Source organism: Gaiella sp., from assembly GCF_035710885.1.
GTDB lineage: Bacteria > Actinomycetota > Thermoleophilia > Gaiellales > Gaiellaceae > Gaiella.
The window spans coordinates 1-55,717 of sequence record NZ_DASTCS010000024.1 but is presented as its reverse complement, the minus strand read 5'-3'; the positions used below and the strand labels follow the sequence as shown (position 1 = coordinate 55,717).

General features: G+C 70.7%; 46 protein-coding genes and 1 tRNA gene. 12 read left to right on the top strand and 35 right to left on the bottom strand.

The annotated features are described in order from the left end of the window. Nucleotides 1–5: 5 nt before the first annotated feature. The 6 genes from VFO26_RS05475 to leuA all read right to left on the bottom strand — a co-directional run bounded on the left by VFO26_RS05475 (nucleotide 6) and on the right by leuA (nucleotide 5,623). Nucleotides 6–1,010 carry an alpha-ketoacid dehydrogenase subunit beta gene (locus VFO26_RS05475; protein WP_325113894.1) on the bottom strand — a complete coding sequence of 335 codons (1,005 nt, stop codon included), beginning with the start codon at nucleotides 1,008–1,010 and terminating at the stop codon, nucleotides 6–8. Then, on the bottom strand, nucleotides 998–2,122 hold the full coding sequence (gene pdhA, locus VFO26_RS05470; protein ID WP_414653051.1) for a pyruvate dehydrogenase (acetyl-transferring) E1 component subunit alpha: 1,125 nt from the start codon (nucleotides 2,120–2,122) through the stop codon (nucleotides 998–1,000). The genes VFO26_RS05475 and pdhA overlap by 13 nt, the downstream gene beginning before the upstream one ends. Further along, nucleotides 2,122–2,790, bottom strand: coding sequence for a hypothetical protein (locus tag VFO26_RS05465; protein ID WP_325113892.1), 669 nt, complete (start codon nucleotides 2,788–2,790; stop codon nucleotides 2,122–2,124). Before VFO26_RS05465 ends, pdhA begins: the two co-directional genes overlap by 1 nt. Nucleotides 2,791–3,165: 375 nt before the next feature. Beyond that, nucleotides 3,166–3,239 (bottom strand) — tRNA-Gly (locus VFO26_RS05460). Between the two features lie 65 nt (nucleotides 3,240–3,304). Beyond that, nucleotides 3,305–3,862, bottom strand: a complete 558-nt coding sequence (locus tag VFO26_RS05455; protein WP_325113891.1) for a hypothetical protein — start codon at nucleotides 3,860–3,862, stop codon at nucleotides 3,305–3,307. 66 nt (nucleotides 3,863–3,928) lie between these two features. Continuing rightward, nucleotides 3,929–5,623 carry a 2-isopropylmalate synthase gene (leuA, locus tag VFO26_RS05450; RefSeq protein ID WP_325113890.1) on the bottom strand — a complete coding sequence of 565 codons (1,695 nt, stop codon included), beginning with the start codon at nucleotides 5,621–5,623 and terminating at the stop codon, nucleotides 3,929–3,931. Nucleotides 5,624–5,841: 218 nt separating this feature from the next. Between leuA and VFO26_RS05445 the strand changes: the two genes are divergently transcribed. Further along, on the top strand, nucleotides 5,842–7,416 hold the full coding sequence (locus VFO26_RS05445; RefSeq protein ID WP_325113889.1) for a BTAD domain-containing putative transcriptional regulator: 1,575 nt from the start codon (nucleotides 5,842–5,844) through the stop codon (nucleotides 7,414–7,416). Between the two features lie 4 nt (nucleotides 7,417–7,420). Here the strand turns inward: VFO26_RS05445 and VFO26_RS05440 are convergent, their stop codons facing one another. The 3 genes from VFO26_RS05440 to VFO26_RS05430 all read right to left on the bottom strand — a co-directional run bounded on the left by VFO26_RS05440 (nucleotide 7,421) and on the right by VFO26_RS05430 (nucleotide 11,183). Then, nucleotides 7,421–8,632, bottom strand: a complete 1,212-nt coding sequence (locus tag VFO26_RS05440) for an ABC transporter substrate-binding protein (RefSeq protein WP_325113888.1) — start codon at nucleotides 8,630–8,632, stop codon at nucleotides 7,421–7,423. A gap of 73 nt (nucleotides 8,633–8,705) precedes the next feature. Beyond that, nucleotides 8,706–10,559, bottom strand: a complete 1,854-nt coding sequence (locus VFO26_RS05435) for a protein kinase domain-containing protein (protein ID WP_325113887.1) — start codon at nucleotides 10,557–10,559, stop codon at nucleotides 8,706–8,708. Nucleotides 10,560–10,652: 93 nt separating this feature from the next. Beyond that, entirely contained in the window at nucleotides 10,653–11,183 is a 531-nt protein-coding gene (locus VFO26_RS05430) for a hypothetical protein (RefSeq protein WP_325113886.1), read from the bottom strand. A gap of 99 nt (nucleotides 11,184–11,282) precedes the next feature. On the opposite strand from VFO26_RS05430, the gene VFO26_RS05425 reads away from it, so the two are divergent. Together VFO26_RS05425 and VFO26_RS05420 are read left to right on the top strand one after the other, a co-directional pair. Further along, a complete protein-coding gene (locus tag VFO26_RS05425; RefSeq protein ID WP_325113885.1) occupies nucleotides 11,283–11,900 on the top strand; it encodes a hypothetical protein in 618 nt (205 codons plus the stop codon). Between the two features lie 199 nt (nucleotides 11,901–12,099). Then, nucleotides 12,100–12,897, top strand: a complete 798-nt coding sequence (locus tag VFO26_RS05420) for a class I SAM-dependent methyltransferase (RefSeq protein WP_325113884.1) — start codon at nucleotides 12,100–12,102, stop codon at nucleotides 12,895–12,897. 3 nt (nucleotides 12,898–12,900) lie between these two features. Here VFO26_RS05420 and VFO26_RS05415 read toward each other — a convergent pair whose 3' ends face one another. Then, nucleotides 12,901–13,305 (bottom strand): ribonuclease HI family protein, encoded by a 405-nt coding sequence (locus tag VFO26_RS05415; protein ID WP_325113883.1) that lies wholly within the window; start codon nucleotides 13,303–13,305, stop codon nucleotides 12,901–12,903. Beyond that, nucleotides 13,302–13,622: a hypothetical protein gene (locus VFO26_RS05410; protein WP_325113882.1), complete on the bottom strand. Its 321-nt coding sequence runs from the start codon at nucleotides 13,620–13,622 to the stop codon at nucleotides 13,302–13,304. The genes VFO26_RS05415 and VFO26_RS05410 overlap by 4 nt, the downstream gene beginning before the upstream one ends. A 440-nt stretch (nucleotides 13,623–14,062) precedes the next feature. Between VFO26_RS05410 and VFO26_RS05405 the strand changes: the two genes are divergently transcribed. The 3 genes from VFO26_RS05405 (at nucleotide 14,063) to VFO26_RS05395 (ending at nucleotide 17,773) form a co-directional block, all read left to right on the top strand. Then, complete coding sequence (locus VFO26_RS05405) at nucleotides 14,063–16,324, top strand: xanthine dehydrogenase family protein molybdopterin-binding subunit (RefSeq protein ID WP_325113881.1); 2,262 nt, start codon at nucleotides 14,063–14,065, stop codon at nucleotides 16,322–16,324. Nucleotides 16,325–16,421: 97 nt separating this feature from the next. Continuing rightward, entirely contained in the window at nucleotides 16,422–17,312 is an 891-nt protein-coding gene (locus tag VFO26_RS05400) for an FAD binding domain-containing protein (RefSeq protein WP_325113880.1), read from the top strand. Further along, entirely contained in the window at nucleotides 17,309–17,773 is a 465-nt protein-coding gene (locus VFO26_RS05395; protein WP_325113879.1) for a (2Fe-2S)-binding protein, read from the top strand. The genes VFO26_RS05400 and VFO26_RS05395 overlap by 4 nt, the downstream gene beginning before the upstream one ends. A 5-nt stretch (nucleotides 17,774–17,778) precedes the next feature. On the opposite strand, the gene VFO26_RS05390 is transcribed toward VFO26_RS05395, so the two are convergent. Continuing rightward, entirely contained in the window at nucleotides 17,779–19,302 is a 1,524-nt protein-coding gene (locus VFO26_RS05390; RefSeq protein WP_325113878.1) for a glycerol-3-phosphate dehydrogenase/oxidase, read from the bottom strand. Between the two features lie 203 nt (nucleotides 19,303–19,505). Here VFO26_RS05390 and VFO26_RS05385 point away from each other — a divergent pair, with 203 nt between their 5' ends. From VFO26_RS05385 to VFO26_RS05370, 4 genes are read left to right on the top strand one after another with little or no spacing between them, the layout of a single operon-like run. Beyond that, nucleotides 19,506–20,696 (top strand): extracellular solute-binding protein, encoded by a 1,191-nt coding sequence (locus VFO26_RS05385; RefSeq protein WP_325113877.1) that lies wholly within the window; start codon nucleotides 19,506–19,508, stop codon nucleotides 20,694–20,696. A gap of 31 nt (nucleotides 20,697–20,727) precedes the next feature. Next, a complete protein-coding gene (locus VFO26_RS05380) occupies nucleotides 20,728–21,609 on the top strand; it encodes an ABC transporter permease (RefSeq protein WP_325113876.1) in 882 nt (293 codons plus the stop codon). After that, on the top strand, nucleotides 21,606–22,403 hold the full coding sequence (locus tag VFO26_RS05375; protein WP_325113875.1) for an ABC transporter permease: 798 nt from the start codon (nucleotides 21,606–21,608) through the stop codon (nucleotides 22,401–22,403). Before VFO26_RS05380 ends, VFO26_RS05375 begins: the two co-directional genes overlap by 4 nt. A gap of 2 nt (nucleotides 22,404–22,405) precedes the next feature. After that, nucleotides 22,406–23,494 (top strand): ABC transporter ATP-binding protein, encoded by a 1,089-nt coding sequence (locus tag VFO26_RS05370; protein ID WP_325113874.1) that lies wholly within the window; start codon nucleotides 22,406–22,408, stop codon nucleotides 23,492–23,494. Between the two features lie 81 nt (nucleotides 23,495–23,575). Here VFO26_RS05370 and VFO26_RS05365 read toward each other — a convergent pair whose 3' ends face one another. Then, nucleotides 23,576–24,220, bottom strand: coding sequence for an HAD family phosphatase (locus tag VFO26_RS05365; protein WP_325113873.1), 645 nt, complete (start codon nucleotides 24,218–24,220; stop codon nucleotides 23,576–23,578). 45 nt (nucleotides 24,221–24,265) lie between these two features. Between VFO26_RS05365 and VFO26_RS05360 the strand changes: the two genes are divergently transcribed. Next, the gene (locus VFO26_RS05360) at nucleotides 24,266–25,102 is read left to right on the top strand and encodes a DMT family transporter (protein ID WP_325113872.1); all 837 of its coding nucleotides are present in this window, start codon (nucleotides 24,266–24,268) and stop codon (nucleotides 25,100–25,102) included. 27 nt (nucleotides 25,103–25,129) lie between these two features. Here VFO26_RS05360 and VFO26_RS05355 read toward each other — a convergent pair whose 3' ends face one another. From VFO26_RS05355 to VFO26_RS05255, 21 genes are all read right to left on the bottom strand, one after another. Then, nucleotides 25,130–26,293 carry an iron-containing alcohol dehydrogenase gene (locus VFO26_RS05355; RefSeq protein WP_325113871.1) on the bottom strand — a complete coding sequence of 388 codons (1,164 nt, stop codon included), beginning with the start codon at nucleotides 26,291–26,293 and terminating at the stop codon, nucleotides 25,130–25,132. Nucleotides 26,294–26,315: 22 nt separating this feature from the next. Next, nucleotides 26,316–27,188 (bottom strand): methylenetetrahydrofolate reductase, encoded by an 873-nt coding sequence (locus VFO26_RS05350; protein ID WP_325113870.1) that lies wholly within the window; start codon nucleotides 27,186–27,188, stop codon nucleotides 26,316–26,318. Continuing rightward, nucleotides 27,188–28,726 (bottom strand): trimethylamine methyltransferase family protein, encoded by a 1,539-nt coding sequence (locus tag VFO26_RS05345; RefSeq protein ID WP_325113869.1) that lies wholly within the window; start codon nucleotides 28,724–28,726, stop codon nucleotides 27,188–27,190. The genes VFO26_RS05350 and VFO26_RS05345 overlap by 1 nt, the downstream gene beginning before the upstream one ends. Beyond that, entirely contained in the window at nucleotides 28,723–30,777 is a 2,055-nt protein-coding gene (locus VFO26_RS05340; protein WP_349259046.1) for an ASKHA domain-containing protein, read from the bottom strand. The genes VFO26_RS05345 and VFO26_RS05340 overlap by 4 nt, the downstream gene beginning before the upstream one ends. After that, on the bottom strand, nucleotides 30,774–31,685 hold the full coding sequence (locus VFO26_RS05335) for a dihydropteroate synthase (protein WP_325113867.1): 912 nt from the start codon (nucleotides 31,683–31,685) through the stop codon (nucleotides 30,774–30,776). The genes VFO26_RS05340 and VFO26_RS05335 overlap by 4 nt, the downstream gene beginning before the upstream one ends. Beyond that, entirely contained in the window at nucleotides 31,682–31,981 is a 300-nt protein-coding gene (locus VFO26_RS05330) for a virulence factor (protein ID WP_325113866.1), read from the bottom strand. The genes VFO26_RS05335 and VFO26_RS05330 overlap by 4 nt, the downstream gene beginning before the upstream one ends. After that, nucleotides 31,974–32,627, bottom strand: coding sequence for a DUF1638 domain-containing protein (locus tag VFO26_RS05325; protein WP_325113865.1), 654 nt, complete (start codon nucleotides 32,625–32,627; stop codon nucleotides 31,974–31,976). Before VFO26_RS05325 ends, VFO26_RS05330 begins: the two co-directional genes overlap by 8 nt. Further along, a complete protein-coding gene (locus tag VFO26_RS05320) occupies nucleotides 32,624–33,322 on the bottom strand; it encodes a B12-binding domain-containing protein (RefSeq protein WP_325113864.1) in 699 nt (232 codons plus the stop codon). The genes VFO26_RS05325 and VFO26_RS05320 overlap by 4 nt, the downstream gene beginning before the upstream one ends. Then, nucleotides 33,319–34,116 carry an IclR family transcriptional regulator gene (locus VFO26_RS05315; RefSeq protein WP_325113863.1) on the bottom strand — a complete coding sequence of 266 codons (798 nt, stop codon included), beginning with the start codon at nucleotides 34,114–34,116 and terminating at the stop codon, nucleotides 33,319–33,321. Before VFO26_RS05315 ends, VFO26_RS05320 begins: the two co-directional genes overlap by 4 nt. Nucleotides 34,117–34,148: 32 nt before the next feature. Further along, entirely contained in the window at nucleotides 34,149–36,134 is a 1,986-nt protein-coding gene (locus tag VFO26_RS05310; RefSeq protein ID WP_325113862.1) for a (Fe-S)-binding protein, read from the bottom strand. 19 nt (nucleotides 36,135–36,153) lie between these two features. After that, the gene (locus VFO26_RS05305) at nucleotides 36,154–37,128 is read right to left on the bottom strand and encodes an electron transfer flavoprotein subunit alpha/FixB family protein (RefSeq protein WP_325113861.1); all 975 of its coding nucleotides are present in this window, start codon (nucleotides 37,126–37,128) and stop codon (nucleotides 36,154–36,156) included. After that, a complete protein-coding gene (locus VFO26_RS05300; protein WP_325113860.1) occupies nucleotides 37,125–37,889 on the bottom strand; it encodes an electron transfer flavoprotein subunit beta/FixA family protein in 765 nt (254 codons plus the stop codon). Before VFO26_RS05300 ends, VFO26_RS05305 begins: the two co-directional genes overlap by 4 nt. Further along, a complete protein-coding gene (locus tag VFO26_RS05295) occupies nucleotides 37,886–40,405 on the bottom strand; it encodes an FAD-dependent oxidoreductase (protein ID WP_325113859.1) in 2,520 nt (839 codons plus the stop codon). The genes VFO26_RS05300 and VFO26_RS05295 overlap by 4 nt, the downstream gene beginning before the upstream one ends. Before the next feature lie 80 nt (nucleotides 40,406–40,485). Next, nucleotides 40,486–41,157 carry a GntR family transcriptional regulator gene (locus VFO26_RS05290; RefSeq protein WP_325113857.1) on the bottom strand — a complete coding sequence of 224 codons (672 nt, stop codon included), beginning with the start codon at nucleotides 41,155–41,157 and terminating at the stop codon, nucleotides 40,486–40,488. A 48-nt stretch (nucleotides 41,158–41,205) separates the two neighbouring features. Next, entirely contained in the window at nucleotides 41,206–42,174 is a 969-nt protein-coding gene (locus tag VFO26_RS05285; RefSeq protein WP_325113856.1) for a glycine betaine ABC transporter substrate-binding protein, read from the bottom strand. A gap of 44 nt (nucleotides 42,175–42,218) precedes the next feature. Then, a complete protein-coding gene (locus VFO26_RS05280; protein WP_325113855.1) occupies nucleotides 42,219–44,219 on the bottom strand; it encodes an ABC transporter permease in 2,001 nt (666 codons plus the stop codon). Beyond that, complete coding sequence (locus VFO26_RS05275) at nucleotides 44,219–45,265, bottom strand: betaine/proline/choline family ABC transporter ATP-binding protein (protein ID WP_325113854.1); 1,047 nt, start codon at nucleotides 45,263–45,265, stop codon at nucleotides 44,219–44,221. The genes VFO26_RS05280 and VFO26_RS05275 overlap by 1 nt, the downstream gene beginning before the upstream one ends. Before the next feature lie 68 nt (nucleotides 45,266–45,333). Continuing rightward, entirely contained in the window at nucleotides 45,334–46,863 is a 1,530-nt protein-coding gene (locus VFO26_RS05270; RefSeq protein ID WP_325113853.1) for an aldehyde dehydrogenase family protein, read from the bottom strand. Between the two features lie 40 nt (nucleotides 46,864–46,903). Continuing rightward, entirely contained in the window at nucleotides 46,904–47,518 is a 615-nt protein-coding gene (locus VFO26_RS05265; RefSeq protein WP_325113852.1) for a hypothetical protein, read from the bottom strand. A gap of 64 nt (nucleotides 47,519–47,582) precedes the next feature. Beyond that, nucleotides 47,583–49,634 carry an elongation factor G gene (fusA, locus tag VFO26_RS05260; RefSeq protein WP_325113850.1) on the bottom strand — a complete coding sequence of 684 codons (2,052 nt, stop codon included), beginning with the start codon at nucleotides 49,632–49,634 and terminating at the stop codon, nucleotides 47,583–47,585. A gap of 41 nt (nucleotides 49,635–49,675) precedes the next feature. Then, nucleotides 49,676–52,654, bottom strand: a complete 2,979-nt coding sequence (locus VFO26_RS05255; RefSeq protein ID WP_325113849.1) for an AAA family ATPase — start codon at nucleotides 52,652–52,654, stop codon at nucleotides 49,676–49,678. A gap of 94 nt (nucleotides 52,655–52,748) precedes the next feature. Between VFO26_RS05255 and VFO26_RS05250 the strand changes: the two genes are divergently transcribed. Beyond that, nucleotides 52,749–54,710: a protein kinase domain-containing protein gene (locus VFO26_RS05250; RefSeq protein WP_325113848.1), complete on the top strand. Its 1,962-nt coding sequence runs from the start codon at nucleotides 52,749–52,751 to the stop codon at nucleotides 54,708–54,710. Nucleotides 54,711–54,714: 4 nt separating this feature from the next. On the opposite strand, the gene whiG is transcribed toward VFO26_RS05250, so the two are convergent. Then, nucleotides 54,715–55,503 carry an RNA polymerase sigma factor WhiG gene (whiG, locus tag VFO26_RS05245; protein ID WP_325113847.1) on the bottom strand — a complete coding sequence of 263 codons (789 nt, stop codon included), beginning with the start codon at nucleotides 55,501–55,503 and terminating at the stop codon, nucleotides 54,715–54,717. Nucleotides 55,504–55,717: the final 214 nt, after the last annotated feature.

Here is a 55,717-nt window from a genome sequence, read left to right as displayed (position 1 = left end):
GTCTCCTACCCGGTCTCCACGAGCCCGGATTCGGCGAGCAGCGAACGGGCCGCTGCCTCCACCTTGTCCTCGAGCACGAGCGCGGCCAGCTCGAGCGGCTTCGAGTACGGCATCGGGACCTCAGCGCCGCCGACGCGCTCGGGCGGGGCGTCGAGGTCGTCGAAGCACGCGCGGCCGACACGAGCGGCGAGCTCGGCGCCGACTCCGAAGGTTGCCCAACCCTCCTCCGCGATGAGGACGCGGTTCGTCTTGCGCACCGACTCGACCACGGTGTCGACGTCGAGCGGGCGCAGGGAGCGCAGGTCGACGACCTCGGCCTCGAAGCCGCTCTGGGCCAACCGGTCGGCGACGGCGAGCGCGCGCCGGACGGTGTACGAGTGCGCGACGATCGTGAGATCGGTGCCCTCGCGCGCGATGTCCGCGCGGCCGAGCGGCACCGTGAAGTCCTCGTCCGGCTCCGGGATGCTGCCGGTCGCGTTGTAGAGCACCAGGTTCTCGACGAAGAGCACGGGGTCGTCGTCGCGGATCGCGGTCTTCAGCAGCCCGTACGCGTCTCGAGGGTTCGAGGGCGCGACGACTTTCAGGCCCGGTGTGTGTGCAAACCAGACCTCGAGCGACTGTGAGTGCTGTGCTGTCAGCTGGGCGCCCGCGCCCGCCGGGGTGCGGATGACCATCGGCACGCCGACCTTCCCGCCGAACATGTAGCGGATCTTGGCCGCATGGTTCACGACCATGTCCTGTGCCACGAGGATGAAGTTGATCGTCATGATCTCGACCACGGGTCGGAGGCCGAGCATCGCGGCGCCGATCCCGGCCCCGACGAAGCCTTCCTCGGAGATCGGCGTCTCGCGCACACGCTTGGGCCCGTACTTCTCCCAGAGCCCCGCCGTGACCTTGTACGAGCCCTCGAAGCGGCCGATCTCCTCGCCCATCAGGAACACGCGCTCGTCGCGGCCGAGCTCCTCGTCGAGGGCCCGTCTGAGCGCTTCGCGGTAGGTCACCTCTGCCACGATCGCGTCTCCCTGCGCTCGCCATACGGCGCCGCCGTGTTCATCCGGGCGAACTGGTCGCGCCACTGCTCGTCGCCGTACACGTTCTCGTACAGCTCGTCGGGGTCCGGCGTCGGCGCGGCCGCCGCCTCGCGGATCGCTTCGCTCACCTCGTCGGCGACCTGCTTGCGCATCGTGTCGAGCTCCTCGTCGTCGAGCAGGTCGCGCTCGCGGAGGATCTCGACATAGCGCGTGATCGGATCGCGCTCCCGCCAGGACGCGATCTCCTCGGCGGTGCGGTAGACCTTGCCGGCGTCGGCCACCGAGTGGCCCCGGAGGCGGTAGGTCGTCGTCTCGAGCAGCGCGGGCTCGGACTCCTCACGCGCGCGCGCGAGCAGACGGCCGGTGGCGTCGCGGACGGCGAGCACGTCGTTCCCGTCCACCCGCTCGCCGTGCATCCGGTAGGCGCAGGCGCGCTTGAAGAGCTCAGGCTCGGCTGACGCCTGCTTCACCGACGTGCCCATCCCGTAGAGGTTGTTGATCACCTGAAACACGATCGGCAGATGCCAGATAGCAGCGAGGTTGAGAGCTTCGTGGAATGCTCCGATGTTGGTGGCGCCGTCGCCGAACTGACAGAGCACCGCGCCGGGCCCGTCCTGATAGTCGATCGCGAGCGCTGCTCCGACCGCAATCGGAAGATGGCCCCCGACGATGCCCCAGCCGCCCAGGAAACGACGCTCGACGTCGAGCAGGTGCATCGAGCCGCCGTATCCGCCGGCTACACCCGTCTCCTTGCCGAACAACTCGGCCATGACCGCTTCCGGCGAGCTCCCGACGGCAAGCGCCGCGGCATGATCGCGGTAACTGACGAACAGGTAGTCGTCGGCTTCCAAGCAGTCGATGCTGCCGACGTTGGCCGCCTCCTCGCCGATCGCCAGATGGCAGTAACCGCCAATGCGGGCCCGCGTGTACTGCTCTTCGGCGCGCTCCTCGAAACGCCGGATGAGCAGCATCATGCGCAACAGGCGGCGGGCGTGCTCGCTGTCCTGCAACACGTCGCGCGCCCTCTCGGCTGCTCTCGCCACTACCTCGCCTTCTTGCGCTCGAAGGGTCCGCCTACGAGATTCTCGCATCAACCTACTTGCCGGGGCCGTACGCTTGGGAGCGCCGACGGCGCCCTCCGCGACGTCGGAACGACGACGCTCGTCACCGGAACCTTCGTGAGATCCTGCGCCTTCGCGAGCAGGTCGCGTTCCAGCCAGTACGGCTCTTCGGCTGGAGTCGCGAGCAACACCTGACTGGCAGGGAACGCAGCGAGCGCGTCGACCATGGACTCGAGCGGCTTGTCGCTGCCGACCCGGCCGGTCGCCGAAATACCGCGTCGGCGCAGAAGTCCGACCATCACGCGCATGGACTCGTCCGCGAAACGCCGTTCCCGAGCGTCGTCGTTGGCGAGAAAGTGAAGATGGGAGAGACGAACCGGAACGACGACATGAACGGTGACGTCACCGTCAAGGCGCGCCTCGATCTCGTCGCACAGTTCCTCCTCGCTGCAGTACGCGTCGACTATGGCGAGAAGCCGCCGCGCCGCGTCGGCGGCGACCGCGGGCCAGGCAGGACTGACACGGATACGCGGCAGCAACAGCGTGGCCGCGGCCGCCAAGCCAATAACGACCGCGGACGTGATGGCGAAGCCGACCCAACCAAGCGCCGGCGGGTCGACGACGAGCGCAACGAGGAGCGCAGCGGCGGTAAGGATGCCGGTGGTCGAGGCGAGAACAAACGCGAGCTTCGCCTTCACCCCCGAGGCCCGGAGAGGCGGCGTCATGTTCACGAGCGCCCACCTCGCACCCCGAGGCTCTCGTGCGGTGAGGGCCATCGCTGCCCCCGCGGACCCGTATCCCGGAGAACCTCGCGCGCCTGCTCACCCGCGGCGTGCGACCGACTCTCGCGGACCTCACGGGCGACCAGCAGCCCGCCGCCAACGGCAAACAGGAGGACCTCGCTAGTGAAGGCAGTTGTGATCGCGAGGTCAGGGTCCATCGACGCGACCCGGGCCACACGAGCGACGACGAGGTAACTCGACCATGAATCGAACGTAGTCGCGGCGCGAGCTTTCGTCCCTCGGGCGACGACCTCATTTTCTGCCACCCGCCTGAGCGGGGGTTTCGTTCGAAGCGGATGAAGGGACTCGAACCCTCGACCTTCTGCATGGCAAGCAGACGCTCTAGCCAACTGAGCTACATCCGCACGAGGGCCAACTATAGCGGCGACCCGGCCGCGTTCCTGCGCCGAGTCGCCGCCCGTGGGTGCCTCTAGCGCTCCACCGTCTCCCGCTGGGGCTCGACCAGCTGCTCGAAGACGGAGCGGAAGTCGACCATCGCCTTGCGAAGGTTCTCGGTCCGCTCGGCGCCGCTCGCGCCGTTGCCGTGGATCATCTCGTGCCCGTGGCGATAGCGCGACACGACCTGGGGATGGTCGACGGAGACCGCTGCGGCCTGCGTGTCGAAGTCGTCATCCGGGTAGCCGCGCTCGGTCAAGACGCCCCGGACGATGCTGTCGGCTTCGCGGGCCGCGAGTTCCGGGTCGTCGACGAACCGCTGCTCGGCGCGCTGCCAGTCATCCATGTACCGGCTCCGCGCGGCCTCCGAGAGCGGCTGGATCTCGAGCTCCTCGTGAGCCTTCTCGCGCTCGGCGAGCTCGCGTTCCGCTTTGCGCCTCGACCCGGTCGAATCGACCGTGCGGTCGTACTCAGGGCCGAACTGATCCTGCAGGGCCGAGCGCCGCCTCGACTGCGTGTAAGCCCAGGCCGCCAGCGCGACGAGGACGACGGCCGCGGCCACCGCGATCACGATCCACCACGTCGTATCCATGCCGATGCTCCTCCTTTGTCGTGCCGGAGGGGCGATACCCGACGCACCGGATCGGCAAACGACGGCTCAGTCGTCGAAGGCGGCGACGGCCTCCTCTCGGGCGGCCCGCGCCACGTGGGCGCGGTTCACCGCGTTGACCACCGCCCGGAGCGACGCGGTGACGATCGACGGATGGATCCCGACCCCCCAGAACGCCTCGTCGTCCACGTCAGCCTCGACGTAGGCCGCCGCGGTGGCGTCCTCTCCCCTCGACATCGCGTGCTCGTGGTAGTCGCGGACGTCGACGTCGACGCCGAAGCGTTGCTCGATGCCGTGCACGAGTGCGGCGATCGGCCCGTTCCCCTCTCCCGAGACGACGACGCCCTCCCCCTCGTGGCGCATCCGTGCGACGAGCCGGTCGCCGTCCTCCCCGCTCTCGTGCGCGTACGAGACCAGCACGAACGGCTCCTCCACGCCGATGTAGTGCTGCGTGAAGGCCTCCATCAACTCGTCGCCCGTCAGCTCGCCGCCTCGGACGTCGGTGATCGCCTGGATCTTCTGGGCGAAGTCGATCTGCAGGCCGCGGGGCAGATCGAGGTGGTGCTCCGTCTTCATGAGGTAGGCGACGCCGCCCTTCCCGGACTGCGAGTTGACCCGGATGATCGCCTCGTAGTCCCTGCCCACGTCCTTGGGATCGAGCGGCAGGTACGGAACGTCCCAGCCGCTCGAACCGGAGCGCTCCTGCGCGTCCATCCCCTTCTTGATCGCGTCCTGGTGCGAGCCCGAGAACGCGGTGTAGACCAGCTCACCGACGTACGGGTGCCGCGGATGCACCGGCAGCTCGTTGCACTCCTCGACCGTCCGACGCGCCTCGTCGAGCTCACTCAGGTCGAGTCCGGGGTCGACTCCCTGCGTCAGGAGGTTCAGCGCGAGGGTGATCAGGTCGACGTTCCCCGTGCGCTCGCCGTTCCCGAACAGGCAGCCCTCGACCCGCTCGGCACCGGCCATCAACCCCAGCTCGGCCGTGGCGACCGCCGTCCCCCGGTCGTTGTGGGGATGGACGGAGAGGATCGCGCTCTCTCTGTGGGAGAAGTGCCGGATGAACCACTCCATCCGGTCGGCGTAGACGTTGGGCGGGAAGGCCTCGACCGTCGTCGGGAGGTTGACGATCATCTTGGCCGCCGGCGTGGGACCCCACTCGTCCGCCACCGCCTCGCAGATCTCCAGCGCGTACTCGAGCTCGGTGTGGTGGAAGCTCTCGGGCGAGTACTGGAAGACGATCTCGGTCGGGGTCTGCCCGGCGAGCTCCTTGCAGAGCTCGGTGCCGCGCACGGCGAGGCGCGTGATCCCGTCCTGCCCGAGGCGGAACACGACGCGCCGCTGCGTCTCGGAGGTCGAGTTGTAGAGGTGGACGATCGCCCGCTCCGCCCCCTCGATCGCCTCGAAGGTGCGCTCGATCAGCTCGGGGCGGGCCTGCGTGAGGACGGCGATGGTGGTGTCGTCGGGGATCAGGCCCTCCTCGACGAGGACGCGGCAGAAGTCGAAGTCGGCCTTCGAGGCGGCCGGGAACCCGACCTCGATCTCCTTGACCCCGAGGCTGACCAGCAGGTCGAAGAAGCGCCGCTTGCGCGCTGCATCCATGGGGTTGACGAGCGCCTGGTTCCCGTCGCGCAGGTCGGTCGAGCACCAGATCGGCGCCTGCCGGAGGACGACGTCGGGCCACGTGCGATCGGGCAGGTCGACGGTGACGTAGGGGCGGTAGTGGTGAAACGGCATCGGCATGGATGGCCTCTTCTCCTCGGCGGGGCGTACCTCTCCCGGCGATGTGCGGGAGCACGGCGTGGATATGTGCGTCGCTCGCTTCCCCTACCGGGGAAGGAGGAGCAGGCCGAGCGCGAGGTCGAGGCCGGTCGATGAGAGCTCGAGCCGTTCGCGCATGCCGCCACCCTAACGGAGCGGAGCCATGGCGGCAACGCGCTCGGCCTGAGTAGGGTCGGCCGATGCACGTCGAGTACCGCCTGTTGGGCCCGCTCGAGGCCGACGTCGACGGGCGCCAGGCGCGACTCGGCGGCCCCAAGCAACGCGCTGTGCTCGCGCTGCTCCTCTGCCAGCCGAACACCGTAGTGCCGGCCTCGCGCCTGATCGACGCTCTCTGGGGCGACGACCCGCCCGGCTCCGCGGCGAACCTCGTGCAGGGCTACGTCTCGGGGCTCCGCAAGGCGCTCGGCAAGGATGCGATCGAGACTCGAGGCGCGGCGTACGTGCTGCGGGTGTCGAGCGGCGCGCTCGACCTCCAGCGATTCGAGCGGCTCGCGTACGAAGGCAGCCAGGCACTCGAGCGAGACGATCCGTCGACCGCGGCCGCGGCGTTGCGGGAGGCACTCACGCTCTGGAGGGGACCGGCGCTCGCGGACATCGCGGACGAACCGTCGCTCGAGCCGCCGATCGCACGGCTCGACGAACTGCGTCTGCTCGCTGTGGAGCGCCGGATCGAGGCCGATCTCGCGCTCGGCCTCCACGCGGACGTCGTCGGTGAGCTCGACCGGCTGGTCCGCGAGCATCCACTTCGCGAGCGAACCCGGGCGCTGCTGATGACCGCTCTCTACCGGTCCGGGCGACAGGCCGAGGCGCTGGAGACGTATCGCAACGCACGGTCGATGCTCGTCGACGAGCTGGGGATCGAGCCGAGCGCGTGGCTGACGGAGTTGCACGCCGCGATGCTGCGACACGACGCGAGCCTCGCACCCACGGCTCAACCGGAGGCGCAGGCGAAGCGCTCGATCCTCGTGGCGGCGCTCGCACCCGATCGTGCCGAGGGGCTCGCGATCCTGGCGGCACCGTTGACGTGCGAGCCGACGCGCGAGCTCATCGTCCTCACGACAGTTGCCTCGCCGGGCGAGTTGAGCTCCGCCGGGACGCTGGTCAACGAGCTTCGCGCGCGCCTTGTCGCGGACGGGGTTGAAGCGAGGGCCGCAGTGTTCACATCCGTGGCCCCGGGCGCCGACATGGCGCGCCTGGCGCACGAGCACGACGTCGACCTGCTCCTCGTGGATGCGCCCGATGGCCTGCTCGAGGACGCGCGCGTGCTCGCCCTTCTCGACCACGCTCCGTGCGACGTCGGCGTCGTCGTCGGCGGCCCTCCGGGACGGGGGGAGATCGTCGTGCCGTTCGCGGGCGCCGAGCACGACTGGGCCGCGGTCGAGCTCGGAGCGTGGCTCGCGCGGAGCCGGGGAACGAGCCTTCGGCTCGCCGGCGCCACGATTGGCGCTGACGGGAGGGATGCGAGCAGGCTGCTCGCTCACGCGTCGATCGCCGTGCAGCGCGCGCTGGGCGTTCCCGCCGAGCCGGCGCTCGTCGAGCCGGATCCCGATGCCCTCGTCGACGCTGCCCGGGACGCCGGCGTGGTCGTCGTCGGGCTGACCGACCGTTGGAGGCGGGAGGGCCTCGGCCGTGCCCGCACGGCGCTCGCGACCCAGACGTCGTCGCCGACGGTTCTCGTGCGACGCGGCATGCGGCCCGGCGGTCTCGCGCCCCGCGAGAGCGAGACGCGGTTCACCTGGACGATCGCCGGCTAACCGCTCAACGGGCCCAGGCGGGCGGCGCGGCTTTCCGGCAGGGCTGCGTGCCCGGCCCGGGCGGCGGTGCCTCGGAGAGAAGGCCGGAGAAGGTCTGCTCGACGTTGGCGGCGACGCTCACCGGCTCGAAAGTCGTTCGCCCGTGCCGGGAACGGACACGTGAGAGATACGTGTCTCGCACGGCCTGCCTGTTCCCGTCGAGCCTGGTCTCCCCGTCGGGCAGCTCGAGCCGAAGTCGTGCGAGCTCCGCCATCAGCCCCGAGCGCACGTCACCGGACTCGAGACGCTCCAGCGCTGAAAGCGTCGCCTCCACGGCGTTGTGGTAGCCGATCACCCAGGACTGGCTTCCGAACTGGGCCGGGACGCCCGGGTAAGCAGCCTTGTAGCGCCTGCGATAGTCGCGCAGGACGGGAGACGGTGGCGTCGACGGCAGCCAGGTTGTGCCGACGACGCCGTCGAGCCCGGGGCCAAGGATCTTCATGAGCGCCGAATCTTCCATGAACAGACCGGAAACCAGCAGCCGTCGTGAGTCCCCGAGCCGGGTGGCCAGTGGCGCCAGGACCGCGACCGGGTCGTCGAGAAAGCCGAGGAACGCTGCCACCCCATCCGGGCCCACCGCCAGGGAACGGGTGACCACATCCGGCTTGCCCGTGAACGGGGATCGGTACGCGGTCGTGACCACCTTCCCACCCAGGGCGCAGAACTCCGCGGCGAACGCAGCTGCTCCCGCCCAGCCCGGGGGCCCGTCCCCGGCGACGACAGCAGCACGGCGCCAGCCGAGATCGCGGTATGCGTACGAACCAAGCCCGGCTACTTGTTGAGCGTAATCGGGCGAAAAGCGAAAGAGATTCGCAGCCGGGCGCCGAAGTGTCACCTCCTGCTCGTTCCAGAACGTGCTCACGAAAGGCACCTCGGGGTACCGGTGTGCGAGATCACGTGCCACCACGGTCGCACCACCGATGAGGACGTCGACCTGCTCGGTCTCGAGCAACCGACGCGCCTCTTCGATGTACACGGTGTGCTCGCCGGTCTCCTGACACCCGTGGACGAGCACGACCCTGCGACCGCCGACCTCTATCGCGGTGACGCCGTCGCTCGGCCCCGTGCCGACGAGGCGCGCGCCGCGGTGAAGGAACGGCAGCTCTGCGCCGGACAGCTGGGCGTCCTCGTAGCCGTACAACGGCCCTTGGCAGTCGGTGAGTAGGCCGATTCGCACGGCTCGCGAGTCGGAGCTGCAACCCGCGGCGACCGTGGAGAGGAGCCCGAGGGCGATCGCAGCAAGGACGCGACTACCCGGCATCCGTCGTCACCCACACCCCGCCGGCGCCAACGACGACCTCGCGGGGCGCACCCTCGATGCCGATCCGCGCCACGATCTCGCCGGATGTGGGGTCGATTCGCGACACCTCCCGGTCCAACGAGCTCGTAACCCACACGCTCCCGTCGCCGACAGCCACGCCGCTCGCGCCACGCCCTACTTCGATCGTCTGAGTACGCCGACCCGTTGTGGGCTCGAGACGCGCAACGACATCGTCCATCGGGCCTGTGACCCAGACGGCTCCCTCGCCGACTGCTATCGACCGTGGGGCGAACGGAAGGGGGGTTGTTCCGAGGATCTCCCCGTTCAGACGGTCGACGCGGAAAACCCTTCGGTCGACCGGGTCGCCCACCACCCAGAGCGCTCCCGCTCCGACAGCCATGTCCCGCATCGCGCTACGCATGGTTTCGGCCGAGCGCCTCCGCTGAGACGGTACGAGGGCGGTCACGAGCACCCTGAGCCTCCCTCCGTCCGTCGAGAGGCGCTGGACGAACGGGCAACCCGCGACCCAGAGCACGCCCTCACCAGCGGCGAGGGAGCAGGCGAGCACCTCGACGCTCGACTCGCGCGTGCCGGTCACGGCGTCGTACCGCGTCACCGTGCCCTCGATGACGGTCTCGCCGTCGCCGGCCACGTAGAGACGGTTCCCGAGCGCGGTGAGATCCCGCGGCTCGCCCGTCGTGGTGAACCGCTGGAGGTCGCCGGTCTCCGTGTCGAGACGCCACAGCGACCCGTCGCGGAAGTCCCCGAGCCAGACGCGATTGCCGCTCGTGGTGACGACACCGGGGGTCGCCGACACGGGATACGACGCCGTCACCTCGTTGGTGCCGGGGTCGATCCGCACGAGCGTCCCCCCGCTGACGGCCGTCGTCGTGCCGTCTCCACGCGTGGCGAGCACGATCCCCGCCGCAGTTGCGGCAGCGAGCACGGCCGCCGCGAAAGCGACGAGCGCGACCCGAAGGCGAGTCAAGGGTCTTCCCTGGACGAGCCCGATCGCCTCCCTCGCCTCTGTCACGAGCTCGCCGCACGTCGTCTGCCGGTCGCCGGGCTGCTTTGCGATGGCACGAGCAAGAACTGGATCGAGGGCCTGGGGCAGTCCTGTGTGTCGCTCGCTCGCCCGAGGCGGATCCTCTTCCAGGTGGGCGTAGACGACCGCGACATCCGAGCCACCGGAGAACGGCAGGGTGCCAGTCAGGGTCTCGAACAGGAGGCAGCCGAGGGCGTAGACGTCGGCCCGGCCGTCGACGCGGTCGCCGCGAATTTGCTCGGGCGCGACGTAGTCGACGGTCCCCATCAGCTGGCCGTCCGTCGGGCCGGTGTCCGAGACGCTCTGGGTGAGCCCGAAGTCGGCCAGGTAGACGTGCTCGCGGCCGCCCTCCTGGTCGAGCAGCACGTTGGACGGCTTCACGTCGCGGTGGACGAGGCCCTTCCGGTGCGCGGCGTCGAGTGCCTCCGCCACCTGGGATGCGATAGCCAGCGCGCGCTCCGGCTCGAGCGGCCCCTCACGGCGCAGAAGCGACTTGAGATCGGTGCCGTCGACGTAGCGCATGGCGATGAACAGCCGGCCGTCGGCCTCGCCTGCCTCGTAGATCGGGACGACGTTGGGGTGATCGAGGCTCGCGGCAAGGCGCGACTCGCGGAGGAGCCGCTCGCGGAAGCCGTCGTCACCGGAGAGCTGTTCCACCAGCAGCTTGAGCGCCACAGGCCGGTCGAGGCGGACGTCGACGGCGCGGAAGACCTCACCCATGCCTCCACGGCCGACGAGCTCGCCGACCTCGTAACCGGCGACGACGTCACCCGCCGCGATGCGCCTTCCTACCGCCACAGCCCCTCCTGCTCGTTGCAGACTGCACGATCGACATCGGCGATGCAACGTTGCCGGCCGAAGCCACCGGGGCTCCGGCCGGCAACGCGTCGCTCATCCCCCCAGCGTGAGGTGGCCCGCGTAGTACGAGCAGCCCGCGTCCGGGTCTTCCTTGAAGTGGAGAACTCCCGTCGCACCCTCGAAGTCGCCGGTGCCCCCCGTGATCGGATGGTGGCAGCGTCCGTGCTGTGTCGCGAACGTCACCGGGTCGAACTTGCCCGAGTACATGTAGGTGAACGCGAGCGTCCCCGAAGGCTCCGACCCTCCGCAGCTCCGGTCACCGTTGGAGTCGAGGCATCCGACGAACTCCTCGGTCCCCGTCGCAGTGACCACGCCGGACGGTGTCACGACGCCGACGACGAACGTCCGGGTGTACCACAGCCCGATCAGCGCGGGACGCCCGCCGCCGTATCCGTCCATCGCGGACACGTCGTCGGCCGGGTCGAACGGGTCTCCGATGTCGACGAGCGTCTGGATACCGTCGACCTGCGACGCACCGGCCGCCGCCGCCGGCCCGGCGGCTCCGAGGACCGCGACAGCCACGAGCCCGACCGCGGCGAGTGTCCATCTCACGTGAAGCTTCATGTCGCCTCCCTTCCCGGCACGGCCCCGCGCCGCGCTTCGCCGCCAGACTCCCGGGAGCGGCTGGAGATCCACTGGACGCCCGCTGGGTACGGTCAGGCAATGCTCGACGAGGCGTTGTTCGCGGCCGCCGTGGCAGAGCTCACGGCCGACGATCCCGACCTCGCGGCGATCGTCGATCGTCACGGTCGGCCCAGCTTCTGGGCGCGCGAGCCCGGCCTCGCGACCCTCGTCCTCCTGATCCTCGAGCAGCAGGTCTCGCTCGCCTCGGCGCGGGCGGCCTACGACCGGCTGGTCGGGCGGCTGGGCGGCCTGACCACGGAGGGAATCCTGCGCTCGACCGACGAGCAGCTCCGAGGGGACGGCTTCAGCCGCCAGAAGGCGCGCTACGTCCGGGCCCTCGCCGGCGCGATCGAGGAGGGGTCGCTCGACCTCGACGCCGTTACCTTGCTCGACGACGAGGCGGCGCGCGCCGCGCTCGTCGCCCTGCCGGGGATCGGGCCGTGGACCGCCGAGGTCTACCTCCTCTCGGCGCTCCGGCGACCGGACACGTGGCCCGTCGGGGACATCGCGCTGCAGGAGGGTGCGCGACGTGCCCGGCGCCTCGAGGCGCGTCCCTCGCCGCACGAGCTCGAGCTGATCGGCGAGGCGTGGCGGCCACACCGGGCGACCGCCGCGCGCCTGCTCTGGCACCTCTACCTGAGCGACCGCACGCGGTAGGCCGCGGCGCGCGCGGAGGACGGTGTCAGACACTGTTTCGCGTCAAGTGGTCCGTTTCGGCCGCGCGCGGTTGTCCCCAGGGCGGCGATCGAGCCGCCGAGGCATGCTGCAACCGGCTGTGGAACGATCGGCACACACCTGGCACGACCTGGGCTTGACAGAAAACGGTGTCTGACACCGATCGACGAGGAGGACGCGTATGCCATACGAGGAGCTGAAGAACCGGCACGCGGCGATGTGGGGGTCGGCTCCTTTCGAGCGCATCGCCGAGACGCTTGCCGACATGCACGAAGCGATCGTCGACGCCGTGCGAGGGGGCTCGGGCGATCGCTGGCTCGACGTCGGGTGCGGCACGGGTGAGCTCGCGTTCATGGCCGCCGAGACCGAGGCGGAGGTGACGGGCATCGATCTCTCTCCGACACTCGTCGAGACCGCCCGCAGGCAGGCTGCGGAGCGTGGCGCCCACGCGCGGTTCGAGGTGGGCGACGTCGAGGCCCTCGGCTATCCGGACGAGAGCTTCGACATCGTCACCTCGTCGGTGGGAGCGATCTTCGCGCCGAACCACCCCGTCGTCGCGTCCGAGCTCGCCCGTGTCTGCCGCGCGGGCGGACGACTCGCGCTCACGGCGTGGGCGACCGAGGGCGGCGTCGACGAGTTCTTCGAGATCATCGGCCGCTACGCGCCACCCCCGCCACCCGGAGCGGGCACGGCCCTGCAGTGGGGTGATCCCGCGTACTGCGAACGGCTGCTCGGAGGCGCGTTCGCGCTGACGATCACGACGCACAACACACCGCAGCACGCGGACACGGGCGAGGAGTTCTGGGAGCTGATGTCGACGAGCTTCGGGCCGATCAAGACCCTGCTGGCGAACCTCCCTCCCGAGCGGGCCGATGCATTCCACGACGAGCTCGTCGGCTACCTGGAGGAACAGAGGACGGACGAGGGCGTCGCCCTCGACCGCGTCTACCACCTGGTCGTCGGCGTGCGGAAGTCGTAGCCCTCAGGGGGCGGCGGCGTCGAGCGCCTCGTTGACGAGGCGGTCGGCGAGCTCGTTGTGCTCACGGCGGACGTGCTCGTAGCTGACGCGACCGACGTCCCGGGCGGCGCGCGACGCCTCGAGGAACAGTGTCTGCAGGTCCCGGTTCTTGACACGGTACTCGCCGCGCATCTGCTTGACCATCAACTCGGAGTCCGAAAGCACCTCGAGCTCCGAAACGCCGGCCTCAGCGGCGCGCTCGAGCCCGGCAACGAGCGCCGAGTACTCGGCGACGTTGTTGGTCGCGATCCCGATCGACTCGCCGCGCGCCTCCAGGACCGTCCCGTCCTCGGTCTCGAGCACGAAGGCGTAGGCCGCCGGCCCGGGGTTCCCTCGCGCCCCGCCGTCCGTCCAGAGGCGCGCCTTCACGCGTCGACGCGTTCATAGACGTCGAAGGCCGGCTCCTCGTACGGGTGGGCGCGGCGGAGGGCGGCGACGACGGCCTCGAGCTTCTCGGCCGGGACGACGGTCTCCACGCGGTACTCGGCGACCCGCGTGTCGCGCCCCGCCTCGCCGACCGTTGGCTTCGTCCCCTCCCCTCCGCGGAACGTACCCTCTCCGAGCGTCGACCAGGAACAGCGCGAGTAGTCGCCGATCCAGCCCGCGCCGGCCACGAACACCGCATCGCGGGTCGAGGAGAGATGCGAGGCCGGGACGAACCACACGAGCTTGTACGACGAGGACATGGCGGCGGACTGTACCCCGGTGGATCACGGGTCGCCGGGTCCCGTCCGTCCTCGTGACCCCGTCGGGTCTCGTGACGAAGGTTGCAAATCGCGGAGGCATCTGGCAGGATCCCGCTCGCCCGAGGCGGTGGCAGGACGGGCAGGGGAAAAGGGGGCATGCGACGTGGGGGGATCGACGAGGAGGCTGTCCTTCGTAGGGGCGGCGCTCGACGCAGGAGCTGCGAGGGCTTCCGATCCGTGGGTCGGGCGGCTCGCTCGGCTCGCCGCAGCGCTCACGCGATGTGACCTGGGTAGCAGCCTGGTTTCCCGACGTGTGCGGCATTCAGCGCACTCGGGCGTCGACCGGCGTCGCGTTTCGGCACCTCGTCCCTGAAGCCACCGCCTCGGGCCCAAGCCCCGCCGCCCTGGCCGAAGCCCGGCGCGCCTGGTTGGATTGAGCCGTGACCGCCGTCGAGGATGAACCGGGGACGTTCGTCCGCCCGGACGGGCGCGAGAAGGTGACCGGTACTGGCCGGTACACGGCCGACCTGACGCTCACCGGCCAGCTCCACGCCGCGTTCCGCTACGCGGATCACCCGCATGCCCGCATCACGCGAATCGACGCGGCGAAGGCGCGCGCACTGCCCGGCGTGCTGGCCGTGCTGACCCACGAGGACGTGCCCGATGTCCTCTACGGAGGCATGGTCGCGGACCGGCGGCTCTTCGCCCGCGAGACCGTCCGCTTCGAGGGGGACATCGTGGCCGGCGTGGCCGCGGTGACGCCCGAGCTCGCGCGAGAGGCCGCCGCTCTCGTGGAGGTCGAGCTCGAGCAGCTGCCCGTCGTGACCGACTTCGAGGCGGCGCTCGCGACGGATTCGCCACTCGTGCACTCCGACTGGGAGTCGTACGAGGGGGACGAGGAGCTCGGCCGGCACCACAACGTCCTCGGGTTCTCGACGATCGTGAAGGGCGACGTCGACACAGCGCTCGCCGCAGCGGACGTCGTCGTACGAGGGAGCTACGTCACCGACCCCGTGCAGGGCGTGCCCATCGAGCCGCGCGCGATCGTGGCGCAGTGGCAGGGCCACCGGGTCACTGTCTGGTCGTCGACTCAGGTCCCGTACGTCGCACGCGCCGGGATCGCCCGCACGCTCGGGATCCCCGAGTCGAACGTGCGGGTGATCGTGCCGCTGCTCGGCGGCGGCTTCGGCGCGAAGTGCGACTTCCACTTCGAGGGGCACGTCGCGGCTCTCGCGCGCGCCGCCGGGAGACCCGTGAAGCTCGTCTTCTCGCGTCACGAGGAGTTTGTCGCCGTCGGCCACCGCCGCGAGGGAATGGTGATCGAGCTCGAGACTGCCGCGCGGAGCGACGGTACCCTGCTCGCTCGCCGGGCGCGGCTCGTGCTCGACAGCGGCGCCTATTGCGGTGAGGGCGGTTTCTTCGCCCAGATGGCGGCAATGCACGCGCACGGGCCGTACGAGCTGGAGACCGTCCAGATCGAGTCGTCGCTCGTCTACTCCAACAACCAACCGTCGTCGTCGATCCGCGCGCCCACGGCGCCGCAGGTCTGCTGGGCCCTCGAGCAGCACATGGACGAGCTCGCGGAAGCGCTCGGGCTCGACCCCGTGGAGCTCCGCCGCCGCACGCTGATCGAGGAGGGCTCGGTGACCGCGACCGGCCAGGTGCTCGAGCGGATCGCGATGAAGGAGACGCTCGACCGCGCCGTGGAGCTGATCGGCGGCGGTGACGGGCTTCCCGAGGACGAGGCGATCGGCGTCGCCTGCGGCTGGTGGCCGTGCTTCGCGGGGAGCTCAGGAGCGTACGTCACGCTGAATCCCGACGGCACCGGCACGATCGTCACGGGCGCGCAGGAGAACGGCACCGGCGCGGTGATGGCGATGCCCACGTACGTCGCCGACGAGCTCGGGATGCGGCCACAGGACTTCTCGCTGCTCTACCAGGACACCGACGCCGCGCCGTGGGACGCGGGCTCCTGCGGCTCGCAGACGACCTTCAACAACGCGCGCGCCGTGATCGCCGCGGCCGTCGACCTGCGGGAGCAGCTCCTCGACGCTGCGTCCGACAAGCTCGAGGCGGCACGGGAGGACCTCGAGCTCGTCTCCGGCTCGGTGCGCGTGAAGGGCTCGCCGGAGAAGGCCGTGTCGGTCGCCGAGCTCGCGGCCGAGGGAACCTTCCACGGGAAGGGCGCCGGCGAGGTCCCCGAGGCGCCCGTGGCCCCCGCCGAGGGGTGCGTCGGACGGCTCGGGAACGAGTCCTTCCACGCGCCGCAGCTGATCGCCCACGCCGCGCACGTCAAGGTCGACCGCGACACCGGCGTCGTGCGCGTCCTGCGCGTCGCCGCCGTGCACGACTGCGGCCGGATCCTCAACCGCGCCGGGGCCGACGGCCAGGTCTACGGCGGCGTCGTGATGGGCGTCGGCCAGGCGCTGACGGAGGGCACGCAGCTGGACGAGCTCGGCAGGCAGCGCAATCCGCACCTCCTGGACTACAAGCTGATCACCGCCTCGGACGCGCCTGCGATCGAGATCGACTGGATCGAGACCGACACGCCGAACGCGGGCCCGAAGGGGTCGAAGGGCGTCGGCGAGCCACCGTGCGTCCCGACCGCGGGAGCGATCGCGAACGCGATCGCCAAGGTGATCGGCGCGCGCGTGCGGCACCTGCCGATGACCCCCGAGCGCGTCTGGGAGGCGGGGCAGTGAGGTCGGTGGCAGTCGGGGGTGTTCGACTGGAAGCGCGTCGCGCACCTCGGTCCCCACACCCGACGTCCGACACTCGGCCGTCCTCGTCGGCAAGGCGATGAGTACGGCGTTCTCCACCGCGACCACGGTCGACGAGGCGCTCGCGGCCCTCGCCGGAGGCGCTCGCCCGGTCGCGGGCGGCACCGATCTCGTCGTCGGCGCGCGGCAGGGGAAGGCGCTGCTGCCGGAGTCGCTCGTCGCGATCCACCGTGTGGCGGAGCTGCGCGGGGTCGAGGACGTGGACGGGGGCCTCCGGCTCGGGCCACTCGCGACCCACGCCGAGGTTGTCGCGCACCGGTCCGTCCGCGAGCGCTTCACGGCGCTGGCCGACGCGAGCGCGATCGTCGGCTCGCACGCCACCAGGGCGCACGGGACGATCGGCGGAAACCTCATGAACGCGTCACCCGCGATGGAGACCGGCGGCCCCCTGCTGTGCCTCGACGCCACGGTGTCGTTGCGCTCCGCCACAGGTACGCGTGCCGTGGCCGTCGGGGACCTGTTCGCAGGACCGGGCTCGACTGTCGCGGCGAGCGACGAGTTGCTCGTCTCGGTCGACCTCCCCCCTCCCGCGCCCGGGACCGGAAGTGCCTACGTCCGCCTCGAGTACCGCCGGCAGATGGAGATCGCGGTCGTCGGCGCGACCGCGGTCGTCGCGCTCGAGGCGGGGACCGTCACCGGTGCACGACTGGCGATCACCGCCCTCGCGCCGACGATTCGACGCGTGCCCGAGGCCGAGGACGCGCTGCTGGGCACGACGGCCGAGGGAGGTGCCGTGACGGCGGCGGCTCGAGCGGCAGCGGACGGGTCCTTCCCCATCTCAGACGTGCGCGCCTCCGAGCGCTACCGCAAGGCGATGGCGGAGGTGATCGCGCGGCGCGCCATCGGCGTCGCGCTCGCACGCGCGCGGGGGCAGGATGTTCCGGTGCCTGCGAGCGGGAGCCACGCGTGAAGGTCGCGGCGACGCTCCGGGTGAACGGGGTCACGTACCCCGTGGAGCTCGAGCCGGGCACGAGCCTGCTCGACGCCGTGCGCGACGACGTCGGCCTGACCGGGTCGAAGGAGGGATGCGACGACTCCGAGTGCGGCGCCTGCATGATGCTGCTGGACGGGAAGCCGGTGAACAGCTGCTCGTACCTCGCCCTGCAGGCCGAGGGAAGCGAGGTGACGACCGTCGAGGGCCTCGCGAACGGTCAGGAGCTGAGCCCGCTCCAGTCCGCCTTCCTCGAGCACGGAGGCGTCCAGTGCGGCTTCTGCACGCCCGGCATGCTGATCTCGGCCACCGCGCTCCTGGCCGAGAGCCCGTCGCCGACCGGGGACGAGGTGCGGATCGCACTCTCCGGCAACCTCTGCCGCTGCACAGGCTACGACGGCATCGTGACGGCGGTGCTCGCGGTGGCAGGCGCGCGCTGAGGCCGTCAGACCGCGCGCGCCGTCTCGAGCAGCCGCTCCACCCGCTCGACGGCGTCCGCATCAGCCAGGCCCCGCAACGTGACCGTCGTCCGACGGCGCAGTACGTCGTCGGCCGTCCCGGCCCACTCGTTCGTCGCGGCGAAGGCCGCCTGCGCGGCGATGTCGGGCCCGTCGGGGTGCAGGCGCTCCAGAAGCGACGGATCCTCCGCTGCGCGCTCGACGACCGCGGCGGCGCGGCTCCCGTAGAGATGCCGGAGATGAGCCTCGACGTCGGGGTCGAGCTCGAGCGCGAACGGCGGCGCCACTCCGACCGCCGCGGGGAGGGGAAACGGCCGGCGGTCGACCTGTCGGAGGCCGAGCGGGCCGCGGACCCTCTCGAGCGCGTCCAGCGCGATCCGGCGGTACGTCGTCAGCTTGCCGCCCGCGACACTCAGCATCCCTCCCGGACCGAGCGAGAAGACCGTCTCGCGGCGCGCGTTGACCGTCGAGCCGTCGCCCAGGGGGAGCACGCGCAGCCCGGCGAACGAGGCGCGCACCGCGCCCGGCTCGAGCAACGACGGGGGCAGCGCCCTCGACGCCTCGGCGAGGATCTGCGCCACGTCGGCGTCGTCGACGTCGACGGCGGCGGGGTCGCTTTCGTAGTCGGAGTCCGTGGTGCCGAGCAGGAGGAGCCCGTACCACGGCACCGCGAACGTCACACGGACATCGTCCTGCGCGATCGTGAGCGCGGCGCGCCAGTCATCCCCACCTGGAACCAGGACGTGCGCGCCCTTGCTGAGTCGCACCGAGGTGCCCGCGCGCGGATCCTCGAGCCGCCGGACGGCGTCGACCCACGGTCCGGCGGCATTCACGATGACGCGCGCGGTGACGTCGACGCTCGATCCGTCGACCGTCACCTCGGCCCCCGTCACCGCGCCTCCGGAGAGTCGCAGCGAGACGACCTTGGCGCGGTTGAGTACCGTCGCGCCCGCCTCGGACGCGGCGAGGACGTTCTCGAGGCAGAGCCGCGCGTCGTTCGTCCAGGCGTCGGCGTAGAGCGCGCACGAGCGGAGGCCCTCGTCGCGAAGCGGCGGGACGAGCTCGCTCGCGCGGGCCGGCTGGACGAGCCAATTGAGCCGCGAGAGCGCCAGCGTCGAGTACAGGATGATGCCGCTTTGCACGAACGCAGGCCTGAACGGGCCCCCGCGGTAGAGGGGGAGCAGGAACGGCAGGCGGTGCACAAGGTGCGGTGCGACGCGCCCGGCCAGGGTGCGCCGCTCGTGGTGTGCCTCGCGCACGAGCCGGACGTCCCCGAGGCGCAGGTAGCGGAGGCCGCCGTGGACGAGCTTCGAGGAGGCGCTGGATGTCCCCGAGCCGAAGTCACCCGCGTCGACGAGCGCCACTGCGAGACCCGCCCGGGCCGCGTGGGCGGCGGTCGCGGCGCCGATCACGCCGCCGCCGATCACCAGCAGGTCGAACGCCGTCTGCGCGAGCGACTCCCGCGCCTCTGCCCGGCGCTCGTCCGGAGCGGAAGTCGCTAGACCGGCCACGGAAAGCCCGTCCCCGCGCGGTGGCGATCGTCGCGCGATCGGGGGGGAACGTTGCCGCCCGGGTTCGTGGCGTGGATGCGCACGGCACCCCGGAGCCCGTCGCCGTCCGGCTGCGGGGGAGAGTCCACCTGGAGAGCCTATTGCAGTGTCGCCGACGGACTCGTACGATCGCCGCACACGGCCCACCAATGGAGGAGATGCCCGTGGAAGACTTTCAGGAGCAGGAGTACGAGTTCCTGCGGCGCCTCGACGAGGAGCGATTCGATCGACGCAAGCTCCTCAAGCGCGGTGTCGCGGCCGGTGCGGGACTGACGATCCTCTCCATGCCGGTCGGTGCCCTCGCGGCGCGCCGTCGGGCGATGGCCAACGCGCCGTTGCGCGGTGGAGCGCTGTCGCTCAAGGAGTGGGTCGCCCAGGCGAAGAAGGAGGGCACGCTGAACACGATCGCGCTGCCCCCGGACTGGGCCAACTACGGCGAGATCATGTCGACGTTCACGAAGAAGTTCGGCATCAAGATCTCGAACGACAACCCCGACGGGAGCTCGGCGCAGGAGAACCAGGCGGTGCGCTCGCTCAAGGGCGACCCGCGCGCCCCGGACGTGCTGGACGTCAGCCCGTCGTTCGCGATCGCCGGCGCCAACGAGGGCCTCTACGCGAAGTTCTTCACGAGGAACTTCAAGAAGGTCCCGCGGGCGATGAAGGACGGCCGCGGCTTCTGGGTCGCCGACTACTGGGGCGTGACGTCGTTCGGCGTCAATACAGCGGTCGTGTCCAACGTCCCCAGGACGTGGGCCGACCTGCTCAAGCCGGAGTACAGGAACAAGGTGGCGCTCAACGGCAGCCCGCTCACCTCGGGGTCGGCACAGGCCGGGGTGGCCGCGGCGGCGCTCGCGAACGGGGGCTCGCTGTCGAACATCGGGCCCGGCATCGACTTCTTTCAGAGGCTGAAGGCGGCGGGCAACTTCATCCCCGTGCAGGCCACCCCCCAGACGATCGCGTCGGGCCAGACGCCGATCACGATCGACTGGGACTACCTCAACCTCGCGTACGGCAAGGAGTTCCCGTCCGCGAAGATCAAGACCTCGATCCCCTCCGACGGCGTCTACGGCGCCTACTACTGCCAGGCGATCAACGCAACCGGCCCGCACCCGTGGGCGGCGCGCCTCTGGCAGGAGTTCCTCTACTCGGACCAAGGCCAGCTGCTCTGGCTGAAGGGGTACTCGCACCCGGCGCTCTTCACCGACATGGTCAGGCGCAAGGTCGTGCCGAAGGCGCTCACGGCCGCGCTGCCGAGCGCCGCCGTCTACGCAAAGGTGAGGTTCGCCAGCCCGGGCCAGAGCACGAGGGCGAAGGATCTGATCGCGACGGACTGGCCCAAGAAGGTCGGCTCGTAGCGCTCTGACCACAACCACTGCGACTCACGACGTGCCCGTCCGGCCGGCCTCATCCGGTCGGGCGGGCAGGCGCCTGCCGCTCGCCTGGCTCGGCGTGCTGCCGTTCTTCGCGTTCACCACGGCGTTCCTGTTCCTACCGGCCGCGAACGTGTTGGTCGGCGCCTTCCAGGACGATGCCGGCGGCGCGACGGTCGACCACGTGCGGAAGCTCTTCGACGAGCCCTACCGCACCGCATTCAAGAACAGCATCGAGGTGAGCCTCGTCACCGCCGGCCTCGGCTCCGTGTTCGGGCTGCTTCTCGCCTACGCCGCCATCCGCGAGGGCACCCCGAGGTTCGTGCGGGCCGGGCTGACGACGTTCTCGGGCGTCGCGGCGAACTTCGCGGGCATCCCGCTCGCAGCCGCCTTCATCGCCACCCTCGGCACGATCGGCGTCGTGACGCAGTTCATGACCAACCAGCTCGGCGTCAATCCGTACGACCACGGGTTCTCGGTCTTCTCGAAGACCGGGATCGAGATCGTCTACCTCTACTTCCAGATCCCGCTGATGGTGCTCGTGATCGCCCCTGCGATCGACGGGCTCCGGCGCGAATGGCGAGAGGCGGCCTCCAGCCTCGGAGCGAGCTCGTGGCAGTTCTGGCGGCACGTGGGGATGCCGATCATGACGCCGTCGATCCTGAGCGCGTTCGTGCTCCTGTTCGGCAACTCGTTCTCGGCGTACGCGACTGCGTACGGGCTGACCGGGGGGAGCGTCGGCCTCGTGCCGGTGACGATCGGCTTCTACCTGAGCGGCAACGTCCTCGACGATCCGCATCTCGGCCAGGCGCTCGCGTTCGGCATGCTCGTCGTGCTCGCGCTGATGATGCTCGCCTACGTGCCGCTCCAGCGCCGCGCGTCGAGGTGGTCTCGGTGACGCCGCGAAAGCACATCGCACCGGGCGCGGTCGTCTGGCTCCTGCTCGGTGCCGCCTACTTCGTCATCCCGCTCGCCGCGACGCTGATCTTCAGCCTCCGGAGCAACCAGACGGGCACGTGCTGCACGCTCGAGAACTACGGCGAGATCCTCCACGACCCGCAGTTCTCGAAGACGATCAAGACCTCGTTCATCCTCTCGCTCGAGACGATCGTCGTCACGCTCCTGCTCCTCGTCCCAACCGTGTACTGGGTGCACCTCAGGCTGCCGAGACTGCGCCCGGTGTTGGGCTTCATCGCGCTCGTCCCGTTCGTCGTGCCGGCGATCATCCTCGTCGTCGGCCTGCTCGACATCTACAAGGGCACGCCCTCCTGGTTCTACGCCGAGCCGTACGGCTTCCTCGTCGGCGCCTACGTGATCCTCGCGTTCCCGTACATGTACTTCTCGCTGGACGCCGGGTTCCGCGCGATCGACGTGCACACGCTCACCGAGGCCAGCCAGAGCCTCGGCGCCCGCTGGACGACGACGCTCGTCCGCGTGATCGTCCCCAACATCAAGGCGTCCGCACTCGCCGGCTCCTTCCTCACGCTCGCGATCGTGATGGGCGAGTTCACCATCGCGAGCCTCGCCGTGTTCGACACGTTCCCGATCTACATCCAGTACATCAACCAGAACAAGGCGTACCCGGCCTCCGCCGTAACCCTGCTCAGCTTCGCGATCACCTGGGCGGCGATGCTCGCGCTCCTCGCCGTGGGGCGCGGGCGCCGGGCGCCGGCCGCCGCCGGAGCGCACTAGCGATGGCCGGCGTCGAGCTGAGGCAGTTGCACCGCCGCTTCGGCGACGTCGTCGCGCTCGACGGCATCGACCTCGAGATCGAGAGTGGCGAGTTCGTCTCGTTCCTCGGCCCCTCCGGGTGCGGGAAGACCACGGCGCTGCGACTGGTCGCCGGCTTCGACAGGCCGACCTCGGGGCGTGTCTTCGTCGAGGGCAAGGACATCACGGACGTGCCGCCGAACCGTCGGGACGTCGGAATGGTCTTTCAGGCGTACAGCCTGTTCCCGAACATGACCGCGGTGAAGAACGTCGAGTTCGGCCTCCGGGTGCGCAAGCACGCACGCGGCTCCCGCAAGGCACGAGCGCTCGAGCTGCTCGAGCTCGTCGGTCTCGGGCACGCCGCCGATCGCTACCCGCACCAGCTGTCGGGAGGGATGCAGCAGCGTGTCGCGTTGGCCCGCGCCCTCGCGATCGAGCCCCGGCTGCTCCTCCTCGACGAGCCGCTCTCGGCGCTCGACGCGAAGGTGCGCATCCAGCTCCGCGAGGAGATCCGGCGCATCCAGACGCGACTCGGGATCACCTCGATCTACGTGACGCACGACCAGGAGGAGGCGCTCTCGATCTCCGACCGCGTGGCGGTGCTGTCGCACGGCCGGATCGAGCAGATCGGCACGCCGAGCGAGATCTACGGCGCGCCTGCGACGCCGTTCGTCGCGGAGTTCGTCGGAACGATGAACCGCATCGAGTCGACGGTCGCCGATCCGGACGACGGCCGCGTGACCTACGACCAGACGTCTCTCGCGGTGGACGCCGTGCGCGGCAGGCCGCGTGGCGAGCGGGTCCTCGTGCTCGTACGACCCGAGATCGTCGAGGTCGAGGCGGCCGGGACAGCTCAGAACGGTCTCGTGGGCGAGGTTGTCTCTCAGACGTTTCTCGGCTCGGTCACGCGGCTTCGCGTGCTCGCCGGTCCGACGGAATGGACCGCCGACCTCTCCGCAGCGCGCGCCGCCGCACTGCCGATCGGCGCCCGGGTGAGCCTGCGTTTTCCGTCGGCGGGCGCGAAGGTTCTCAGCCTCGAGGGCGAGGAGCCGCCCGAGCCGTCAGACGGCTGAGGCGAGGGTTTCGCGCGGGAGCGCGGGCCGGTCGCCGGGATGCCTTGGTCGGCCGACGCGCCGCGGTGCGCGACCACCGGATCATCCGACCAGCGACCTGACCAGCTCGACGTCGATCGCATCGACGATCCCGTCCGCTGCGGCCAGGCGCTCGTCGGGCAGCGTCCCCCGCACCGCGAGGCAACGCAGCCCCGCGCCCTGCGCCGACGCGATGCCCGCCTCCGTGTCTTCGAACGCCACCACGTCGGCCGCTGCGACGCCGTCACCGAGCGCCCGGAGGGCGCGCAGGTATCCCTCCGGGTGAGGCTTGCCGTGCGCCACGTCCTCGGCGGACACGATCACCGCAACGGCATCCGCGAGACCTGCGCCCTCGACGACGGGCTCGATCTCTCGCCGGTAGGCGCCGGACACGATGCCGACCCGGACCCGGTCGGACGCGTGGCGGACGGCCTCGCGAACGTGCATCGGGACCGTGGATCCGTCGGCGCGGCGCCGGTATCGCGCGACGCGCTCGTCGACCAGCGAACGGAGCTCGTCTCCCTCCACTCCCAGCCAGCCGCCGATGATCGCCTCCTCGGTGTTGCCGGCCAGCGCGCCGAAGTACTCCGCCTCGGTGAGTGGGCGACCATGCTCGGCGAACAGCTCCGCGTACAGGGCGTAGAGCACGGGCTCGTCGTGCGAGAGCGTCCCGTTGAAGTCGAATACGAGGGCACGCGCGGCTCTCATCCGGCGCGAGCCTAGTGCGTCGACCGCCCGTTAGTGTCGGCCGCGATGCCGCTCGACGCCTTCGCCCTCGCGCTCGGGTCGGCGTTCCTCCACGCGCTCTGGAACCTGATCCTCGGCCGCGAGCGAGACCCGGAGGCGGCGACGGCGATCGCGCTCTGTGCCGCAGTCGCGGTGTTCGCGCCCGTGGCCGTGCTGCGGTGGGACGCCGATTCCGGGGTCTGGCCCTACGTGGTCGTGACCTCGACGCTGCAACTCGCGTACTTCGCGCTCCTCGCGACGGCGTACCGCCGCGCCGAGGTGTCCGTCGTCTACCCGATCGCGCGGGGGATGGCGCCCGTCCTCGTGCTCGTGTTCGGACTGGCGGTGCTGGGAACCGGTGTCGGGCCGGGGCAGGCCGTCGGAGTCTGCCTGGTCGGCCTCGGTGTCCTCCTCGTCCGCGGCCTGGGTGTGGGGCGAGTCGACGCCCGCGGGGCCGGAGCGGCGTTTGGCCTCGCGGTCGCGTCGTGCATCGCCGCGTACACGCTGGTCGACAAGCACGGTGTCGAGCACGCGGATCCGATCGTCTACCTGGAGCTGGGGATGGTCCCGGCGACCCTGGGGTACGTCGGCTTCCTGCTCGCGACGCGGAGTGGCGCGGCGCGTCTGCGCGCAACGGCAGGGCCTCTGCCGGCGCTCGCCGGCTTGCTCTCCTTCGTCGCGTATGCGCTGGTGCTCGCGGCGCTCCTTCGAGCGCCGGCCGCCGCCGTCGCCGCCGTCCGCGAGACGAGCGTGCTGATCGCCGCGCTCCTGGCGGGACCGCTCCTCGGCGAGGCGGTCGGCCCCGTTCGGCTCGGCGGGGCCGCTCTCGTGGTGGGGGGTGTCGCCCTGATCACGCTGGGTTGAGCCCGCTCGGGGGCGGGGCCCGGCCTCCTACCGGGCGAACGCGGTGCGGTAGATCGCCTCGTAGCCGGCGACGTCCACCTCGCGCGCATTGCCCTGCGTCTGCGGGTCCTCGAATGCGATGCGGGCGAGCATCGGGATCTCGTCCTCCGAGAAGCCGAGCTGCTCCATCGTCGGGATGCCGACGTCGTCGGTGAGGCGGTAGACCTCCTCCACGCCGGCGCGGGCCGCCTCGAGGGCGTCCATGCCGGCCGTGTCCACGCCGAGCCCCTGCGCGATGCGTGCGTATCGCTCGGGCGACGCCGGCGCGTTGTACTCGCACACCGGCCCGAGAACCCGGGCCGTGAGCGCCCCGTGCGGGCAGTCGTGCACGCCGCCGGCGGACTGGCTCATCGCATGCGCGGCGCCCGCGCTCTCCGTCCCGTAGGCCATCCCTCCGAGGGTCGCCGCGTGCGCCATCCGCGTCCGCGCCTCGAGGTTCGAGCCGTCCTCGACGGCTGTACGGAGCCAGCGGGCCACGAGCTCGATCGCATGCAGGGCGACGGCATCGTTGAAAGGCTGGTGGTAGTCGCACGTGAAGCACTCGATCGCATGCGAGAGCGCGTCCATCCCCGTGGCGGCCGTGACGGCCCGCGGCAGCCCGAGCATCAGCTCGGGATCGATCAGCGCCACGTGCGCACCGATCAGCGGCGTGCCGCCTACGTTGAACTTCAGCCGGCGCTCGTGGTCCGTGATCACCGCCCAGAGCGTCACCTCGCTGCCCGTGCCCGCCGTCGTCGGGATCGCGACGAGCGGCGGGATCCGCAGCTCGATCGGGTCCCGGCCCCACTCGTACCGGGCGATGGAGCCGCCGTGGGCGGCGACGACGCCGACCGACTTCGCCGTGTCGATCGGCGAGCCGCCACCGAGCGCCACGAGGCCGTCGCAACCGGCCTCGCGGTATGCCTCGGCGGCCCGGTCCACGAGCGCGATATCCGGATTCGGACGAACCCCGTCGAACACGACCACGTTGTCGAGGTGCGCCAGCACGCGGTCGACGAGGCCTGCCGCGACAACACCCGGGTCCGTGACCAGCATCGGCCGCGTGATGCCGAGTGAACCGAGCTCGCCCTCGAGGCGCGCGACCGCGCCCGGGCCGTGCACGAGCCGGGTCGGGACGCTGACGGCGCGGACGGTGTCGACCTCGACGGGCATGCACTCTCCTCGGATCGTTGGGTCAGGAAGCGGTCGTGGACCCGGAGACGGCCGAGACGGGCCGGTGCAGGCGCGCGCGGCGCCAGCGCTCGGTGTCCTCGACGTCGTTGAACGTGAACACGTGGAAGCCCGCGACCTCGTTCCCGTCGAGCACGGGGCCCAGTCCGTCGAGCAGCGGATCGGGGCTGAAGCCACCCCGCAGGAAACGGCTCGCGAAGCTGCCGTTCTTGCGCAGGAAGCGCAACGAGTCGCCGATCCCGATCCGGGATGAGACGCGCAGCAGCTTCGTGCGGCTCACCACACCTGGGACGCCGACATAGATCGGAAGCCGGATCCCGCGCCCCCAGACGTCCCCGATCCACCGGGCGGTGATACTCGGATCGAAGCAGACCTGGCTCACGATGTAGGTCGCGTGCAGGGCCTTCTCGGCCATCGCGGCGACGGTCGTCTCGTCGTCGATGAACGGATGGCTCTCGGGGTAGCCGGTGATGCCCACCTCCGGGAAGGGCCGGCCAAGCTCGTCGAGCGCCCCGAGCAGGTCGATCGCGCCGTGGAAGCTCCCGCGAGGCTCCTCCGCATCGCCCGCGACGACGAACACGTCGCGCACCCCGTCCTGCCGAAGGCGCTCGACGATCTCCGCGGCCTCCGTCGCGTCCGCGACGAGCCGGGCGGAGAGGTGCGGCACGACCGAGTAGCCCTGGCGGGCGAGCGAGCCGGTCAGCGCGAGGGTCGGCTCGAGGCCCCTGGTCGGCGACGCGGTCACGGTGACGGTGACGTCGCGCGGAACGTGCTCCAGAACCTGCGCCTCGATCCCCTCGAGAGGGATGACCTCGTAGCGCGAGCGCGACAGAAGCGTCGAGATCCGCCCCGCCCGCCCGAGATCTGACGCGACCATCACTCGCTCGCGTCGGGGAAGGACGCCTTGCGCCGGTCGATCCATTCGCGGAGCTCCTCGTCGACCGCCTCGTCGATCGGCGGTGCCTGGTACTCGGCGAGCATGCTCTTCCAGGTCGCGTTCGCGCGGGTCGCCGCGTCGCGGGCACCTTCGCTCTCCCACTGCTCGAAGCTCGAGTTGTCGGCGACCGACGAGCGGTAGAAGGCCTGCTCGAAGTTCGCCAGGGTGTGCGGGTGGCCGAGGAAATGGGTCCCCGGCTCGTTCGTCAGGAACGCGTCCATGGCCTGGCCGTTCTCGGAGAGGTCGACGCCCGGCGCGAACGCGTGCCACATGCCGAGCTGGTCGGCGTCGAGCACGAACTTCTCGTACCCCATCGAGAGGCCGCCTTCGAGCCAGCCGGCCGCATGTAGGACGAAGTTCACACCCGCGAGCATCGTGGGCTGCATCGTATTCGCGGACTCGTAGGCGGCCTGCGCATCGGCGACCTTCGACGCGGTGAGCGCGCCGCCCGACCGGAACGGGACGCCGAGTCGACGTGCGAGCGCGGCCATGACGTAGAGGACGAGCGCGGGCTCCGGCGTCCCGAAGGTCGGTGCACCGGACTGCATCGACATCGAGGAGGCGAAGGACCCCAGCACGACCGGCGCGCCGGTGCGCACGAGCTGGACGTACGCCATCCCCGCGAGGGACTCCGCGAGCGTCTGCGCGCACGTGGCCGCCACTGTGGCCGGGCTCATCGCGCCCGCGAGGATGAACGGGGTCATCATCACCGCCTGGTTCGCCTCGGCGTACGCGCGGGCGGCGCCGAGCATCGTCGCGTCCCAGACGAGCGGGGAGTTCGCGTTGATCAGGCTGAAGACGACCGTGTTGGCGTCGACGAACTCCCGGCCGAACACGATCCGCGCCATCTCGACCGTGTCGCGGGCTCGCTCGGGACGGGTGACCGAGCCCATGAACGGCTTGTCCGAGCACCGGAGATGCGCGTAGATCATGTCGAAGTGCCGCTTGTTCACGGGCACGTCCACCGGCTCGCAGACCGTCCCTCCGGAGTGGTGCAGCCACGGCGACGTGTAGGCGAGCTTGACGAAGTTGCGGAAGTCCTCGATCGTCCCGTACCGCCGCCCGCCATCGAGGTCACGGACGAACGGCGACCCGTACGCCGGGGCGAAGATCGTGCCCTGCCCGCCGAAGACGACGTCGTTCGCCCGGTTTCTCGCGACCTGGGTGAACTGCGTCGGCGCAGTGGCCTGCACGAGCGAGCGGCAGAGCCCGCGCGGGAAGCGCACCCGCTCGCCCTCGACCGACGCACCCGCCGCCGCGAACAGCTCCAGTGCGTCGGGCGCGTCGTGGAACTCGATCCCGACCTCCTCGAGGATCCGGTCGGCGTTCTGCTCGAGCAGGGAGAGCCCCTCCTCCGAGAGCACCTCCAACGGCTGCAGCGCGCGCACCAGGAACGGCACGTGCTCGACGTGCGCGTGCAGGCGCGCCGCCTGGCGCGCAGCGCGCCCCCCGCTCCTGCGGCCACGGGTCTCGGTCATGACGCTCTCCTCTCCGCCGCACGACGCCGCCGCGCAGCCCGATCGGTCGTCACGGTGGCCGTCCACCGCCGTGGGAGCGCGACCTGGGCGCCGAGGCGCAGATACGGATCGACATCGTGGGGGATTGCCATGGCGTTGACGAAGTGCTCCTGGAACCGCGGCTCGACGGCCGTCTCGACCTTCTCGACCCGGCGCACGACCTCCTCGATCTCGGTGCGCGCCGAGCGGTCGACGAGCGCGATCCGCGCGCCGGTGCCGGCCGCGTTCCCGGCCGACGTCACGTGCTCCGGCTCGCAGTCGGGGACGAGCCCGAGCACGAGGGCGTGCACCGGGTCGATGTGCGTGCCGAACGCGCCGGCGAGCCTGATGCGGGGGACGCGGTCGATCCCGTAGCGCTCCATCAGCAGCATGCAACCAGCGTGCAGCGCGCCCTTCGCGAGCTGGATCTGCCTGACGTCGTTCTGGGTGACGCGCAGCTCGGGCTCGCCTGCCTGCAGGACGTAGGCGTACGTCCTCCCGTCCCGCACGATCCGCCCGCTCCGCCCCGCGAGCGACCCGTCGATCGTCCCGTCGGTCGCGATCACTCCGGCGAGATGTAGCTCGGCGATCGCCTCGACGATCCCCGACCCGCAGATGCCGGTCACCCTGACGTCCGCGAACCCGGGCTCGTCCGACCAGGCGTCGCAGCCGATGACCCTGACCCGTGACTCGAGCGTCTCGGGATCGATCCTGACCCGCTCGATCGCCCCCGGGGCGGCGCGCTGGCCGCTGCTGATCTGCGCGCCCTCGAAGGCGGGCCCGGTCGGGCTCGACGCCGCGAGCAGCCGCTCGCGGTTCCCGAGCACGATCTCGGCGTTCGTCCCGACGTCGACGACGAGGGTGACCTCGTCCGAGAGATGCGGCGCTTCGGCCAGGATCACGCCTGCGGTATCCGCGCCGACGTGGCCCGCGATGCACGGGAGGACGTACGCCCGTGCGCCGGGATTCACCGGCAGCCCGAGCTCGGAGGCGTGGAGGCGCAAGCCCGTGTCGAGCGCGAGCGCGAACGGCGCGCCGCCGAGCTCCGTCGGGTCGATCCCGAGGAGCAGGTGGTGCATCACCGGGTTGCCGACGAAGGTCAGCTCGAGGACGTCCGTGCGCTCGACCCCCGCCTCACGACAGAGCTCGGCCGTCAGCTTCGCGACGCAGCCGCGCACGACACGCGTGAGCTCCTTCTCGGAGCCCGCGTTGAGCATCACGTACGACACCCGGCTCATCAGATCTTCACCGAAGCGGATCTGCGGGTTCATCTCACCGGCGGACGCAAGCACGTTGCCCGTGTGCAGGTCGCAGAGGTGCCCCGCGACCGTCGTCGAGCCCACGTCGAAGGCGATTCCGTAGGCCGCGTCGTGGAACTCCGGCCAGATCGCCGTGATCGTGGAGCCGTCGTGAACCGCGACGGTGACGCTCCAGGCGGGTTCTGCTCGCAAATCATGCTGGAGATTGCGCAAAGCGACTGGGTCGATCGAGAGCTCATGCAAGTCCCATTCACGCTCGAGCGCGTCGAGCAGTCGCGCGAGATCACTTCTCGGCGAGGCGAGCTGCGGAGGCTCGACCTCGACGAAGTACAGGCGGACGACCGGGTCGACGGCGATCGAGCGCGCGTCGGCCTCCTTGCGCACGACCTGCCTGTAGACCTGGCTCTCCTGCGGCACGTCGATCACGACGTCCTCGCCGACGAGCGCGGTACAGCCGAGGCGCCGGCCCTCCGCGAGCCCGCGGTCGGCGGCATAGGCCTCCTCCGTCGGTGTCGGCGGCGTCAGCGCGGCACCGGTGCACATGATCCCGTGCTTCGCGTGCTCGCCCTCCGAGACGGTCACCTGGCAGCGCCCGCAGATGCCACGGCCGCCGCAGACCGAGTCGAGGTCGACGCCGAGCCGCCGCGCCGCGTCCAGCACGGACGTTCCGCGCGCCACGCGCCCGCGCCTCCCGGACGGGGTGAAGACGACGAGCGCCCGGGGCGTGGCTTCAGCCTCGCCCCTCTTCGTTTCGCTCTCCTGCCGAGGGCTCATGCCTCGGCGCTTGCCCTTCGCCCGTCGCGCCCGCCACGTCGGCCCCCTTGCCTGCCGGTCGCCGCACCGTCGCCGTTCCGGGCGATCCACGAGGCGCAGTGCGGGTCGTTCCCCATCAGCACGTCGGCGGCCTTGATCGCCTGGAGCATCTCGCCATGGAGCGGGCTCGTGATGGCCGACGTGAGCCCCGAGGCGATCGCCATCGGCAGGAACGCCGCGTTCAGCCCGGTGCGGTTCGGGAGCCCGAAGCTGACGTTCGACGCGCCGCACGTCGTATTCACGTGGAGCTCGTCTCGCAGCCGCCGCAGGAGCCGGAACACCTGGCGCCCGGCCGACCCCATGGCGCCGATCGGCATCACGAGCGGGTCGACGACGACGTCCTCGCGTCGGATCCCGTGATCCTCGGCGCGCGACACGATCCTGCGTGCGACGTCGAAGCGGACGTCCGGGTCCTCGCTGATCCCGGTCTCGTCGTTCGTGATCGCGACGACGGCGGCGCCGTGCCTCGCCACCAGCGGAAGCACACGCTCCATCTGCTCGTCCTCCCCCGTCACGGAGTTCACGAGCGGCTTCCCGCCGTACGCCGCCAGCCCTGCCTCGAGCGCCTCGACGATCGACGAGTCGATCGAGAGAGGGACATCCGTGATCGACTGCACGAGCTGCACCGTGTGCGCGAGGATCGCCGGCTCGTCGGCGAGCGGGATGCCCGCGTTGACGTCGAGCATCTGGGCTCCGGCCTCGACCTGCGCGAGCGCGTCGGCGACGACGGTCTCGAAGTTGCCGGCCGCCATCTCCGCGGCGAGCGCCTTGCGCCCGGTCGGATTGATGCGCTCGCCGATCACGACGAACGGGCGGTCGAAGCCGATCACGACCTCCCTGGTCGACGAGGAGAGCAGCGTCTCGGTCACCCGCTCTCCCTCCCGCTCGCTCGCACGAGCCGCTCCAGCACGTCCTCCGAGTACGCAGCGTCGAGCCGTTCGAGCTCATGCGCCACCTCCGCCTCGAGGTCGTCGCCGCAGGCTCGCTGCACGCGCCGCCACTCCTCCAGGTACGCGTCGCTCCCGGTCAGCCCGGCGCGCATCGCCGCGGCGTCGATCGCTTCCTGGAACCGTGCCGGAAGCTCCCCCGCCGCGCGCGAGCGGCCCTCCTTCGCCTTCACCTGAGCCGGGATGTCCCTCCACCAGATCACCGTCAGCTCAGGCACGTGCCGGCTCCCGGACGAAGCGCGTGAGCGACGGGACCAGCTCGCCGTACCCTGTCCGGCGCCGCTCGTACGCGAGGCCGAGGAACGCAGCCGCGTCCTCGGCGCTCCTGTCGAGCGCCGGGTCGTCGGTCTGGGCGAGGTAGACGAGCCGCCGGTAGTTGCCGAACATCATCGTCTTGAGCTCCGGGTGCCTGTCGATCCCGAGGCCCCGGACGACGAGCGCGTCGAAATGGCGTGCGAGGAAGTCCGTGAGGTAGAAGGTCGCGGGCTGCTGCTCCTGCATCGCGTCCCAGGCGTCGTTCCCCGCAAGGAACCCGTAGCAGTGCGCCCCCGGCAGCCGCTCGACGTCGTGTCGATCCAACACGAGGTCGAGCGCGCCGCCTGTCCCGCAGTCGGCGTACGCGACGAACACGCGCCCGTAGCGCCCCGACAGCTCCGCAAGCTTCGCGTCGACCGCGCCGGGGATCCGGTCGGGTGTCGAATGGAGCCTTGCAGGGAGGCAGCGGACGTCGACGTGCGTCCAGCCGTTGAGCGAGATCACGGCGAGCACCTCGCGTGCGATCGCGCCGCAGGCGAGGACGAGCACGCGGGCCTCTGCTGCGGCGCCGGCGAACGCGACCTCGTCCTCGAGGAGCGGCTCGATCACGACGCGGTGACCGACGAGCGGCGCGCCAGGACGAGCGCCTGAGCCGTCTCGGCTGCGACCGCCGCGTCCCGGCAGTAGGCGTCCGCGCCGATCGCCTTGCCGAACTCCTCGTTGAGCGGCGCGCCGCCCACGAGCACGATCACGTCGTCCCTGATCCCCTGCTCGCTGAGCGTGTCGATGACGACCTTCATGTACGGCATCGTCGTCGTGAGCAGCGCGGACATGCCGAGGATCTCCGGCTTGTGCTCCTCGAGCGCGGCGAGGTAGCTCTCGACCGCGTTGTTGATCCCGAGGTCGATCACCTCGAAGCCGGCGCCCTCGAGCATCATCGCGACGAGGTTCTTGCCGATGTCGTGGATGTCGCCCTTGACCGTGCCGATCACGACCTTCCCCATCCGGTCGGCGCTCGACTCGGAGAGCAGCGGCCGCAGCACCTCCATCCCCGCCTTCATCGCGTTCGCGGCGAGCAGCACCTCGGGGACGAACAGGATCCCGTCGCGGAAGTCGATGCCGACGATCCGCATCCCCTCGACGAGCGCCTCGGTGAGGGTCTTCTCCGCCGACCAGCCGCGCTCGAGCAGGATCTCGGTTCCCTCGGCGATCTCGGGGGCGAGCCCGTCGTAGAGGTCGTCGTGCATCTGCTTGACGAGCTCCTCGTCCGGAAGAGACCCGAGATCGATTTCCTCGTCACTCACGCGACACCTCGCTTTCGGTCGTCGTGTCCCAGGAGCGTTGAGAGGACCCGTGCCTCGGTCAGCACGAGACGGCCGAGCTGCTCGAGCAGGCCGCGCCCGAGCCGCACCGTCGGGCCCGAGATGCTGAGCGCCGCGATCACGGCGCCGGAGCCGTCGCGGACCGGGGCGGCGACCGCCCAGAGGCCCGGCTCGAGCTCCTCGACCGCTGTCGCATAGCCGCACGCCCGGACCTCCTGGAGGCCGAGCTCGTCGGCGGCCGGCCTCGTCCGCGGAGCGAGCGGCTCGAGCGGCCCGGTCGGGACGGGGAGCGCGTCGAACGCGTAGAAGACCTTGCCGAGCGCGGAGCCGTGCGCGGGCACACGCCGTCCGACCCAGTTCGTGGAGCCGAGGAAGTGGCGGCTGTCACGCTGGTCGAGCAGCTCGACCGCCCCGAGCGAGGGCACGCCGATGTTGATCGTCTCGCCGCTCGCCTGGGCGAGGCGGTCGAGCGCTTCCGCCGCGAGCTCGACGAGCTCTGCGTCGCCGGTCTCGCGTCGTGCGAAGCGCTGGAGCACGGCTCCCGGCACGAGGCGGCCGGCGCCGTCGTCGCGCTGGATCAGCCCCTGGCGCTCGAGCGCGCCGACCAGACGAGACGCCGTGCTCTTCGGCAGGCCGAGCCGCAGCGAGAGCCCCCCGACCGTCGGCGGATCGGCCGTTTCGAGCACGTGTACGAGCACCTGCGCGGCGCGGTCGATCGACTGCGTACCCGTCGGTGTGGAGGTCGGTCGGCCCATGGGGTGGAACGGTCGTTCCACCATGTGATTCTACGACGTCGGTGCAGCGGCGGTCAACCCGCGGCCGGGCCGCCCGCTGCGCCCGGCTCGAGCGCCTCTGCGAGGAGGACGGAGACGTCGGCCACCCGGAGCCCCGCCCCGATCTGCTTCACCCCGTCGTCGAGCATCATCGTGCAGAACGGGCACGCGACGGCGAGCGTCTTCGCGCCCGTCTCGGCCGCCTCCCGGACGCGCTCCTCGTTGATCGCCGACCCGCGCTCTTCCATCCACATGTGGGCGCCGCCCGCACCGCAGCAGAACGTGCGCTTGCCGCTGCGCGCCATCTCCAGCGGCCTGCCGATACGCGAGACGATCTCGCGCGGCGCAGCGAGGACGTCGTTGTGGCGGGCGAGGTAGCAGGAGTCGTGGTACGTGATCCCGTCCTCCCCACGCGGGGCCTCGAGCCGCCCGTCCCGCAGAAGCTCGGCGAGGAGCTCGCTGTGGTGGACGACCTCGTAGCGGCCGTCGAAGTCGGCGTACTCGTTCCCGAGCGTGTTGAAGCAGTGCGGGCAGCTCGTGACGATCCTCGTCACGCCGGCCTCGCCCAGGGTCGCAACGTTCTGCTGCGCCTGAGCCTGGAACGTGTACTCGTCGCCCATGCGTCGTGCCGGGTCGCCGGTGCACGACTCGCGCGGGCCGAGGATCGCGACGTCGAGCCCGGCCTTCACGAGCAGCGTGGCGGTCGCCCGCGCCGTGGCACGGGCGCGCTCGTCGTACGACGCGGCGCAGCCGACCCAGTAGAGGAGCTCGGGCGCGGTGTCGCCGGGCTCCAGGACGCGCACGTCGAGGCCCTCGGCCCACGCCGCCCGATCGGCCTGCGCCTTCCCCCACGGGTTCGACGAGCGGCCGACGTCGCGAAGCATCGCCCCGGCCTCGTCCGGGAAGCGCGACTCGGCCATCACGAGGTGGCGGCGGAGATCGACGATGTGGTCCACGTGCTCGATGGAGACGGGGCACTCGTGCACGCAGGCGCCGCACGTGACGCAGTCCCAGACGACCTCGTCCGTCACCGCGCCCGGGACGAGAGCCGTGGCCCCCCCACCGGCCAGCACGCCCGGCCCCTCCTCGAAGAGCCGGTCGCGAAGGCCCATGATCAGGAGCTTCGGCGACAGCGCCTTGCCGGTAGCCCAGGCCGGGCAGACGTCCTGGCAGCGGCCGCACTCCGTGCACGACATCGTGTCGAGCATCTGCTTCCACGTCATGTCGGCGAGCGTGCCCGCCCCCAGCCTGAGCGCCGCCTCGTCCTCGACCTCGAAATCGAGCGGCTCGAGCCGACCCCTGGCCCGGGTCCGGCCGAACCACACGTTGAGCCCTGCGGTCGCGATGTGCAGGTGCTTCGAATACGGCAGGTAGACGAGGAAGCCGAGGATCGTGAGCACGTGCAGCCAGACGAAGATGCGCTCGCGCGCCTCGAGCCAGTCCCCTGTGTCCATCGGTGTCGAGATCGCCTTCGAGACGGGCGACCAGTCCTCCGGCCACTCGTTGATCCCGAGCGCGATCCGCGACGCGTGCCAGCAGAGGAGCGTCGCGACGATCAGCGCGATGAGGCCGAGGATCAGGTCGGCCTCGCCGAGGTGGCTTCCTTCGAAGCGCGCCGGCCGCTGCACCTTGCGGATGGCGAGCGCCGAGGCCACGCCGACGAGGACGAGGACGCAGAAGACATCGACGAGGAGGAAGAACCAACCCTGATGGCCGAGCCACGGAAGCGTCCAGTCGCGGTCGACGGCCCCGAGCAGCGCCATCACGATCGTCGGGAAGAGGACGACGAACCCCCAGAAGATGAGGGCGTGAACGAGGCCGGGCACGAAGCGTTGGAGCAGCTTCCGCTGAGCGAGCACCACCGTCGCCTCCGTCCGGGCGCGGCGCCCCACATCGCCGGAGCGGTCGGCCGGTTGCCCGAGGCGGACCAACCGGTAGAGGAAGCTCGCGCGCCGGACGAACAGCGTGCCCGCGACGGCGGCGACGAGGACGAGCGCGAGCGCCGAGGCCGCAGCGCTCATGGGCGACCGCTCTTTCCCGTCACGACGAGCGCGCCGCGCGGATGGCGACCGAGAGCGCGGGCACGATCTCGTGCATGTCGCCGATCACGGCGTAGTCCGCGCTGGCCAGGATCGGCGCCTCGCGGTCCGAGTTGACAGCGAGGATGCGCTTGGCGCCCTTGCACCCCGCCATGTGCTGCGTCGCCCCCGAGATGCCGCAGGCGATGTAGAGATCCGGGGCGATCTTCGTCCCTGTCTGACCGACCTGGTCGGTGTGCGGCCGCCAGCCCGCCATGGTCACGGCCCGCGAGCAGCCGACCGCGGCGCCGAGCAGCCCGGCGAGCTCCTCGACGATCGCGAAGCCCTCCGCCGAGCCGGCGCCGCGCCCTCCCGAGACGACGACCTTCGCGTCGGCGAGCGAGATCCCGCCCGTCGCGGCTCCGAGCCGCTCGGCGACCCGGAGCGCCAGCGCGGCGTCGGACAACGTCGGGGTGAACGTCTCGACAGCCGGTGCGCCGCTCGACGTCGTCTCGATCGGCACCGCATGGGGCTGCACGGTGAGCAGCGCCGTCGGCGCGTGGACCCGCGCGACCTCGAGGAGGCTGCCGCCCCACCGGACTCGCGTGACGTTCGTACCACCGTCCGACGATGCGGCCGCGACGCAGTTGGCGGCGAGAGGCAGGTCGAGGAGCCCGGCGACGTGCGCGAGGACCTCGTTCCCCCGCTCGGTTCCCGGTCCCACGACAGCCGACGCCGACAGGCGTCGGGAGAGCTCGACGATCGCCTCGGCGATCGCGCACGGCGCATGCGCCGCGAATGCCTCGCCCGCGGCGGCATGCAGGGTCTCGACGCCGTGGCCCGCGAGCGCGTCCGCCGGGCTCTGGGTCGCGCCGACACGAACGCAGACCGCCTGCAGCGCATCCCCGCCGGCCAGGCCGCGCGCGAGCGTCAGCGCCTGGAGCGACGGCTCGTCGACCACGCCGGCCGCGTGCTCGACATAGACGAGAACGCTCACACGACTCCGATCTGCTGCAGCACCTCTACCACTCGCGGCGCGGCCGCTGCGCCCTCGCCGAGGATCTCCGCCTGCTTCCCCTCGCCCTCGGGCACGACGAGCCGCAGCCTTTCCAGGCGCGGCTCGGGACGCACCGGACTGCGGGACTCGAGCGGCTTTCTCTGCGCCCGGAGGCGCCCCGGAACCGACGGGTAACGCGGGAGGTTGAGCCCTTCCTTCACGGTCACGACGGCCGGCAGCGGCAGCACGTACACGTCGCGCCCACCCGCAACCTCCTGCTCGCACCGCACCGTGCCGTCGTCGACGGTCACCGCCTTGAGACCGGTCGCGATCGGTCTCCCCAGCGCATGGGCGATGCGTATGCCGACCTGGTAGCCACCCGTGTCCGCCGACTCGTTTCCGAAGAGGAGGAGGTCGAAGCGTCCGTTGGCCGCCTCGTCCTCGCGGATCACCTCGAGGATCGCGCCCGCGGTCGCCTGCGGGTCCCACTCCTCGCCGTCGGTGACGAGGTGAACCGCGCGGTCGATCCCGATCGCCATCGCATCGCGGAGCTGCTCCTCCGCCTCGCCGGGCCCGAGCGTGAGGACGACCGACTCTCCTCCGTTCGCCTCGATCAGCCGCACGGCCTCCTCCACACCGCACTCCTCGTGCGGGCTGATGGTGAAGCCGAGGTGCCGGGTCTCGATCGCCTGCTCGTCCTCGGTCAGCACGATGCGCCCGCCCGTCATGGGGACGCGCTTCACCGCGACGAGGATCCTCACGAGCGGATCCTCGTGTTCTCCGGGTCGAAGATCGGCGCCGAGCCGACGACGTCGACGGTCACGGGGTAGCGCTCGTCCATGTACTCGACGGCGAGCTCGGTCGAGCCCTCGACGGCCTGCTCGGGCGGCAGGTACGCCATCAGGATGTACCTGCCGAGCGAGGGGCCCGCACCTGCACTGGTCACGTAGGAGCGGCGGCCCTTGGCGTCGGTGAGGGGCGTGCCGTCGCGAAGCGTGATCGGCTCGCGCCCGAGCGGGAAGCGCTCGACGCCGCTCCGCGACGTGTGGTCGTCCACCGTCAGCGTGCAGAGGATCGCGGCCGGCTCCTCCTCGCGATGGCGCAGGTGGGCCTCCCTGCCGACGAAGTCCTGCTCCTTGACCGTCGGCCGCGTCATCCCCGCCTCGACCACGGTGTACTCGCTCTCGAGCTCGGCGGCGAATGCCCGGTAGGACTTCTCGAGGCGCCCGGTCGTCCCATAGACGCCGATGCCGCAGGCCGTGAGGCCGTGCGGCTGCCCCGCCTCCCACACGACGTCCCAGAGCCGTGCGCCCTGCTCGATCGGCACGTAGAGCTCCCAGCCGAGGTCGCCGACGTACGAGATGCGCGACGCGAGGACGAGCTGCGAGCCGATCTCGATCACCCGGCACGTCCCGAACGGGAAGCCCGCGTGCGAGACGTCGTCGGACGTGACGGTCGAGAGGATGTCCCTCGCCCGCGGCCCCCACAGCCCGATCGTCGTCCACGCGGTCGTCACGTCGACGAGCGTCGCCGAGCCGTCGTCCGGCAGCTGGTCGGAGAACAGCTTGCGGTCGGCCATCCCGTGGGCGCCGCCCGTCACGATCCGGAACTCGTCGTCGCCGAGCCGCATGATCGTCAGGTCCGAGCGAAAGCCGCCGCCTGGGGCGAGCACCGGCGTGTAGACGACGCGGCCGACCGCGACGTCCATCTGGGCGAGCACGCTCCGCTGGAGCGCATCGAGGGCCCCGGGCCCCTGCACGTCGAAGATCGCGAAGGCGGAGAGGTCGAACAGGCCGGCGTGCTCGCGCATTGCCAGGTGCTCGGCGTTGATGATCGGCGACCACCAGCGCGCATCCCACTCGGCCTTGCGGGGCTTCACGCCGTAGCGCTCGACGAGCGGCGCATTCGCCTCGTACCAGTGCGGGCGCTCCCAGCCGGCGACCTCGTAGAACACGGCGCCCAGCTCGCGCTCGCGCTCGCGCATCGGCGAGTAGCGCAGCCCACGATCGGACGACCACTGCTCGGCCGGATGGATGATCCCGTACGTCTTCGGGAACGCCTCGGTGGTGCGGGCCTTCACGTGCGCCCGGGTCTTCTGGTGGTCGTGGAACCGGGCGACGTCCGACGAGTGGAGGTCGATGTGCGACTCGCCGTGCACCATCCACTCCGCGATCGACTTGCCGACGCCGGGCCCCTCCTTCACCCACACCGCCGCCGCCGACCAGAGGCCTCGGACCTCCGGCGTCTCGCCGAGGATCGGCATTCCGTCGGGCGTCAGCGAGATGAGCCCGTTGATCGCGTATTTCACGCCGACCGACTCGTCACCCACGATCTCGGGCATCAGGTCGAGCGCGTCGACCATCTGCGGGTCGAAGTCGGCCTGCGTGAAGGGGAACTCGGTCGGGGAGAGCGCCGCCTGCTCGATCGAGGGGATCTCCTCGGGGTCGTGGACGATCGAACGGTGGGCGTACGAGCCGATCTCGAGGCTCGTGCCGTCCTGCCGCTCGTACATGAACACGTCCATGTCCCGGACGATCGGGAACTCGATCGCGCGCGGGCTCCGCTCGAATCTCGGCACCGGCCCGACGTCGATCATCTGGTGCACCATCGGCGTCAGCGGGATGTGCGCGCCGGCCATGCGGGCGATCAGCGGGCTCCAGACGCCGCACGCGACGACGACTGTCTCCGCCTCGATCGTCCCCCTCGAGGTCTCGACCGTGCGGATCCGGCCGCGCTCGACCCCCATCCCTTGCACCTCGGTGTTCGGCAGCACCTGCAGGGCGCCGGCGTCCACCGCGCGCTCGCGCATGATCGTCCCGGCTCGGAGCGAGTCGACCACGCCGACGCCCGGCGTGTGGAAGCCGCCGAGCAGGATCGACTCGTCGACGAACGGGACGAGCTCCTTGATCTCGGCCGGGGTGAGGAGGGACACCGGCTCGATGCCCCAGGACTTCGCCGAGGCCATCCTGCGGCGCAGCTCTTCCATGCGCTCCTCGGTGCGGGCGACCTCGATCCCCCCGCACTCCGTGAAGACGTCCATCTCCCGGTACTGGCGCACGCTCTCGAGCGTGAGCTGCGTCATCTCCTTGGAGTGGTCGACGAGGAAGATGAAGTTCGACGCGTGCCCGGTCGAGCCACCGGGGTTCGGCAGCGGCCCCTTGTCGAGCAGGACGACGTCCGCCCAGCCGAGCCGCGTGAGGTGGTACGCGACGCTCGAACCGACGATCCCGCAGCCGATGACGACGGCGCGCGCGGCGGCGGGGGCGTTCGTGCTCATGCAGGCGAGCCGGTCGGGCGGTGGGTCATCGAGCTCCGTTCAATTGATATATCAGTCGGCGGAGGAAGATACACGTCTCGTCAGAGGACGGCGCGCATTGCCCGCTGGAAGCTCGCGACGTGGGCGCGCATGACATCCTCCGCACGGTCCGGGTCGCGGTCGCGGATCGCCTCGAGGATCGCGTGGTGCTCGCGGATCGCGTCGTCCAGGCGCTCGACCCGGTCGAGGGCGAGAAACCAGATCCGCAGGGTGAGCACGTAGTACTCCTCCAGCGTCGACCGGAGGAACGGGTTGTGCGCGCAGCGGTAGACGTGGCGGTGGATCCGCTGGTCGAGGTCGATCAGGCGCCGCTCGTCGAGTGACGCCGCGTGCGAAAGCTCGTCGAGCAGTGCCTCGGTCTCCTCGAGGTCGACGTCGTTCCTGCGCTCGGCCGCCAGTCGCGCCGCCTTGCTCTCCAGCACGCCGCGCACCTCCGAAAGGCCCGCGATGTCTCCGACGTCGACCCCCGCGACGAACATCCCGCGTCGGGGGAACACCTCGACGAGCTGGTCGCGGGCGAGGTCGCGGAGCGCCTCGCGGACAGGTGTCCTCCCCAGGCCGAGCCGCCCCATCAGATCGCGCTCGTTCACGACGGAACCCGGAGCGAGCTCGAGCGTGACGATCAGCTCGCGGATCGCGTAGTACGCGCGGTCGGCGAGCGATTGCTCGCCGGGCGCGCGGGGCTCGTTGATGTGGAGGGTCGGAGTCGCCATCTCGTGGCGGCAGGGGCGACGCGTGCTCGCCCCTGCCGCGGGATCGATCTACTTCAGCCAGGCGTTGACCTTCTTGCCGTTGGCCTTGACCCACTGCGCCGCGGCCTTGTCCTTGGACAGCTTCTTGCCCGAGATCAGGTTCGCGACGAAGTTCTGGTCGGCCGACGTCCACTTGAAGTTGCGGATCACCCTGAGCGCGGGCGAGCGGCTCTTCAGGAAGTCCGCGCTGACGAGCTTGTCGAGCCTGTACGACGGGTAGGCGCACGCGTATTTCTTCGAGTCGCCACCCTTCTTCTCGTCGTCCTGGCAGCCCGCGAACCGCTTCGGGAGCTGCACCTGGACGAGGTCGTACTGGGCGTTCAGGTACTGCGGGTCGTACCAGTAGAAGAGCACGGGCTTCTTCTGCTTGTAGAGCTGGCTCCAGCGCGCCACCTGGGCGGGCTCCGCGCCCGCGACGACGTGCTTCAGGTTCAGGCCCAGCCCCTTGATCAGAGCCCGGTCCTTCTGCACGTAGGACGGGTCACCCCCGAGGAACATCCCCTGCGACCCCGACTCCGGCGACTTGAAGACGGACTCCTTGCCTTTCAGGCCCCTCCAGGTCTTGAACTGGGGGTACTGCTTCAGCAGGTAGCGCGGGATGTACCAGCCGATCACGCCGGTGATGCCGTTCGTGCCGACGGGGACGACGGACTTGGCCTTCTCGTACGGCGTCCCGGGAAGGTTCTGCCAGTCCTCCATCACGACGTCGATCTTCCCGTCCGCCATCGCCTGGAACGCGGGCTGGCCCTCGGTGATGTTCAGGATCTTGACCTTGCACTTGAGCTTCGACTCGAGGACGTTCTTCATCACGTAGACGTTCGCGGTCGAGCCGACCCACGAGTTCTCGTTCAGCACGACCTCGTCGCAGGCGGCCTGGCTCGTTCCCCCGGTCGCCCCGGCCGCGAGCACCAACGCGGCGGACGCGACGAGCGCGAGACCGATCAGGCGCACACGCCTCCGGCCCTCGGTTCTTGACATCCGACCCTCCTTCTCGTCGAGTTCCCTCGCGATTGCACGCACCTTCACGTCGACCCCTCCTTCCGCGCCCGCCGAGTGCCCTGGGTCACCCGGTCGAGCGTGATTCCGAGCGCGAGGATCGCGAACGATGCGATCACGCCCTGTCCGAAATAGCCCCGTACGAGGCCCTGCGCGACCTCGTAGCCGAGGCCGCCCGAGCCCACGAGCCCGCCGATCACGACCACGGCGAGCACCATGATGATCCCCTGGTTGACTCCGAGCATGATCGCGTCGCCGGCAAGCGGGATCTTCACCTTCGTCAGCACCTGGCGTCGCGTGGCACCGAAGGCGCCGGCCGCCTCGACGGACTGCGGGGCGACGTCGTTGATGCCCCGCTCGACGAGTCGCACGACGACCGGGAACGCGTAGAGGACGCCCGCGATGATGCCGGGGACGATCGAGACCGGCATCAGGTAGATGAACGGGATGATGTAGACGAGCTGCGGGAGCGTCTGCAGCACGTCGTTGACCGGGCGGAGCGCCTTCGAGACGGCCTTGCTCTCGGAGGCGGCGACCCCGAGCCCGATCCCGATCACGACTGCGATCAGGGTCGCGACGAGGACCTGCGAGAGGGTGTCCATCGCGAGCGCCCACACGCCGGTGACGCCGATCGCCCCGAGCATGAGGAACGTCGTGATCGCCGGCCTCGGCCCCGACACGATGAGAGCGATCAGCGTCAGCCCGCCGAGGGTCATGAACCACGGCCCCTCTACGAGGAACTGCTGTAGCGGCAGCAGGAGCTCCTGGAGGATGAAGATCCCGATCGGCTCGGTGATGCCGAAGACCCACGACGTCGGGTCTTGCACATAGTCCAACACGCTCTGGATGCGCGCGAGCAGCCACTCCTGCGCGGTGACGGCCCGCTCCTGGACGCCTGCGGTGTCCGGATAGACGCCGGACACCCCGATCAGCTTCGCGGCCACGACGATCGCGCCCATCAGCGCGACCACCCCGACCGTCACGAGGCGAGAGCGACGAAGCCCCGCGTCGTCCAGATGCCGGCGCGCAGGATCCGTCCGGTCGGCGATCGCCTCGGTTGCTCGGTCGAGGGAGATGGCCATCACGACGACCACCAGTCCCGCGAGGAGCGCGAGCGCCGGGGTCGACGAGAGGCCGCTGTTGATGACCGCGCCGAGGCCCCCTCCACCGATCAGGCCGGCGATCACGACCATGGAGAGCGCGAACAGGATCGTCTGGTTCACGCCGAGCAGGAGCATCCGCCGCGCGAGCGGGAGCTGCACCTTCGTCAGCGTCTGTCGGGCGGTCGAGCCCATCGAGACGGCAGCCTCGACGGTGTTGAGCGGGACCCCGCGGATCCCGAGCGCGGTGATGCGGACGGCGGGCGGGATCGCGTAGATCATCGTCGCCACGACGGCCGCCGCGGGTCCCACCGAGAAGAGGATCACGACCGGCATCAGGTACGCGAACGCCGGGACGATCTGGGCGGCGTCGAGGAACGGGGTCACGATCCGGGCGACGCGATGGGAGCGGCCGACCGCGACCCCGAGGGGAATCCCGACGAGCAGCGACAGCGCGACTGCGGCCAGCATCAGCGCGAGCGTCTGCATGCTTTCCTCCCAGAGCCCCGTCAGCGCGTAGGTCGCGAATGCGGCGAACGTGATCCCGGCCGCCTTCGTCCCGCCGAAGCGCCAGACGAGAAGCGTGCCGACCGCGGTCGTGCCGATCCAGGTGAGCCAGAAGAGCGCGTCCTCGAGCCAGGCGACGAGGTTGTCGGCGAAGACGCGGAAGCCGTCGAAGATCGCGAAGACGAAGCTCTTGTCCTCCGCCGAGCGTTGCTCGATCAGCCAGACCTGGAACTCGTCGAGCTCGAACTGGAGGTTGTTCCAGGCCAGCCCGGCGGGCCATGGGTACTCGAGCCGGAACGCGCGGTACGCGAGCCACATCCCGGCTACGACCAGCGCGACCTGGACCGGCTTACCCCGCCACCACGGCCTGTGCGAGAGAACCGGCGCGACGACGGGGGTCTCGGCGACGACTCCGGACATCACCCGCCCTCCCCTGCGATGGCGTTGATCACCGTGACTCGATCGACCACGCCGACGATCTGATCGCCGTCGACGGCCAGCACAGGGCGCTCGCTTCCCGCGAGCAAGGGCAAGGCGTCGCGCACGGTCGTGCCGACGTCGAGCCGCTGCCCGTCGAGCGCTTCGCCCGCCTCGGGGTCGCGCATGATCCAGCGCAGCGTGAGCACATGGCTGCGCGGGACGTCGCGGACGAAGTTCTGCACGTACTCGTCCGCCGGAGAGCCGACGAGCTCCTCGGGCGTGCCGAGCTGGACGATCGCGCCGTCCCGCATGATCGCGATGCGATCGCCGAGCCGGAGCGCCTCCGACAGGTCGTGCGTGATGAAGACCATCGTCTGACCCGTCTCCTCCTGGAGCCGGCAGACCTCGTCCTGCATGTCGCGGCGGATGAGCGGGTCGAGGGCGCTGAACGGCTCGTCGTACAGCATCACCGCCGGGTTCGTCGCAAAGGCCCGGGCGACGCCAACCCGCTGCTGCATGCCGCCGGAAAGCTGATCGGGAAACTGGTTCTCGACCTCGTCGAGACCCACGAGCCGGAGCAGCTCACGCGCGCGTCCCATGCGCTCGTCCTTCGCCATCCCGCGGATCTCGAGACCGAACGCGACGTTGTCGATCACCCTGCGGTGGGCCAGCAGGCCGAAGTGCTGGAAGACCATCGAGACCCGGTGACGTCGGAGCTCGCGCAACTCGGCCGAGCTCGCGGCTGTGACGTCCTGGTCGGCGATCCGGATCGTTCCCGCCGTCGGCTCGATCAGGCGGATCAGCGTGCGGACGAGCGTCGACTTGCCGGAGCCCGAGAGGCCCATCACCACGAACACCTCGCCGGGCCAGACCTCGAAGGACACGTCCCGCACGGCGGCCACGCACCCCGTCCGCTCGCGTAGCTCCGTGCGGCTCAGCTCTGCGTCCTCGGTCCCGAGGATGCGGTCGGCCTTCGGCCCGAAGATCTTCCAGATCCCCGCAGCAGCGATGAGCGGCTCGCCGGCACGGCTGTCGCCGTTGCGCACCCGCGCTGATATATCAGCGCCGTACGGTCGTGTCCAGGAATCCGGGGCGGACGCCGGGTCGTCCGGCTTCAGGGGCCGACGTCGAACTCGATGCCCTGGGCGAGCGGAAGCTCGCTCGTGTAGTTGACGGTGGCGGTCTGCCGGCGCATGTACGCCCTCCAGGCGTCCGACCCGGACTCGCGCCCGCCGCCGGTCTCCTTCTCGCCACCGAACGCGCCGCCGATCTCGGCGCCGCTGGGCCCGATGTTGACGTTGGCGATCCCGCAGTCCGAGCCCGCCACCGCCAGGAACCGCTCCGCCTCGCGCAGGTCGGTCGTGAAGATCGACGACGCCAGGCCCTGGGGCACGCCGTTCTGGAGGGCGATCGCCTCCTCCAGCTCCCGGTACGTCAGGACGTAGAGGATCGGGGCGAAGGTCTCCTGGCGGACGACGTCCGTCTGCGCCGGCATGCGCACGATCGTCGGCTCTGCGTACCAGGCGTCCGGCCACGACTCGGCGTCCGCCCGCGCCCCTCCCACGACGATCTCGCCGCCTTGCTCCCGGGCCTGGCCGAGCGCCGCCTCCATCCTCCCGAACGCCTCGCCCGTGATCAACGGGCCGACGAGGGTGCCCGGCTCGCGCGGGTCACCGATCGGGACGCTGCGATATGCGCTCGCGAGCCGCTCCACGAGCTCGCTCGCGATCGACTCGTGGACGATCAGCCGCCGCAGTGACGTGCAGCGCTGTCCGGCGGTGCCGACCGCGGAGAACAGCACGGCACGGACGACGAGGTCGAGGTCCGCGCTCGGCGCGATGATCGCGGCGTTGTTCCCGCCCAGCTCGAGCAGCGAGCGTCCGAGCCGCGCGGCGATGCGCGGCGCGATCGCCTTGCCCATGGCCGTCGACCCGGTCGCGGACACGAGGGGGATGCGCTCGTCCTCGGCGAGCTGCACGGCGCGGTCTGCCCCGCCGATCACGAGCTCGAAGAGCCCTTCTGGCACGTCCCCGTAGCGGTCTGCCGCGCGGCGGAGCAGCGACGTCGTGGCGATCGCCGTGAGGGGCGTCCGCTCGGACGGCTTCCAGAGCACCGGGTCGCCGCAGACCAGGGCGAGGGCGGCGTTCCAGCTCCACACCGCGACCGGGAAGTTGAACGCGCTGATCACGGCGACAGGCCCGAGCGGGTGCCACGTCTCGGTCAGTCGGTGGCCCGGGCGCTCGGAGGCGATCGTCTTCCCGTACAGCTGCCGCGAGAGCCCGACCGCGTACTCACAGATGTCGATCATCTCCTGAACCTCGCCCAGCCCCTCCTGCGCGATCTTCCCCACCTCGAGCGTGACGAGCGCGCCGAGTGCCTCCTTCTCGCGGCGGAGCTCCTCGCCGAGGAGGCGCACGAGCTCACCCCGCCGGGGTGCGGGGACGTCGCGCCACGCGTCGAAGGCGGCGACGGTGCGGGCGACGGCGGCGTCGGTCTCCGCGGGGGCCGTGCGCGCGACCCGACCGATCTCCTCGCCGGTGATCGGCGTGCGAACGACGAGCTCGCCCTCGGTCACGCTCCCTGGGTCGACGCCGAGGCGCTCCAGGAGCCCGCTCGCGGAGGATCGGACGGTCGCGGTGGCCATTCAGCGCAAGTCTAGGTGCCGCCTGCGGGCCGGCCGGCCGTCAGACGGTCGCGAGCTCCGGCACCAGCCTGCCCGTCTCGTCGCAGCGGGCATTCCAGCGGGCGTACGTCGCCTCGACCTCGCTGAGATCGTGCCCGCGATCCGCGATCCTGACCGGCTGGGCAGCATCCGGGGTGACGCGGTACTGGTACCAGGTGATGTCCCAGGCGAAGGTGAGCACGGTCTCCGCGTTGACTCCGGGAAGCGGCACGATCGAGACCCTGGGCTCGCCGAGGCTCTTCGCGACACCGGCGACCGTCCGGCGGAAGTCCGACTGGTTGAAGAGGTCGGCCGCCTCCACGAGCGTCAGCTCGTCGTCGGAGAGCCGACGCAGGATCGGCTCCGAGACCACCGGCTCCGCCTCCTCGTCACGCGCGCCGAGAAGCGCTTGCCAGAGCGTCCGCTGACGGCGGCGGCGCGGGTGCTGCTGGAGAGCGGGCGAGACCGCATGGCCCTCGCGCACCCAGCCGTGGTCCAGCGCCACCTCGCTGCAGAGCGGGCACACGTCCACGAACTCCTGGCCGTCGGGCGAGAAGCGGAGAGTGTGCTCGCCCATCAGGAGCGTCCGCTCGCAGATCGCGCAGATACGCGTGACGTTTGACTTCGTGACCCGCATGCGAGCGCCCACTATAGCCCCCTTGCCTCGGGAATCCACAGCTGTGGAAAACGCTGCCGGCGGGTCAGGCGTTGGCCGTCTCGCGCGCCTTCTTCGTCTCGTCGACGATCCTCTGGGCGACGTGGGTCGGGACCTGCTCGTAGCGCAGCAGGTGCATCGCGTAGTCGCCGCGGCCACCGGTCATCGAGGTGAGCGACTGGGAGTAGGTCAGTATCTCGGCCATCGGCACCTCGGCCTTGATCGTCGTCATCCCGCCTGCGGGCTCCATCCCGTTGAGTCGGCCACGACGCGAGTTGAGGTCACCGTTGACCGCGCCGACCGCCTCGTCGGGCACGGTCACCTCGACCTCCATGATCGGCTCGAGCAGCACCGGGTCGGCCTTCGCGTAGGCCTCCTTGAACGCCATCGAGCCGGCGATCTTGAACGCCATCTCCGACGAGTCGACGTTGTGGTACTGGCCGTCGACGAGCTCGACGCGGACCCCCTGGATCGGCGCGCCCGCGAGCTCCCCGTGCTGCATCGCCTCCTGGATCCCCTTGTCGACCGCGGGCCGGTAGCTCTGCGGGATCACGCCTCCGACGATCTTGTCGACGAACTCGTACCCCTCGTGCCCCTCGATCGGGCGCAGGACGATCTCGCAGTCGCCGAACTGGCCGCGGCCGCCGGTCTGCTTCTTGTAACGGTGGCGCGCCCTCGACTCGGAGCGGATCGTCTCCAGGTACGGGACCCGTGGCTGGTGGAGCTCGACGTCCACCCCGAAGCGCCGCTTCGCGCGCTCGAGCGCCACCTCGACGTGCATCTGGCTCATCCCGGCGAGGATCTCCTCGCCGGTCTGCTGGTCGCGCCGCAGGCGTAGCGTCGGGTCCTCCTCGGCAAGGCGCTTGATCGCGGTCGCGACCTTCTCCTCCTCACCCTTGATCGTCGGAGTGATCGCGAAGCTCATCACCGGCTCCGGGAACCCGAAGCTCGGCGGCTCGACGGCGACCTCCTTGTCGGTGAGGAGATCGCCGGTCTGGACGTTCTTCAGTTTCGCGACGCCGCCGAGGTCGCCCTCGCCGAACTCCTTGGCGGGGGTCGTGGCCTTCCCCTGGAGCTGCAGGAGAGAGCCCGTGCGCTCCTTCGAGTGCTCGCGATGGTCGACGAGCGTCGTCTCGGTCGTCACATCGCCCTTCAGGACGCGGAAGAGGTTGATCCTCCCCGCGAACGGATCGGCGATCGTCTTGAAGACGAAGGCGGCGGTGGCGGCTCCCTCCACCTCGAACGGCGCGCCGCGCTTGGCCGGCGAGGGCACGCCTTCGACCAGCAGGTCGAGGAGCGCGTGCGTACCGAGGTTCTTCGTCGCGACGGCGCAGCCGACCGGGAACACCTCGCCGCGCGTGACGCCGAGCTTGAGTGCATCGGCGACGTCGTGCACGTCGAGCTCCTCGCCTTCCAGATATCGCTCCATGAGCGCCTCGTCGATCTGCACGACCTCGTCGAGCAGCTTCTCGCGGTACTCCTGCGCGAGCTCGGCCATCGAGTCCGGGATCGCGACCGGGTCCGACTCCTTCTGCCCGTCGGGGCTCATGTAGGCGCACATGTGGAGCACGTCGACGATGCCCTCGAGCTCGTGCTCGGTGCCGATCGGGATGTGGACGGCGACGCACTTCGACGAGAACTGCTCCTGGATCTGACCCAGCGTGCGGTAGAAGTCGGCGCGCTCGCGGTCGAGCATGTTGACCACGAGCATGCGCGCGAGGCCGAGCTCCTCCGCGAGCTTCTTCACCCGGGCGGTGCCGACCTCGAAGCCCATCACGCCGGAGACGACGACGAGAGCGCCCTCGACGACCCGCAGCGCACAGCGGGCCTCGCCCTGGAACGAGGGGTCTCCCGGGCAGTCGAGGAGGTTGATCTTGCGTTCCTGCCACTCCGTGTGCGCGTGGGAGAGCGAGATCGAGAGCTGCCGCTTCTGCTCGTCCTCGTCCGAGTCGGAGACGGTCGTCCCCGCCTCGATCGTCCCGAGCCTGTTGACCTCCCCGGTCTGGAAGAGGAGCGCCTCGACGAGGGAGGTCTTGCCCGTTCCCCGGTGGCCGACGACGGCGACGTTGCGGATCTTCCCTGGCTCGGTTGCGGCCATCTGCGCGCGTTCCTCCTGATCGGTGTGTCCTGCCGGGAATGCTAGTGACCGAGCGCCGCGAGGTCGCGGCGGAAGCGGTCCGCGAAGCGGTGCATGCCCCGTTCCTCCAACACCGCGACGAGCCCCGCCAGGAGCTCTCGGGCGCGGGCATCGTCGCCCAGGAGCCGGTGAACGGTTGCCCCGACGTGCGCGAGCTCCATCGTGCTGACGAACAGATCGATCCCGACCGCCGCCTCGAACGCCTCCTCGAGACGCGCTCGAGCCGCCTCGGGCGCTCCCTCGTGCGCGTGCAGCAACGCCTCCACGCTCAGCAAGAGGATCTCGTCGCCGACGTCCCCTTCGCTGAGGAGTGCGCGCGCCCGCTCGAACACCGCTCGGGCCTGACCCGCGTTCCCGACCTCGCACAGCGACACCGCCCAGTCTCCGAGGAAGTTCGCGCCGTACAGATGCTCCCACGGCGCTATCTCCGTCGCCGCGTCGCGGAGGCCTCGCTCTCGGGCCGCCGCGTCACTCTCGGCGAGGGGGATCGCGACTCGAACGAACATCCTCGCGGTGGACGCCTGCACCAGCATGCCCGCCTGCTCGAAGAGCTCCGCTTCGTCGTCGATGACCCGCCGCGCCGTCTGCGCGTCGATCGCGCCCGCAGCGTAGCCGGCCCGTGCCCGCCAGCCGCTCAGGATCGCGTCGAGCAGCGGCCCGGCATCCCCCTCGAGGTCGTGCTCGAGGTCGCCGATCAGCGCTTCCAGCTCATCCATGGTCGCGTGTGTCATCCAGGCGGTGATCAGGAGAAGCGCTGCGAGCCCCCGTACCAGGGCGTCCTTGCCCCCCTGACGCGCGCGCTCGTAGGCGCGCCGGTATGCGGCGTGCGCCGAGCCCGATTGGCAGGCACCCCAGAACAGGAAGGCACGCGCCATCTCGCAGAAGACCAACCCGAGCTGGTCACCGGCTTCGTCCAGCACGCGGAAGGCGGCATCGAGCCGCCGGTGCTCGCTCTCGGCCTCGGCCATGTTCGGGCCCGAGACGACCCGGAAGACCGTCGCGACGGCGCGATCGGCCTCGTCGCCGTGCGCGAGCTCCTCCAGCCTCGGGCCGAGCGACGGGTCGCCGCTCTCCGCCAGCGAGTGCAGTAGTAGGGGGAACAGCTGCTGACGCTTCCGACGGTCGGGGACGAGCGCGATCGCCCGCTCGACGAGCGAGCGCGTCGCGTAGAGATCCTCCCGCTCGAACGCCGCTCGAGCGGCGGATCCGAGATGTGCGCCCGCACGCGCTGCGAGCTCTGCGGCACGCGGGTCGTCGACGTCGAGCTCCGCACGGAAGCGCGCCGCCTGTTCGAGGTGGTAGCCGACGATCTCCTCCTGCTCGTAGAGGTCGCCGTGCGCCTCGAGCCAATCTGCGAAGCGCTCGTGCAGCTCTGCGCGGGACGCCTTCGGAAGCGAGTCGTAGGCGGCGTCTCGGATCAGGAGATGGCGAAAGCGGAACGCGTCGTCGCCTGGGATCTGCGTGCGGTGAGGTCGCACGACCTCCTTGCGGACGAGCGAGAGCAGATTCGCGGGGACGTCGTCGTGACCCGGTTCCCCTGCGAGTGCGGTGACGGCGCCGCGATGAAACACCTCGCCCTCGACCGAGCCGCGATCGACGACCGCACGCTCGCGCTCGCCCAGCGTGTCGAGGCGTGCCTGGAGGAGCGCCAGGATCGTCGGCGGCACCTCCACGTTCCCGTCGGCGTCGCGAGCGAGGAGCGCCATCTCCTCGATGAACAGCGGGTTCCCCTCCGCGGTCGCGAGGATTCGGGCTCGCGTCGCGGGCTCGACGTCGACGTCCTCGAGAAGCGACGTCGCGAGCGCCTCGGCGTCGTCCACCGGAAGCGGGTCGAGCAGCTCCGACGTCGCGTTGAGCTTCCCCCCGCCCCAACCCGGCCGAACGTCCAAGAGCTCCGGGCGTGCAACACAGAGGAGGAAGATCGCGCGTTCGCGCGACCAGTCGACGACGTGCTCGACGAGGTCGAGGAACGGTGGCTCCGCCCAGTGCAGGTCGTCGAGGACGATGACCAGGGGACGTTCCTCGGCGAGCCGCTCGAAGAGCGCGCGGGTGGTCAGCTGCGTGTCGGCCGGTGACGAGCGGATCACGTCGGTCGGCTCGACGCCGAGCTGGATCAGGATCTCCACGAGCGGCCAGTACGTGATGCCTTCCCCGTACGACAGGGCTCGTCCACGAGCGACCGTGGCCATGCCGTCGACGCGGTCGAGGAAGTCGTGCACGAGCCTCGACTTGCCGACCCCTGCGGGCCCGATCAGCGTGAAGATCCGACAGGCTCTGCGCTCCACGACCTGGTCGAACTCCGCTCGCAGCCGCCCGCGCTCCCGTTCACGACCGATCAACTGCCTCCGGAGGTCCCTCGCCACACCGTCGGCGGTGCGATCGAGCACGAGGAGTCGAGACGCCGCGACCGCAGACGACTTCCCCTTGAGCTCCAGCTCGAGCGGCTCGATCCGAACGGCATCGCGGACGAGCTGGAGCGTGTCCTCCCCGAGCAGGATCTCCCCCGGGCTCGCAGCCTGCTCGAGCCGCGCGGCGACGTTGACCGCGTCGCCGGTGACGAGCGTGTCGCCCTCGCCCGCCACGACCTCGCCCGTGTTCACGCCGATGCGCGCCTCGAGTCCCAGCCCGTGGACGACCTCTCGGAGCTCGACGGCCGAGCGAACCGCCCGGAGCGCATCGTCCTCGGTCGCGACCGGGATCCCGAACACCGCCATCACCGCATCGCCGACGAACTTCTCGACGGTTCCACCGTGTCGCTCGAGCACGACCCGGGCCGCGTCGTAGTACCGATTCATCAACCCGCGCAGCGCCTCGGGATCGGTGCGCTCGCCGATCGCGGTCGACCCGGTCAGGTCGCAGAAGAGGACGGTCACGACCTTGCGCACCTCCCGGGTCGCGGGCGCGGCGAGTGGCGCACCGCAAGCCGGGCAGAACCCGAAGTCGTCCGGGCTCTCGCGCCCGCATCGCGTGCAGACCGTCACCCGCGGAGTCTACGGCCGGTGGAGGAGCGCCTTGACAATCTCCGAACGAGACTGCACTAGCCTGCCGGGCTGCCCGGCCGTTTCCCAGGTCAACGTGGAGAGAGCAGAGACGATCGTCGCGCGTCGCTACCGACTGCTCGAGCAGTTGGGGCGCGGCGGCATGGGTGTGGTGTGGCGCGCCCGGGACGAACGGCTCGAGCGCGACGTCGCGCTGAAGGTCCTCCACCCGTGGGTCGCCGAGGACCCCGAGCTGCGCGAGCGGTTCGAGCGCGAGGCGTCGGCGCTGGCGCGCCTCGAGCATCCGAACGTCGTCCGCCTCTACGACGTGCTCGAGAACGACGGCCAAACGGTGCTCGTGATGGAGCTCGTCGAAGGGGACGCGCTCGACGCGCTGATCTCCGGACGTACGCTCGACTGGGACGACGCCCGCCGGTACTGCGGGCCTGTCGCGGCCGCCCTGGCCCACGCGCACCGGCGGGGAGTCGTCCACCGCGACCTGACCCCCGCCAACGTGCTGGTCGAGCACGGCACGGGGCGGATCGTCGTCACCGACTTCGGGCTCGCGCGACTCGCACGCTCGTCGCGCAGTGCGCCGATCTCCGGCGTCCTCGCAGGCACGCCCGAGTACTGGGCGCCCGAGCAGGCGGCCGGGGGCGAGACAGGCCCCGCCACCGACCTCTACGCGCTCGGCTGCATCCTCTTCCGACTGCTGACCGGACGGATGCCCTTCGAGGGTGAGGACCGGCTCGCGACCGGCCTGCGACGTGCCCATGAGCCCGCGCCCACGCTGGCGGTGGCCGCCCCGGACGCCCCGGCCGAGGCGGCGCAGCTCGTCGACCGCCTGCTCCAGCGCGGGGCCGCCCTTCGAGGCGACGCGGTCGAGGCAGCGCTCGCGCTCGGCGCCGACCCGGCGTCGCTCCCCGGCGCGCGGGTCGACGCGATTGGCCCAGGCGTTGATCCGACACAGGCGTCGCCCGGCACTCTCGTCACACGCGTCCTCCGCGAGCCGGCGACGATCGTGCGCCGTGTCCGCTCGCACCGCTCCGTCCCGCGTGGGCGCATCTCCGCGGCGGCCGCCGCACTCGCAGTCGCGGTCGGGCTGGCCGGCGGCGGCGTCTACGCGATCGCGGGCGATGATCCCACCGGCGTCAGCGCGCCGGACGTCGTCGGCCTCAAGGTGTCGGCCGCAAGAGCCGAGGTCGTGGAGCGCGCCCGCGAGGACGACTTCCCCGTGCCGAAGGTCAAGGTCGTCGACCGCTCGTACTCCGAGTCCGCGCCGGCCGGCGCGATCGTCGCGCAGGACCCGCCGGAGGGAAAGCGCATCCCCGAGAACGGCGCGCTGCTCGTGTCGGTCAGCAAGGGCAGCGCCTATGCCGATGTCCCCTCGGTCGCCGGCCTCGAGGGCTCGGCCGCGTTCGCGCTGCTCGAACGGAAGGGCTTCACTCCGACCCGGCGATACGCCCCCTCCATGGAGATCGAGGCCTGGCATTCAGTGAGCACGGAGCCCGGAGGGGGAACCCGGGTGAAACGGCCCGCACGCGTGCAGCTGGTCGTGTCGACCGGGCCGCCGAAGCGCCCCGTCCCCTCGCTCGACGGCCTCGACGCGAACGCCGCCGCCGAGGCTCTGCGTCGTGCGGGCTTCACGCCTGCGGTCGAGGAGCGCGCCGACTCGAGCGTCGAGCCCGGCTCGATTCTGAGCGTCAAGCCCTCACCGGGAGCGCGGACACCGCTCGGCTCGACCGTCACCGTCGTGGTGGCGCGCGAGCCGCGCTGGGAGGCGATCTCGACGACGGAGGGGACCGAGGATGCGGAGCAGCAGGTCGCCCTCCCCGCGGGCGCGCGCCTCGTGCTGTCGACCGCCGACACGTCGCCGCTCGGCCTCTGGGGCGGCAACGTGGACGTCCAGCTGTCGGGCGACACCGAGGGCTCCGCGGAGATCGACGCGGGCGAGGTGATCGTGCTCGCCGACGCCTCCGACGGCGACCGCACGATCGGTGTCTCTGTCGACGTGGACGGCCCGGCGCACTGGACGCTCGCCGTCGAGGTCGCGCGCTAGCGGTCTACGTCTCGGCCGGGGTGCGAACCGCTCCGGCGCCCGAGAGGCGCGCCTTGAGCCGGAGCACCGCCTTCGTGTGGAGCTGCGAGACCCGCGATTCCGTGACGCCGAGCACCTCCCCGATCTCGCGCAGCGTCAGCTCCTCGTAGTAGTAGAGCGTGACGACGAGCTTCTCGCGCTCCGGCAGCCGGGCGATCGCCTCGGCGAGTGCCTCGTTGAGCTCGGTCTGCTCGAGCGAGAACTCCGGATCCGCGGCGACCGGGTCCTCGATCGTGTCGATCAGCGCGACCTGGTCGCCTCCGCCCTGCGGGCTCCACAGCTCGTCGAGGGCGGCCATCGAGGAGCGGGAGATGTCCGAGAGGCTCTTCTCCAGCTCGTCCTCGGAGATGCCGACCCGCGCCGCGATCTCCACGTCCGTCGGGGCGCGCATCAGGGTGCGCTCCAGCTCGACGATGGCGCGCTCGATCTCGCGTGCCCGCGCACGCACCGAGCGCGGAACCCAGTCGAGCGAGCGCAGCTCGTCGATGATCGCGCCCTTGATGCGGGAGATCGCGTACGTCTCGAACTTGATCTCGCGGTCGGGGTCGTATCGCTCGATCGCCCCGATCAGGCCGAGCAGCCCGTACGAGACGAGATCCTGCTCGTCGACGTGCGACGGGAGGCTGGAGCCGAGGCGGCCGGCGACGAACTTCACGAGCGGCGCGTAGGTCAGGATCAGGCGATCACGCAGCGCTCGATCCCGCGTCTCGCGATAGTCGTGCCAGAGCGCAAGCGTATCCCCCCCGACTGCCACCCAAGCAGAATACGCCTTCGACCAGTCGACTCATCCTGGCCAGCGGTGCAGTCTTAGCTGTCAACGTGGCCAGGTACGACGCGCGAGGTCGCCCATCCACAGCGCGAGACAGCCCGCGGCCAGCGCGACGACCCACGCGCGCCCTCCCTCGAGGGCAGACCAGGCCGCGACGAGGGCGAGAATCACGGCGATCGCCGAGAACAGGAGCCCGAGC

Excerpts from the sequence above, each read along its gene's own strand:
- VFO26_RS05455 (WP_325113891.1), bottom strand. The coding sequence starts at position 3,862 with ATGGATACGACGTGGTGGATCGTGATCGCGGTGGCCGCGGCCGTCGTC.
- VFO26_RS05350 (WP_325113870.1), bottom strand. The coding sequence starts at position 27,188 with ATGGTCGCGTCAGATCTCGGGCGGGCGGGGCGGATCTCGACGCTTCTG.
- VFO26_RS05425 (WP_325113885.1), top strand. The coding sequence starts at position 11,283 with ATGCTCGACGAGGCGTTGTTCGCGGCCGCCGTGGCAGAGCTCACGGCC.
- VFO26_RS05365 (WP_325113873.1), bottom strand. The coding sequence starts at position 24,220 with ATGAGAGCCGCGCGTGCCCTCGTATTCGACTTCAACGGGACGCTCTCG.
- VFO26_RS05355 (WP_325113871.1), bottom strand. The coding sequence starts at position 26,293 with ATGCCCGTCGAGGTCGACACCGTCCGCGCCGTCAGCGTCCCGACCCGG.
- VFO26_RS05340 (WP_349259046.1), bottom strand. The coding sequence starts at position 30,777 with ATGAGCCCTCGGCAGGAGAGCGAAACGAAGAGGGGCGAGGCTGAAGCC.
- VFO26_RS05285 (WP_325113856.1), bottom strand. The coding sequence starts at position 42,174 with ATGTCAAGAACCGAGGGCCGGAGGCGTGTGCGCCTGATCGGTCTCGCG.
- VFO26_RS05265 (WP_325113852.1), bottom strand. The coding sequence starts at position 47,518 with ATGCGGGTCACGAAGTCAAACGTCACGCGTATCTGCGCGATCTGCGAG.
- VFO26_RS05295 (WP_325113859.1), bottom strand. The coding sequence starts at position 40,405 with ATGAGCACGAACGCCCCCGCCGCCGCGCGCGCCGTCGTCATCGGCTGC.
- fusA (WP_325113850.1), bottom strand. The coding sequence starts at position 49,634 with ATGGCCGCAACCGAGCCAGGGAAGATCCGCAACGTCGCCGTCGTCGGC.
- VFO26_RS05280 (WP_325113855.1), bottom strand. The coding sequence starts at position 44,219 with ATGTCCGGAGTCGTCGCCGAGACCCCCGTCGTCGCGCCGGTTCTCTCG.
- pdhA (WP_414653051.1), bottom strand. The coding sequence starts at position 2,122 with ATGCGAGAATCTCGTAGGCGGACCCTTCGAGCGCAAGAAGGCGAGGTA.
- VFO26_RS05420 (WP_325113884.1), top strand. The coding sequence starts at position 12,100 with ATGCCATACGAGGAGCTGAAGAACCGGCACGCGGCGATGTGGGGGTCG.
- VFO26_RS05430 (WP_325113886.1), bottom strand. The coding sequence starts at position 11,183 with ATGAAGCTTCACGTGAGATGGACACTCGCCGCGGTCGGGCTCGTGGCT.
- VFO26_RS05360 (WP_325113872.1), top strand. The coding sequence starts at position 24,266 with ATGCCGCTCGACGCCTTCGCCCTCGCGCTCGGGTCGGCGTTCCTCCAC.
- VFO26_RS05370 (WP_325113874.1), top strand. The coding sequence starts at position 22,406 with ATGGCCGGCGTCGAGCTGAGGCAGTTGCACCGCCGCTTCGGCGACGTC.
- VFO26_RS05345 (WP_325113869.1), bottom strand. The coding sequence starts at position 28,726 with ATGACCGAGACCCGTGGCCGCAGGAGCGGGGGGCGCGCTGCGCGCCAG.
- VFO26_RS05400 (WP_325113880.1), top strand. The coding sequence starts at position 16,422 with ATGAGTACGGCGTTCTCCACCGCGACCACGGTCGACGAGGCGCTCGCG.
- VFO26_RS05445 (WP_325113889.1), top strand. The coding sequence starts at position 5,842 with ATGCACGTCGAGTACCGCCTGTTGGGCCCGCTCGAGGCCGACGTCGAC.
- VFO26_RS05270 (WP_325113853.1), bottom strand. The coding sequence starts at position 46,863 with ATGGCCACCGCGACCGTCCGATCCTCCGCGAGCGGGCTCCTGGAGCGC.
- leuA (WP_325113890.1), bottom strand. The coding sequence starts at position 5,623 with ATGCCGATGCCGTTTCACCACTACCGCCCCTACGTCACCGTCGACCTG.
- VFO26_RS05410 (WP_325113882.1), bottom strand. The coding sequence starts at position 13,622 with ATGTCCTCGTCGTACAAGCTCGTGTGGTTCGTCCCGGCCTCGCATCTC.
- VFO26_RS05290 (WP_325113857.1), bottom strand. The coding sequence starts at position 41,157 with ATGGCGACTCCGACCCTCCACATCAACGAGCCCCGCGCGCCCGGCGAG.
- VFO26_RS05310 (WP_325113862.1), bottom strand. The coding sequence starts at position 36,134 with ATGAGCGCTGCGGCCTCGGCGCTCGCGCTCGTCCTCGTCGCCGCCGTC.